This window comes from Curtobacterium sp. 8I-2 (assembly GCF_902506155.1).
Taxonomy (GTDB): domain Bacteria; phylum Actinomycetota; class Actinomycetes; order Actinomycetales; family Microbacteriaceae; genus Curtobacterium; species Curtobacterium poinsettiae.
In genome coordinates, this window is the sequence record NZ_LR732827.1 from 2344104 (window position 1) to 2399970 (window position 55867).

57 protein-coding genes (2 of these 57 only partly in view) are annotated in these 55867 nt (G+C 71.0%); 27 read left to right on the forward strand and 30 right to left on the reverse strand.

Going from position 1 to position 55867, the window contains the following annotated elements; genetic code table 11:
• From BOSE127_RS14865 to BOSE127_RS14875, 3 genes are all read right to left on the reverse strand, one after another.
• Positions 1-121 carry the start of a hypothetical protein gene (locus tag BOSE127_RS14865; RefSeq protein ID WP_159557821.1) on the reverse strand. 659 nt of this gene lie to the left of the window's left edge, so only the first 121 of its 780 coding nucleotides appear in the window; the start codon lies at positions 119-121; its stop codon lies beyond the left edge, outside the window.
• 25 nt (positions 122-146) lie between these two features.
• A complete protein-coding gene (locus BOSE127_RS14870) occupies positions 147-686 on the reverse strand; it encodes an RNA polymerase sigma factor (RefSeq protein ID WP_042536912.1) in 540 nt (179 codons plus the stop codon).
• A gap of 133 nt (positions 687-819) precedes the next feature.
• The gene (locus tag BOSE127_RS14875; RefSeq protein WP_159557823.1) at positions 820-1764 is read right to left on the reverse strand and encodes a GNAT family N-acetyltransferase; all 945 of its coding nucleotides are present in this window, start codon (positions 1762-1764) and stop codon (positions 820-822) included.
• 144 nt (positions 1765-1908) lie between these two features.
• On the opposite strand from BOSE127_RS14875, the gene BOSE127_RS14880 reads away from it, so the two are divergent.
• Positions 1909-2106, forward strand: a complete 198-nt coding sequence (locus tag BOSE127_RS14880; protein WP_017887151.1) for a hypothetical protein — start codon at positions 1909-1911, stop codon at positions 2104-2106.
• Positions 2107-2141: 35 nt separating this feature from the next.
• Here the strand turns inward: BOSE127_RS14880 and BOSE127_RS14885 are convergent, their stop codons facing one another.
• Positions 2142-3659 (reverse strand): SulP family inorganic anion transporter, encoded by a 1518-nt coding sequence (locus BOSE127_RS14885; protein WP_159557825.1) that lies wholly within the window; start codon positions 3657-3659, stop codon positions 2142-2144.
• 212 nt (positions 3660-3871) lie between these two features.
• Here BOSE127_RS14885 and BOSE127_RS14890 point away from each other — a divergent pair, with 212 nt between their 5' ends.
• From BOSE127_RS14890 to BOSE127_RS14900, 3 genes are all read left to right on the forward strand, one after another.
• Entirely contained in the window at positions 3872-4258 is a 387-nt protein-coding gene (locus BOSE127_RS14890) for a MerR family transcriptional regulator (protein WP_042536882.1), read from the forward strand.
• A 170-nt stretch (positions 4259-4428) separates the two neighbouring features.
• Positions 4429-5241, forward strand: a complete 813-nt coding sequence (locus BOSE127_RS14895) for an HAD-IIB family hydrolase (RefSeq protein WP_159557827.1) — start codon at positions 4429-4431, stop codon at positions 5239-5241.
• Positions 5238-6452 carry a glycosyl transferase gene (locus tag BOSE127_RS14900; RefSeq protein WP_027464806.1) on the forward strand — a complete coding sequence of 405 codons (1215 nt, stop codon included), beginning with the start codon at positions 5238-5240 and terminating at the stop codon, positions 6450-6452. The genes BOSE127_RS14895 and BOSE127_RS14900 overlap by 4 nt, the downstream gene beginning before the upstream one ends.
• A gap of 98 nt (positions 6453-6550) precedes the next feature.
• Here BOSE127_RS14900 and BOSE127_RS14905 read toward each other — a convergent pair whose 3' ends face one another.
• Positions 6551-7582 carry an LLM class flavin-dependent oxidoreductase gene (locus BOSE127_RS14905; protein ID WP_159557830.1) on the reverse strand — a complete coding sequence of 344 codons (1032 nt, stop codon included), beginning with the start codon at positions 7580-7582 and terminating at the stop codon, positions 6551-6553.
• Positions 7583-7639: 57 nt separating this feature from the next.
• On the opposite strand from BOSE127_RS14905, the gene BOSE127_RS14910 reads away from it, so the two are divergent.
• The 5 genes from BOSE127_RS14910 (at position 7640) to BOSE127_RS14930 (ending at position 11594) form a co-directional block, all read left to right on the forward strand.
• Positions 7640-8506, forward strand: a complete 867-nt coding sequence (locus BOSE127_RS14910) for an SMP-30/gluconolactonase/LRE family protein (protein WP_201300458.1) — start codon at positions 7640-7642, stop codon at positions 8504-8506.
• On the forward strand, positions 8503-9102 hold the full coding sequence (locus BOSE127_RS14915; protein WP_159557832.1) for a hypothetical protein: 600 nt from the start codon (positions 8503-8505) through the stop codon (positions 9100-9102). The genes BOSE127_RS14910 and BOSE127_RS14915 overlap by 4 nt, the downstream gene beginning before the upstream one ends.
• A gap of 51 nt (positions 9103-9153) precedes the next feature.
• Positions 9154-9522, forward strand: coding sequence for an SdpI family protein (locus tag BOSE127_RS14920; RefSeq protein WP_159557834.1), 369 nt, complete (start codon positions 9154-9156; stop codon positions 9520-9522).
• 22 nt (positions 9523-9544) lie between these two features.
• Entirely contained in the window at positions 9545-10378 is an 834-nt protein-coding gene (locus BOSE127_RS14925; RefSeq protein WP_159557836.1) for an acyl-CoA thioester hydrolase/BAAT C-terminal domain-containing protein, read from the forward strand.
• 208 nt (positions 10379-10586) lie between these two features.
• Positions 10587-11594: an SPFH domain-containing protein gene (locus BOSE127_RS14930; RefSeq protein ID WP_236559598.1), complete on the forward strand. Its 1008-nt coding sequence runs from the start codon at positions 10587-10589 to the stop codon at positions 11592-11594.
• 24 nt (positions 11595-11618) lie between these two features.
• Here the strand turns inward: BOSE127_RS14930 and BOSE127_RS14935 are convergent, their stop codons facing one another.
• The 9 genes from BOSE127_RS14935 to BOSE127_RS14975 form a co-directional block, all read right to left on the reverse strand.
• Complete coding sequence (locus BOSE127_RS14935) at positions 11619-11762, reverse strand: hypothetical protein (RefSeq protein WP_442873459.1); 144 nt, start codon at positions 11760-11762, stop codon at positions 11619-11621.
• 51 nt (positions 11763-11813) lie between these two features.
• Positions 11814-12128: a DMT family transporter gene (locus tag BOSE127_RS14940; protein WP_159557840.1), complete on the reverse strand. Its 315-nt coding sequence runs from the start codon at positions 12126-12128 to the stop codon at positions 11814-11816.
• Complete coding sequence (locus tag BOSE127_RS14945) at positions 12128-12475, reverse strand: DMT family transporter (RefSeq protein ID WP_159557842.1); 348 nt, start codon at positions 12473-12475, stop codon at positions 12128-12130. The genes BOSE127_RS14940 and BOSE127_RS14945 overlap by 1 nt, the downstream gene beginning before the upstream one ends.
• Entirely contained in the window at positions 12472-13086 is a 615-nt protein-coding gene (locus tag BOSE127_RS14950; protein ID WP_017887485.1) for a TetR/AcrR family transcriptional regulator, read from the reverse strand. Before BOSE127_RS14950 ends, BOSE127_RS14945 begins: the two co-directional genes overlap by 4 nt.
• 135 nt (positions 13087-13221) lie before the next feature.
• Positions 13222-14490, reverse strand: coding sequence for a sugar ABC transporter permease (locus BOSE127_RS14955; RefSeq protein ID WP_056071139.1), 1269 nt, complete (start codon positions 14488-14490; stop codon positions 13222-13224).
• Positions 14487-15251: an ATP-binding cassette domain-containing protein gene (locus tag BOSE127_RS14960; RefSeq protein ID WP_111038920.1), complete on the reverse strand. Its 765-nt coding sequence runs from the start codon at positions 15249-15251 to the stop codon at positions 14487-14489. The genes BOSE127_RS14955 and BOSE127_RS14960 overlap by 4 nt, the downstream gene beginning before the upstream one ends.
• Positions 15252-15380: 129 nt before the next feature.
• Positions 15381-16496 carry a sugar ABC transporter substrate-binding protein gene (locus BOSE127_RS14965; protein ID WP_042540478.1) on the reverse strand — a complete coding sequence of 372 codons (1116 nt, stop codon included), beginning with the start codon at positions 16494-16496 and terminating at the stop codon, positions 15381-15383.
• 186 nt (positions 16497-16682) lie between these two features.
• A complete protein-coding gene (locus BOSE127_RS14970; protein ID WP_042540476.1) occupies positions 16683-17855 on the reverse strand; it encodes an ROK family transcriptional regulator in 1173 nt (390 codons plus the stop codon).
• 116 nt (positions 17856-17971) lie between these two features.
• Positions 17972-18907 (reverse strand): ketopantoate reductase family protein, encoded by a 936-nt coding sequence (locus tag BOSE127_RS14975; protein ID WP_159557844.1) that lies wholly within the window; start codon positions 18905-18907, stop codon positions 17972-17974.
• 96 nt (positions 18908-19003) lie between these two features.
• Between BOSE127_RS14975 and BOSE127_RS14980 the strand changes: the two genes are divergently transcribed.
• The gene (locus BOSE127_RS14980; protein WP_236559567.1) at positions 19004-19552 is read left to right on the forward strand and encodes a TetR/AcrR family transcriptional regulator; all 549 of its coding nucleotides are present in this window, start codon (positions 19004-19006) and stop codon (positions 19550-19552) included.
• 35 nt (positions 19553-19587) lie between these two features.
• Here the strand turns inward: BOSE127_RS14980 and BOSE127_RS14985 are convergent, their stop codons facing one another.
• Both BOSE127_RS14985 and BOSE127_RS14990 read right to left on the reverse strand, forming a co-directional pair.
• Positions 19588-20547 (reverse strand): hypothetical protein, encoded by a 960-nt coding sequence (locus BOSE127_RS14985; RefSeq protein WP_175470794.1) that lies wholly within the window; start codon positions 20545-20547, stop codon positions 19588-19590.
• Positions 20544-21191, reverse strand: a complete 648-nt coding sequence (locus BOSE127_RS14990) for a MerR family transcriptional regulator (protein WP_017886941.1) — start codon at positions 21189-21191, stop codon at positions 20544-20546. Before BOSE127_RS14990 ends, BOSE127_RS14985 begins: the two co-directional genes overlap by 4 nt.
• 338 nt (positions 21192-21529) lie before the next feature.
• Between BOSE127_RS14990 and BOSE127_RS14995 the strand changes: the two genes are divergently transcribed.
• From BOSE127_RS14995 to BOSE127_RS15020, 6 genes are all read left to right on the forward strand, one after another.
• Entirely contained in the window at positions 21530-22099 is a 570-nt protein-coding gene (locus BOSE127_RS14995; protein WP_056071124.1) for an alternate-type signal peptide domain-containing protein, read from the forward strand.
• Positions 22096-22683 carry a hypothetical protein gene (locus tag BOSE127_RS15000; RefSeq protein WP_159557848.1) on the forward strand — a complete coding sequence of 196 codons (588 nt, stop codon included), beginning with the start codon at positions 22096-22098 and terminating at the stop codon, positions 22681-22683. The genes BOSE127_RS14995 and BOSE127_RS15000 overlap by 4 nt, the downstream gene beginning before the upstream one ends.
• Positions 22680-23948 carry a ricin-type beta-trefoil lectin domain protein gene (locus BOSE127_RS15005; protein ID WP_159557850.1) on the forward strand — a complete coding sequence of 423 codons (1269 nt, stop codon included), beginning with the start codon at positions 22680-22682 and terminating at the stop codon, positions 23946-23948. Before BOSE127_RS15000 ends, BOSE127_RS15005 begins: the two co-directional genes overlap by 4 nt.
• On the forward strand, positions 23945-24589 hold the full coding sequence (locus BOSE127_RS15010) for a signal peptidase I (protein ID WP_052481905.1): 645 nt from the start codon (positions 23945-23947) through the stop codon (positions 24587-24589). Before BOSE127_RS15005 ends, BOSE127_RS15010 begins: the two co-directional genes overlap by 4 nt.
• 175 nt (positions 24590-24764) lie before the next feature.
• Positions 24765-25358 carry a MarR family winged helix-turn-helix transcriptional regulator gene (locus tag BOSE127_RS15015; RefSeq protein ID WP_159557851.1) on the forward strand — a complete coding sequence of 198 codons (594 nt, stop codon included), beginning with the start codon at positions 24765-24767 and terminating at the stop codon, positions 25356-25358.
• Positions 25355-26275: an NmrA family NAD(P)-binding protein gene (locus BOSE127_RS15020; RefSeq protein WP_159557853.1), complete on the forward strand. Its 921-nt coding sequence runs from the start codon at positions 25355-25357 to the stop codon at positions 26273-26275. The genes BOSE127_RS15015 and BOSE127_RS15020 overlap by 4 nt, the downstream gene beginning before the upstream one ends.
• Here the strand turns inward: BOSE127_RS15020 and BOSE127_RS15025 are convergent.
• The 3 genes from BOSE127_RS15025 to BOSE127_RS15035 all read right to left on the reverse strand — a co-directional run bounded on the left by BOSE127_RS15025 (position 26244) and on the right by BOSE127_RS15035 (position 32649).
• The gene (locus BOSE127_RS15025; RefSeq protein WP_236559568.1) at positions 26244-26561 is read right to left on the reverse strand and encodes a hypothetical protein; all 318 of its coding nucleotides are present in this window, start codon (positions 26559-26561) and stop codon (positions 26244-26246) included. The genes BOSE127_RS15020 and BOSE127_RS15025 overlap by 32 nt on opposite strands.
• Positions 26558-26803, reverse strand: a complete 246-nt coding sequence (locus BOSE127_RS15030) for a hypothetical protein (RefSeq protein WP_159557855.1) — start codon at positions 26801-26803, stop codon at positions 26558-26560. Before BOSE127_RS15030 ends, BOSE127_RS15025 begins: the two co-directional genes overlap by 4 nt.
• 374 nt (positions 26804-27177) lie before the next feature.
• Positions 27178-32649: a discoidin domain-containing protein gene (locus tag BOSE127_RS15035; RefSeq protein WP_159557857.1), complete on the reverse strand. Its 5472-nt coding sequence runs from the start codon at positions 32647-32649 to the stop codon at positions 27178-27180.
• Between the two features lie 151 nt (positions 32650-32800).
• Here BOSE127_RS15035 and BOSE127_RS15040 point away from each other — a divergent pair, with 151 nt between their 5' ends.
• Positions 32801-33955 (forward strand): low temperature requirement protein A, encoded by a 1155-nt coding sequence (locus BOSE127_RS15040; RefSeq protein WP_201300459.1) that lies wholly within the window; start codon positions 32801-32803, stop codon positions 33953-33955.
• A 135-nt stretch (positions 33956-34090) separates the two neighbouring features.
• Here BOSE127_RS15040 and BOSE127_RS15045 read toward each other — a convergent pair whose 3' ends face one another.
• Positions 34091-35920, reverse strand: a complete 1830-nt coding sequence (locus BOSE127_RS15045; RefSeq protein WP_228501053.1) for a BCCT family transporter — start codon at positions 35918-35920, stop codon at positions 34091-34093.
• 53 nt (positions 35921-35973) lie between these two features.
• Positions 35974-36258: a YrhK family protein gene (locus BOSE127_RS15050; protein ID WP_017886936.1), complete on the reverse strand. Its 285-nt coding sequence runs from the start codon at positions 36256-36258 to the stop codon at positions 35974-35976.
• A gap of 241 nt (positions 36259-36499) precedes the next feature.
• Between BOSE127_RS15050 and BOSE127_RS15055 the strand changes: the two genes are divergently transcribed.
• From BOSE127_RS15055 to BOSE127_RS15070, 4 genes are read left to right on the forward strand one after another with little or no spacing between them, the layout of a single operon-like run.
• Positions 36500-37771 carry an ABC transporter substrate-binding protein gene (locus BOSE127_RS15055; protein ID WP_159557859.1) on the forward strand — a complete coding sequence of 424 codons (1272 nt, stop codon included), beginning with the start codon at positions 36500-36502 and terminating at the stop codon, positions 37769-37771.
• 25 nt (positions 37772-37796) lie between these two features.
• Positions 37797-38768 (forward strand): carbohydrate ABC transporter permease, encoded by a 972-nt coding sequence (locus tag BOSE127_RS15060; protein WP_017886934.1) that lies wholly within the window; start codon positions 37797-37799, stop codon positions 38766-38768.
• Complete coding sequence (locus BOSE127_RS15065) at positions 38765-39676, forward strand: carbohydrate ABC transporter permease (protein WP_042540454.1); 912 nt, start codon at positions 38765-38767, stop codon at positions 39674-39676. Before BOSE127_RS15060 ends, BOSE127_RS15065 begins: the two co-directional genes overlap by 4 nt.
• A gap of 10 nt (positions 39677-39686) precedes the next feature.
• A complete protein-coding gene (locus BOSE127_RS15070; RefSeq protein ID WP_159557861.1) occupies positions 39687-42146 on the forward strand; it encodes a glycoside hydrolase family 31 protein in 2460 nt (819 codons plus the stop codon).
• Positions 42147-42276: 130 nt separating this feature from the next.
• Here BOSE127_RS15070 and BOSE127_RS15075 read toward each other — a convergent pair whose 3' ends face one another.
• From BOSE127_RS15075 to BOSE127_RS15090, 4 genes are all read right to left on the reverse strand, one after another.
• Positions 42277-43323: a LacI family DNA-binding transcriptional regulator gene (locus BOSE127_RS15075; protein ID WP_083389447.1), complete on the reverse strand. Its 1047-nt coding sequence runs from the start codon at positions 43321-43323 to the stop codon at positions 42277-42279.
• Positions 43324-43412: 89 nt separating this feature from the next.
• Complete coding sequence (locus BOSE127_RS15080; RefSeq protein ID WP_159557863.1) at positions 43413-44126, reverse strand: GAF and ANTAR domain-containing protein; 714 nt, start codon at positions 44124-44126, stop codon at positions 43413-43415.
• Positions 44123-44836, reverse strand: coding sequence for a GAF and ANTAR domain-containing protein (locus tag BOSE127_RS15085; protein ID WP_159557865.1), 714 nt, complete (start codon positions 44834-44836; stop codon positions 44123-44125). Before BOSE127_RS15085 ends, BOSE127_RS15080 begins: the two co-directional genes overlap by 4 nt.
• The gene (locus BOSE127_RS15090) at positions 44829-45635 is read right to left on the reverse strand and encodes a helix-turn-helix transcriptional regulator (RefSeq protein ID WP_017887472.1); all 807 of its coding nucleotides are present in this window, start codon (positions 45633-45635) and stop codon (positions 44829-44831) included. Before BOSE127_RS15090 ends, BOSE127_RS15085 begins: the two co-directional genes overlap by 8 nt.
• A gap of 184 nt (positions 45636-45819) precedes the next feature.
• On the opposite strand from BOSE127_RS15090, the gene BOSE127_RS15095 reads away from it, so the two are divergent.
• The 4 genes from BOSE127_RS15095 (at position 45820) to BOSE127_RS15110 (ending at position 48659) form a co-directional block, all read left to right on the forward strand.
• Entirely contained in the window at positions 45820-46152 is a 333-nt protein-coding gene (locus BOSE127_RS15095) for a hypothetical protein (RefSeq protein ID WP_140449285.1), read from the forward strand.
• Positions 46146-47189, forward strand: coding sequence for an AraC family transcriptional regulator (locus BOSE127_RS15100; RefSeq protein ID WP_236559569.1), 1044 nt, complete (start codon positions 46146-46148; stop codon positions 47187-47189). Before BOSE127_RS15095 ends, BOSE127_RS15100 begins: the two co-directional genes overlap by 7 nt.
• A gap of 134 nt (positions 47190-47323) precedes the next feature.
• Positions 47324-48433 carry a fatty acid desaturase family protein gene (locus BOSE127_RS15105; RefSeq protein ID WP_042540448.1) on the forward strand — a complete coding sequence of 370 codons (1110 nt, stop codon included), beginning with the start codon at positions 47324-47326 and terminating at the stop codon, positions 48431-48433.
• Positions 48434-48449: 16 nt separating this feature from the next.
• A complete protein-coding gene (locus BOSE127_RS15110; protein ID WP_042540496.1) occupies positions 48450-48659 on the forward strand; it encodes a cold-shock protein in 210 nt (69 codons plus the stop codon).
• 102 nt (positions 48660-48761) lie between these two features.
• Here BOSE127_RS15110 and BOSE127_RS15115 read toward each other — a convergent pair whose 3' ends face one another.
• The 4 genes from BOSE127_RS15115 to melA form a co-directional block, all read right to left on the reverse strand.
• Entirely contained in the window at positions 48762-49637 is an 876-nt protein-coding gene (locus tag BOSE127_RS15115) for a carbohydrate ABC transporter permease (RefSeq protein ID WP_236559570.1), read from the reverse strand.
• Entirely contained in the window at positions 49637-50596 is a 960-nt protein-coding gene (locus BOSE127_RS15120; protein ID WP_056069178.1) for a carbohydrate ABC transporter permease, read from the reverse strand. The genes BOSE127_RS15115 and BOSE127_RS15120 overlap by 1 nt, the downstream gene beginning before the upstream one ends.
• Entirely contained in the window at positions 50580-51884 is a 1305-nt protein-coding gene (locus BOSE127_RS15125) for an ABC transporter substrate-binding protein (protein WP_236559571.1), read from the reverse strand. The genes BOSE127_RS15120 and BOSE127_RS15125 overlap by 17 nt, the downstream gene beginning before the upstream one ends.
• Positions 51885-52011: 127 nt before the next feature.
• Complete coding sequence (gene melA / locus BOSE127_RS15130) at positions 52012-53436, reverse strand: alpha-galactosidase (protein ID WP_159557869.1); 1425 nt, start codon at positions 53434-53436, stop codon at positions 52012-52014.
• A gap of 114 nt (positions 53437-53550) precedes the next feature.
• Here melA and BOSE127_RS15135 point away from each other — a divergent pair, with 114 nt between their 5' ends.
• Positions 53551-54375 (forward strand): helix-turn-helix domain-containing protein, encoded by an 825-nt coding sequence (locus tag BOSE127_RS15135; protein WP_031259148.1) that lies wholly within the window; start codon positions 53551-53553, stop codon positions 54373-54375.
• 347 nt (positions 54376-54722) lie between these two features.
• Here BOSE127_RS15135 and BOSE127_RS15140 read toward each other — a convergent pair whose 3' ends face one another.
• Entirely contained in the window at positions 54723-55520 is a 798-nt protein-coding gene (locus BOSE127_RS15140; protein ID WP_071251005.1) for an SDR family NAD(P)-dependent oxidoreductase, read from the reverse strand.
• 110 nt (positions 55521-55630) lie between these two features.
• On the opposite strand from BOSE127_RS15140, the gene BOSE127_RS15145 reads away from it, so the two are divergent.
• Positions 55631-55867, forward strand: the start of a protein-coding gene (locus BOSE127_RS15145) for an AraC family transcriptional regulator (RefSeq protein WP_017885809.1). It continues 669 nt past the right edge of the window; the window shows 237 of its 906 coding nt (coding positions 1-237); it begins with the start codon at positions 55631-55633; its stop codon lies beyond the right edge, outside the window.

Below are 55867 nucleotides of genomic sequence, written 5' to 3' on the forward strand. Positions count from 1 at the left end.
GGCCGACGCGACGGCGTGCGGAGGCCGGGCGTGGCTTGTCGTGCATGCCCCGGACGACCTGCTGCCGCATGCCGGCGAGCATCCGGCGCATGTCGTCGCCACCGGGCGGCTCGTTGCTCATCGGGGACCCGTGGTCGCTTCGTCGTTCATCGTTCATCGTTCGTCACCGCCTTCTTGATCCGTGCACGGGACCGCCACACGCGCTGGGTGACGGCGCCGACGCTCATGCCGAGCAGTTCGGCGGCCTCGGCGTAGGAGCGGCCCTCGATCAGGCAGAGCTCGCACACCTGGCGATCGAGTGGCGCGAGCGCGTCGATCTCGGCGCGGACCCACCGCAGCCGCTCGCGGGCATCGTCGTCCTGTTCGGGCGCAGCGAGCTCGTCCGGCAGGTCGACGCCCTCGTGCCGGCGCTGCTGCCGTCGCAGGTTCGCGGCGTGGTTCCGGCACACGACGAGCAGCCACGGCAGGAGCGACTCCCCGGGGACCTCCACCGTGTCGGCCTTCTGCCACAGCGTCAGGAACGCGTCCTGCACGATCTCCTCGACGTCCATGCGCCGCGTGACCAGTGCCCACGTGTACCGGGTCATGGTCTCGGCGTGACGGTCGAACAACGCGGTGACGGCACTGCGGTCGCCGCGTGCTGCTGCCGCCACGAGCGCGCTGTCCGGCTCGGCTGATCGGTTCATGTTCACCCCCTTCACTCCGCAGTGTGCACGGAGGGGACATCCTCACAGATCGGTGGTCGCCGGGCGTGTCGTCGGGTCTGCGCTCCCGCCGTGGCTCTGGCTCTGCCCGGCGTCCACGGCCCGCCCGCGCTCGTCACTGCGCGTGGACGATCCGCACGCGTGTGACGGCGAAGCCGGCTCGTTCGAAGGCCGCTCGCATCGGCGTGTTGGCGGCGTCGGTGGTCCCGACGATGCGGTCTTGCCCGTCGTCGTGGTGAACATGGGTCATCTCTGCGAGCAGGTCGTGGACGAATCCGTGTCCGCGGTGTTCCGGCAGGACCCCGAGGCAGCTGATGCTCGCGTCGTACGCCGTCCTGGTGGGGATGATGAACCCCACGGCGTTGCCGTCAGGCAGGTGCGCCGTGCGCCACGCGTGCCGGTCGCCGGGCAGCGAGCGGTAGAACTCGAGATCGTCGTCGGCCAGGGCATCGATGCCCTCGCGGGCGACCATGTCGTTGGTGTGGTCGTCGAGGGAGCCGGGCGCGACGGCCGCGAACAGCGCCCGGAAGGTCGTGTCCTCGGCCGGGGCGAACCGGAGCCGAGTCGGACGCGGTGGTCTCGGGGTCGTCGTGGTGCGCGCGAAGCTGATGCGCTCGGTGGTGCGGGTGAAGCCGCCGAGGTGCGCTGCTTCGTGTCGCCACCGGACCGCCTCGACTGCTGCCGGGTCGCTCGTCCAGGTCGGCGCGACGTCCACGTTGTACTCGAGCGGAGCGCCGGCGCCGAACGCGTCGAGCCCGGCCCGGACCAACGCGGCACCGACGTCGACCGCGGCGGCGCCTCGAACACTCGTCGAGAGACAGTCCAGGGTGGCGGGTCGTTCGCTGTCTGCCTGCCCCCACCAGAGCGCTCGGCCGACGGGCTGCCCTGCACGTTCGGCGATCCACGACCACTCCGGTCGGTAGTTGCCCGTGCGGAGTTCGTCGGTCAGGCGCTCGGCGTCGACCCACGCCACGGTCTCGTCGCTGCTCCAGCGGGTGAGGGCCGGCACGTCGTCGGGCGTTGCGCGTCGGATCCGCAGCTGCGGGGAGGAGTCGGTCATCGAGCACGAGCCTGACGGATCGGCGGTCGATCCGCCAGGCCCGCGCTGCTCCGGGATCCGCTGCGCGTCGGCCTTCCTGCGGATGAGGCCGTGTCAGCCTCCCGGGGGACGCGAGTGCCACGGAGCGCGAGGGAGACTGCCGCGATGCAGATGCGTGAGAAACAACGTGCGGTGAACCTGGGCTTCGGAGTCGGCATCGCGCTGATCCTCGTGGGACTGCTGATGATCTGGTTCGCGCCGGCGGTCTGGAGCGGCTGGGCGACGTTCGTCGTCGTCATCGGCGTCCTGTCCGCGCTCGTCGGGTTCGTCTTCGCGCTCGTCCCGGCGAACGGCCGACGCTGACGGGCGTTGCCAGGTGGCGGGCCGAGGTCAGGAGGTCAGTGACCGGCGCCGAGGTTCCCGGCGAGGCGCCCGTGGAAGGCTCGGCTGGCGTCGTTCAGCCCGGCGATCTCGACCCGCTTGCCGTGCTGGTGGTACTTCGTCTCGATGGCGTCGAGCGCGGCGACGGTGGAGGCGTCCCAGATGTGCGACCCGGTCATGTCGATGACGACGAGCTCGGGGTCGTCGACGTAGTCGAACTGGGTGGTGAGGTCGTTGCTCGACGCGAAGAAGAGTTCGCCCTCGACCGTGTAGAGCGCGTGCTGCTCACCGGTGCTGAGCGTCTCGATGCTCCGCGACACGTTGGTGAAGTGCGACACCCGGCGGGCGAAGACGATCATCGCGGCGATCACCCCGATGATCACGCCGATGGCCAGGTTGTCCGTGGCGACGACGATCACGACGGTGAGGACCATGACGACGGTCTCGCCGACCGGCATCCGCTTGAGGGTGGAGGGCTTGATGCTGTGCCAGTCGAAGGTGCCGACGGACACCATGACCATCACGGCGACGAGTGCGGCCATCGGGATGATCGCGACGACGTCACCGAGCCCGACGACGAGGACCAGCAGGAACACGCCGGACAGGAACGTCGAGATCCGGGTGCGGGCACCGGACGCCTTCACGTTGATCATCGTCTGGCCGATCATCGCGCAGCCACCCATGCCGCCCATGAACCCGGAGCAGATGTTCGCCACGCCCTGCCCGAGCGCTTCGCGGGTCTTGCGGGAGCCGGTGTCGGTGACCTCGTCGACGAGCTTCGCCGTCATCAGCGACTCGAGCAGGCCCACCAGCGCCATCGCCAGGGCGTAGGGGGCGATGATCGTCAGCGTCTCGAGCGTGAGCGGGACGTTCGGGAGGAACAGGGTCGGCAGGCTGTCCGGCAGCTTGCCCTCGTCGCCGACGGTCGGGATGGCGATCGAGGCCAGCACGGTGACGAGCGTCAGGACGACGATCGCCACGAGCGGTGCCGGGATGGCCTTGGTGACACGGGGCAGCAGCACGATGATCGCGATGCCGACGGCGCCGATCGGCCAGACGAGCCAGTCGACGCCGATGATGTTCGGCAGCTGCGCGGTGAAGATCAGGATCGCGAGGGCGTTGACGAACCCCACCATCACCGACCTCGGCACGAAGCGCATCAGCTTGGCTGCGCCGAGCCCACCGAGGACGAGCTGGAAGACGCCGCCGAGGATGACGGTGGCGATCAGGTAGTCGAGCCCGTGGTCCCGCATGACCGGCGCGACGACGAGTGCGATCGCCCCGGTCGCACCGGAGATCATCGCGGCTCGCCCGCCGACGAACGAGATCACCACGGCCATCACGAACGCCGAGAACAGGCCGACGCGCGGATCGACGCCCGCGATGATCGAGAACGAGATCGCTTCCGGGATCAGCGCGAGGGCCACGACGAGGCCGGCGAGGACCTCGCGGAGCAGGATCTTCGGGTTCCGCAGGGCGGACAGGACGGTGGGACTGGCGTGCACCGGAGCCGGTGCGGGCACGACGGTCGTCACGGTTCTCCTTCGGTGAGGGGGTGCGGACGCTCGGCGTCCGCGGGGGAATGTCGTGGGGGCGCTTCGTCGCGCACTGACCGAGTGCGGCCAGGAACCAGAACCTTCCGCAACGGAAGAGTCGGTCGTGTCTGACTCTAACGCAACGGAAGGGTTGCTGCGCAAGCATCGGTACGATCGGTCCGGACCGGGCAACCGGGCGGAAGGGGTCAGCAGTGACGGACGCAGCAGGTGCATCGACGATGCGGATCGGTGAACTCGCAGACCGGACCGGGCTCTCCATCCGGACCGTGCGCCACTACGACGACGTCGGACTGCTCCACCCCACCGGACGGACCGAGGGCGGCTTCCGGCTGTACTCCGACGACGACCTGCATCGCCTGCTCGTGATCCGCCGGATGAAGCCCCTCGGCTACTCCCTCGAGCAGATGGCGGAGCTCCTCGGCATCCTCGACGGGCTCGAGACGGCGGACGGCATCGAGCGCGACCGGCTGCAGGCGCAGCTCGACGCGTACGTCGTCGACACCGAGGAACGCCGGGCGAAGCTCGCCCGCAACCTCGAGTGGGCCGACGAGTTCCTCGGCATCCTGCGCCGGCACTGAGGCGCCGTGACGGACTGGAGGCGCGGTGCCAGCTGACGCCGTGCCTCCCGTCCGTCCGCTGGTCGCGTCGCGCGACCGACGCCGGCTTGTTCACCCAACCGACGCGTCCGCGTGGCAGGGTGGTCCGGGGCATCGTCGCCCGCAGCCCAGCCAGCCGCCAGCGGAGCACGATGCCAACACCCGACCTGATGATCGTCACGGACCTCGACGGGACGTTCCTCGACCACCACGACTACTCGTTCGACGCGGCCCTGCCGATGCTCGAACAGCTGCGGGCGGACGACGCCCCCGTGGTGTTCTGCAGCAGCAAGACGCGTGCCGAGATCACGGCACTGCAGACCCGCACCGGGCTCGACGGGCACGCCTTCGTGGCGGAGAACGGCGCGGTCGTGGTCGGACCGGCGGGCGAGGCGCTGGTCGGACCGCGCGACGGCGACCTCGAGCGGCTGCACGCGGAGCTCGTCCGCGTCCGCCAGTCACTGGAGCTGCACTTCGAGACCTTCGGCGGCGTGACCGACGCGGTCGTCGCCGCGTGGACGGGCCTCGACCTCGAAGCCGCCGGACGAGCGCAGCAGCGCGAGGCGTCCGAGGTCCTGCTCTGGCACGCCGAGGACGACGACCGGGCGGACGCGTTCCGCGCGGCGCTCGCAGCGGTCGGCCTCGACCTGGTGCGCGGTGGCCGGTTCTGGCACGTGCTGCCGACGGGCCGCGACAAGGGCGCGGCGGTCCGGACGTTGAGGGCCGACCACGAGCGCCGAACGGGCACGATCCCGCGCACGATCGGACTCGGCGACGGCCCGAACGACACCGCGTTGCTCGACGCCGTCGACTTCGCCGTCGTGGTCCGCGGACACGGCCCGGCACCGGGGCCGCTCGCCGACGACCGACCCGAGCGCGTCCACCGCACGACCGTCCCCGGCCCGCAGGGCTGGACCGAGGGCCTCACCCGGTTCACCACCCCGTCCGTCAGGAGCCACCGATGAGCGACTTCCACCAGAACGGCGTCATCACGACGTTCCACGACCTCGGTCGCCGCAGCACCGCGAGCCTCGAAGAGGACCTGCGGGGCTTCGCCGAGAAGCGTCCGATGAGCCTGATCCTGCCGGCGCTGTACTCCGAGCTCGAGCGCCCGGCGCTGTCGCGGATCGTCGACGAGCTGGCCGAGGCCGACTGGCTCAGCGAGATCGTGATCGGGCTCGACCGGGCTGACCGCTCGCAGTTCGAGCACGCCCGCGAGTTCTTCTCGCGGCTGCCGCAGCGGCACCGGATCCTGTGGAACGACGGGCCGCGGCTGCGCGAGCTCGACGCCGAACTGGAGCGCGCGGGGCTGGCACCGGGGGAGCCCGGCAAGGGCCGGAACGTCTGGTACTGCACCGGCTACGCCCTTGCGTCGGAGCGGGCGGACTGCATCGCCCTGCACGACTGCGACATCACCACCTACGAGCGGGGCATGCTCGCGCGGCTGTTCTACCCGGTCGCGAACCCCGCGTTCGACTACGAGTTCTCGAAGGGCTACTACGCACGCGTCGCCGACGGCCGGATCAACGGCCGCGCGGCACGGCTGCTCGTCGGGCCGCTGCTCCGCTCGCTCCGCCAGGTCTACGGGGAGTCCGAGTACCTGGAGTACCTCAGCAGCTTCCGGTACCCGCTGTCCGGCGAGTTCGCGATGCGCGCCCACGTGCTGAACGGCCTGAAGATCCCCGGCGACTGGGGACTCGAGATCGGGATGCTCTCCGAGGTCTACCGCGACTACGCGACCCGGCAGGTGTGCCAGGTGGAGATCGCCGACGCCTACGACCACAAGCACCAGCCCCTCGCCGAGGCCGACGGCACCGGCGGCCTGGCACGGATGGGCAACGACATCGTGCAGTCGCTGCTCCGGAAGCTCGCGACGATGGGCGTCCCGCTCACGTCCGACTCGTTCCGGGTGCTCAAGGCGACGTACTACCGGAACGCGCTCGACATCGTCGAGGTCTACCGGCACGAGGCCGAGATGAGCGGGCTCGCGTTCGACCAGCACGCCGAGGAAGCCGCGGTGGAGCTCTTCACCAAGGCGATCCTCGACGCCGGCGGCGCCTTCACGGCGCGGCCGAACGACAAGCCGTTCATCCCGAGCTGGAGCCGGGTGCGCTCGGCGGTGCCGGACGTGCTCGACCGGCTGCGCGACGCGGTGGAGGCGGACCAGCAGGACTGATCCGGCGCCCTGCGCGCGCCCTGGGCGCGAGTCAACGGCGGACGGGAGGCACGGTGCCAGCTGGCCCGTGCCTCCCGTCCGTCGGTCTGGCGCCGTTCTCAGGCCGCGCCCTGCGACGCCCAGCCGAGTTCCGGACCCAGACGCTCCGCGATGTCGGTGATGATCTGCGCGTAGTCGTCGGCCTCGAACGAGAACGGGAGTGCGAAGGCGACCTCGGTGACCGCCTGGTAGCCGACGTCGGCGCGCAGCCGGTCCGCGATCTCGGCCGACGTGCCGACCAGGTCCGCAGCGAAGAGCATCCCTGCTGGACCCATCGGCACGCCGACGCGGCCCGAGCGGCTGTCGACGTAGGCGCGGTAGCGGGCCTCCTGCTCGCTCGTCGCGGTGTCGGTCGGGATGACGACCAGGCCCTGCGAGACGCGGGCGGCAGCGGGGTCGGGGTGGACGTCGAGGTACGCGTCGATCTGGGCGCGCTGGTTCGTGGCGAAGTCGGTGCCGACCTCGCTGCGGGTGACGCTCGAAGTGAGCAGGTGGAAGCCGTTCTCGCCCGCCCACACGGCCGACTTCGTGCTGCCGGTGCCGTACCAGATCCGGTCGGCCAGGCCGGTGCTGTGCGGCTGGACGGTGCTCGCGAACTCCTCGATGCCCCGACGTTCGACGGTCTCGGTGTCCGTCACCGGGTCACCGCGCACCAGGTCACGGAAGCGCAGGAGCCGGTCGTTGCCGAGGTCCTCGTGCTCCAGGGTGTGGGGGTAGATCGCGTCGCGGTACAGGTCGAAGTTCATCGGGGTCCCGACGGAGAACCCGGGGTTCAGGCGGCCACCGAGCAGGACGTCGACCGTGCTGAGGTCCTCGGCCAGGCGGAACGGGTTCTCGGCGCCGATCGGGGTGACGGCGGTACCGAGGTCGATGCGCGAGGTGCGCTGCGAGGCGGCGGCCAGCACCGCGACGGGGGAGGAGATGCCGTGCTGCAGGTGCCGGTGGCGCAGCCACGCGCTGTCGAAACCGAGGGCCTCGGCACGCTCGATCACCCGCAGCGTGTCCTCGTGCCCCTCCGATGGTCGCGCGGGGTCGAAGGACCCGATCGTCAGGAAGCCGAGCCGGTGCAGGGGAGTTCCGTCGAGGGGCATGGGTCGATCGTGCCAGACCATCGGGTGGCGCGGGGGTCCGGATGGCAGGGTGTATCCGTGCACATCACCCTGGATTCTGCGACCGACATCGTCATCTCCGGCATCCGGTTCCCGGAGGGCAACCGCTGGCACGACGGGCGGCTCTGGTACTCGGACATGCACACCGGCGAAGTCTTCTCGGTCGACCCGTCCTCGACCGACGGCCCCCGGCTCGAGGCCACCGTCGACGGGCAGTCGTCCGGACTCGGGTGGCTGGCCGACGGACGTCTCATCATCAGCTCGATGGAGTCCCGCACGGTCGTCGCCGTCGAGCCGGACGGCAGCACCTCGGTGTTCGCCGACCTGTCCACGATCGAGTCGTCGCTCGTGAACGACCTGGTCGTCGACGCCCAGACCGGCCGGACCTACATCGGCGCCTTCGGCTACGACCTGTACGCGGGCGAGGAACTGCGCCCCGGCCCGCTCTACGTGATCGACCCCGACGGCTCCGTCCGTCTGGCCGCCGAGGGCCTGGTGTTCCCGAACAGCGCCAACGTCCTGCCCGGCACCCGGACCCTGGTGGTCAGCGAGACGTGGGGCGGCCGGCTCACCGCGTTCGACATCGAGGACGACGGTTCGTTGACCGGGCGTCGGGAGTGGGCAGCCCTGCCCGGTGGCGTGACCCCGGACGGCAGCACCGTGGACCGTGACGGTGCCGTCTGGGTCTGCTCGGTCGACACGGGGGAGTTCCTGCGGGTCGTCGAGGGCGGCGAGGTGACCGACCGCGTCGACGCGCCCGGGGAGTGCGCGATCGACTGTGCGCTCGGTGGCGAGGACGGTCGCACCCTCTACCTGGCGACAGCCGACAGCTACGACCCGGCCGTGACGGCGACGACGCGCTCCGGCCGGATCAGTTCGGTCCGGGTCGAGGTCCCCGGGTGGTGAACCCGAGCGACCTCGCCGAGGCGACGCGGCGCGCGGAGCACCTGGTCGAGCACGGGCCGACCGTGGTCGTCATGTCGCAGCAGGCGGGACTCGCCGGCCTGTCGATCCTGTGGGCGTTCACCAGCGTTCCCTCCGTGCTCCGCACCGACTCGGTGATCTGGTTCCTGTTCGCCCTGGCCGGAGCGGTCGTGAACGTGACCGCATGGGTCCGTGCTCGACGCGACCGCAGGCTGCTGCCCTACCTCGTCGACACGCCCGAACGGCCGCTCGGCGCGCTCACCCCTGCGGACCGCAAGTCCGTGACCCGACAGGTCAGCGGGAGGGCACCAGTGGCGCCCGATGCCGTGCCGCTGGTGCGGGCGATGCTCGCGTGGCAGCGTCGGTCCACCCGGACCTCGGCCCCGACCCTGATCGGCACCGGGCTGAGCCTGTTGGGACTCGGCGGGGCCTCGGCCATGACGTTCGGTTGGGGTTGGGCGTTCCTGGTGTTCATCGCCGTCGTCGTGGTGTTCGTCACGGTCGCGACGGTGATCGGCGTGCGTCGAAGCCGCCGAGTCCTGGCCGAGCTCGATCGGGTAGGGGCGCCCGTCTCCTGACCTCGCGCGCGCCGCCTCCACCGCGCGTTAGCGTGGTGCGGGGAGGCCGTGATGGACAGTCCGGGCTGGTGGGCCGCGATCGGCTGCGCCGTGCTCCTGCTCATCGTCGAGGCGGCGATCTGGGGCATCGTGTCGATCGCTGCAAAGGGCCTGGGACGGAACCGCGCAGCGGGTATCCGACTGCCGTCGCTCATGCGGAGCGACGCTGCCTGGCACGCCGGACACCGGGCCGCCCGCCGGGTCTTGCGGCCGTTGCTCATCGCCGCCGCGGTCGTGGCGATCGTCTCCGTACCGGCCCAGCTCATCCCGGTGCTCTACGTGGTGCTGCTCGGGCTGTCCCTGGCGACCACGCTGGCGGCGCTCGTCGTCGGTGCGGTGTCGGCGTCCCGTGCTGCGAACAGCGTTCCTCGCGACGATTGATCGGAGCGGCCATGCTGGTCCCGTGCAGCGAATCGGGCTCAGCGACCCAGAAGGTGTTCGGTTCGTCCCTCCCCGCGGATCAGGGACCGGCGTCCTGGTGCTCGCGGGGTCGAGCGGGCGGATCGACGAGGACCGCGCGCGGGTCTTCGCGGAACTCGGGCACGTCGCTGAATCGATCCGGTGGTTCGGGGGAGCCGGCCAGCAACCGGGACCGTGGTCCGTCCCCCTCGAGCTGTTCCTCGCCCGTATCGACGATCTCGAGCGGACCTGCGATCGGGTCTGGCTCGTCGGGACGTCCCTCGGGGCCGAGGCCGCGCTGGTCCTCGGCGCCCTCCGCCCCTCGGTCGCGGGTGTCATCGCGTTCGCGCCCACCGACGTGGTGTGGCCCTGGCCGGACGACGAGGGCGTGGAACGATCGCACTGGACCCTCGACGGCTCGCCACTGCCGCACGTGCCGTTGGTGTGGGACACCTGGCGGCGGGAGGAACCACCGCGCTTCCGATCGCTCTACGAACACTCGTACGAAGCTGCCCCGGACCGGGTTCGGGCAGCGGCGGTACCCGTCGAGCGGATACCGCAGCTCGTCCTGATCGCCGGAGAGGACGACCAGGTCTGGCCGAGTGCCCAGAGCGCTCGCCGCATCGCAGCTCGGCGGACCGCGGTCGGGCACACCACGACCGTGGTCATCCATCGGCACGCAGGGCACCGGGCAGTCCTGCCGACCGAGCCGATCGTGGCCGGAGGGATCGCGATGGTGCGCGGCGGTACCGCCACCGCCGACGCGGCGCTCGGGCTGACGGCACTCGAGACGATCCGGATCGCCCTTGCTCAGGACCGCATCCGTTCATCGAGCTGACCGCGGGGCTGTTCTTCGCCGACCGGTGCGAGGTTGCACACGTGGTGCGAAGCATCAGGGTCGCACCACGCGTGCAACCTCGCACCAGGCGGAACCAGCGCCACGCGTCACACGCGGCGCGACCCCACCCGCCACCACGCGCACCCGCGTCACCCGCACCCCTCCGCGTACGGCAGACTCGACGGACCAGCATCCAGGAGTGATCGTCATGTTCGTCGCCGCCATCGTCTTCCTCGTCATCGCGCTCGTTGCGCTCTTCTTCCGAACACGCACCTACTCCACCGCCGCGCGCCCCGCCACACCCGGTCGCGAGGCGCGTCCCGCCGTCACCACGCGCCGCCCGAACCTCATCGCCGCGTGGACCGCCGCCGCCGCCGGGGTCCTGTTCGTCGGACTCACGCTCGGCAGCACCCTGTACGCGCAGGACACCGGTGAGTCGAAGGTCCAGGTCGACATCTCCGGCAACATCGTCGGGCAGACCACGGACTCCGGGTTCCACTTCAAGGCGCCGTGGGCCACGCTGCACACGTTCAACATCCGGAACCAGACCGTCACCTACATCAACGCGGTCAACGGTTCCGACTCGGACAACAACGGCAACGTCCGCTCCGGCCCGTACGTCACGGTGCAGGACCAGGACGGCGTCTCGTCGAACGTCAGCCTGAACCTGCAGTACAGCATCGACGCGAAGTCGGTCACCGACATCTACCGGTCCTACAAGACCGAGGAGAACTTCAAGACGCAGTTCATCGGCAACTCGGTGCGCAGCGTCGTCCGCCAGGTCCCGAACGACTTCACGACGATCGAGCTCATCACCAAGCGCGGCACGGTCGAGAAGGCGATGATCCAGGCGCTCGAGGCCCGGTGGAAGGGCTCCGGCGTGCACGTCGACAATTTCGCGCTCCAGGAGATCACGCCGCCGAAGTCGGTCATCGATGCCTACGCCACCGCGCAGCAGGCGCAGATCCAGGTCACGAAGGAGCGCGCGCTCCTGGACGCCAAGAAGGTGCAGGCGCAGCAGCAGGTCGCCGAGGCGCAGGGGCAGGCCGACGCGAACGAGGTCCTCAACGAGCACCCGCTGTCGGACGCCGCCCTCAAGCAGCGCGAGATCGAGGCCCTCAAGAGCGCCGGCGACAACGGCTCGCTGATCGTCGTGCCGCAGGGCACGGACAACATCCTCAGCCTGCCGGGGACCTCTGGCTCGAAGAGCAAGTGACGGCGGCGGGCCCCTGCACGGCGCTCAGTGCCCGAGTTCGACGAGGAGCACGCCGACGATGATCAGCGCGATCCCGCCGAGCATGAGCGCCGTGAGCGGTTCGCGGAAGAGTACGCGTCCGAGGACGGCGGTCAGTCGGTGCGAGGTTGCACACGTGGTGCGAGGCATCAGGGTCGCACCACGCGTGCAACCTCGCACCAGGCGGAAATGGCACGACGCTCAGTGCCCGAGCTCGACGAGGAGCACGCCGACGATGATCAGCGCGATCCCGCCGAGCATGAGCGCCGTGAGCGGTTCGCGGAAGAGCACGCGTCCGAGGACGGCGGTCAGGGCGACGCCGGTCGCGGCCCAGATGCCGTAGACCACCCCGATCGGCAGGCCGAGCGTCAACGCGACCGCGAGCAGGCTGAACGCGGTCAGGTACCCCGCGACGACGGCGACGTACCAGACGCGTTTCCCGTCCGTCGCGAGCTTGAGGCTGATCGTCGCGCCGACCTCGGTGACGATCGCGATCGCGAGCAGGACCCACCCCATCAGCGGGCCTCCTGCTCGCGACGTGCCAGCGCCCGCTGGGACCCGATCTCGACCAGGAGCACGCCCACCGCGATGAGCGCGATCCCGACGATCATCGTGAGGGTCGGGGCCTGCCCGAACAGGACGGCGGCGAGCACCGCGGTCAGTGCGACGCCGGAAGCGCCCCAGATACCGTAGGCGACGCCGACGGCCATGCCGCTCCGGAGCACCCGGATGAGCATGACGAAGGCGGTGACGTACCCGACGGCGACGACGGCGTACCAGGCCGGTTGCTCGACGGCTGCCTGCATGGACAGGGCCCCCGTGACCTCGGCGACGATCGCGATCCCGAGGAAGAGCCACTTCACGAGGCACCGCCGCCGACGAGGCTGGCGATCGCCCGAGCCGCCGTGGCGACGGTCTCGGAAGCGGCGGTGTCGTCACGATCGGCGAGCCACGACCCGCTGACGCCGTCGGCGGTCGCGATGAGCAGGCGTGCGACCTGCTCGACGGGTACCGCCCACGTGATCCCGTCCTCGCTCGACCAGGCGTCGACGTGCGCGCGGACGGCTTCGAGGTACGCCCCCTGTTCCCACGCGGCGAGCTCTGCCAGGTCGGCATCGCGACGGGAGTGCGTGACGAGTTCGACGAGGGCGAGTGCGGTCGCCGGGTCGCTCTTGGTCTGCCCGAGGTGCGCCGCCAGGCCCGCGGCGATCCGCGCCCGTGGATCGAGCCGTGTGGTCGGCGTCGCGAACGCGGCCGCCATCGCGCCCCGCAGCTGTCGTTCGAGCACCGCCCGGAACAGCGCCGACTTCGAGGCGAAGCAGTAGTGGAACGCACCGTGCGGGAGTCCGGCGGCCGTGGTGACGGCGCGCGTGGTGAGCGCGGCGATCCCGCCGTCGCGCAGGACCGCGATCGCCGCGTCGACGAGCTGGTGTCGCCGTTCCTCGATGCTGCGGTGCTCTTGGTGCAGGGTCATGGACCGACCGTACCGCCTGACTTGGCCAGGTGGCCAAGTCAGGCGGTGAACTGTCAGGGACGAACGGACGGGAGGCACGGTGCCAGCTGGCACCGTGCCTCCCGTCCGCCGACGTGGCGGGGTCCAGGGTTCCGCTCAGGCCGCGCCGTGACTGGCGCGGCTGCGCCGTGAGAGCGAGTCGATGATGACGGCCAGCAGCAGGACCGCGCCGGTGATCATGTAGCGGATCGACGAGTCGAGGCTCAGCAGGGTGAGGCCGTTCGAGATCGACTGGATCACGATGATGCCGAGCAGCGCCGACCAGGCACTGCCACGACCGCCGAACAGGCTCGTCCCCCCGATGACGGCGGCGGCGATCGCGTTGAGGTTCGTGTCGCCGGCACCGGACGACAGGCTCGCCGAGTTGAGGCGGGCGGCGGCGAGGATGCCGCCGACGGTGGCGAAGAGCGAGGTCAGCATGAACACCGAGATGTAGATGCGGTTCACCCGGATGCCGGAGCGCCGTGCAGCCTCGACGTTGCCGCCGACCGCGAAGACCGAACGGCCCCAGCGGGTGCGCTTGAGCACGAAGTTCATCAGCACGACCAGCACGATGAAGAACACGAACGAGGTGCCGGTGCCGAAGTCGCGTGACAGGTACCAGACCATCAGCGCCAGGCCGAGGAACAGGGCGACGGACTTCACGATCGTCAGGGACACCGCCCCGGTCGACAGTCCGGCGCGACGGCGACGGGCAGCGCGGCGGATCTCGGTGAAGAAGAGTCCTCCGGCGGCCAGGACGGCGAGCAGGTAGGCGAGCCACGGCGGCAGGTACGACGCCGAGGCGAACTGCACGATCGGCGAGTCGTACGGCAGGTTGATCGAGCCGTTCGGGCCGAGGATGAGCAGCTGCAGCCCGAGGAACCCGAGCAGACCGGCGAGCGTGATGACGAAGCTCGGCACCCCGAAGCGGGTGAACAGCAGGCCGTAGAGCAGGCCGGCGGCGGCACCGACGGCCAGGGCTACGGTGATCACGAGCCACAGCGGCCAGCCGAGTGTCGTGAGGCCCTGGCCGAGGATCGCGGCGGAGAGCCCGCTGACGCTGCCGACGGACAGGTCGATCTCGCCGAGCAGCAGCACGAGCACGATGCCGATCGCGATGGTGCCGACCGCCGCGCACTGCAGGGCGAGGTTGACCAGGTTGCCCGGGGACAGGAAGTCGGGGGAGAGCGCCTGGAACACCGCCCAGATGACGATGAGCCCGACGACCACCGGCAGCGAACCGATGTCACCGCCGCGGACCCGCCGGACGAACGCCTTCGCCGCGCCGCCGATCCCCTGGTCGCGCAGGAGCCGCTCGTCCTGCAGGTCGGCCGCCGAGGGGGTCGGGGTCGCCGCGGTGAGGGTCTCGTCGGTCTTGCTCATGCGCTGGTCTCCTGCTCGGTCCGGGCGGCGGCGCGACGGGTGACGGCGTTGTCGGTGGCGCCGGTGATGGCCGCGATGATCTCCTCGTAGGAGACGTCGTCGATGCGGAACGTGCCGTTGTTGCGCCCGAGCCGCAGGACCGCGACCCGGTCGGCGACGGCCTGCACGTCCGCGAGGTTGTGGCTGATGAGCACGACGCCGAGGCCGCGCTCGCGCAGGCGTTCGACGAGGTTCAGGACCTCGGCGGTCTGCGCGACACCGAGTGCGGCGGTGGGCTCGTCGAGGACGACCACCTGCGGGTCGCCGATCAGTGAACGGGCGATCGCCACGGTCTGCCGCTGCCCACCGGACAGCGACGCGATGGGGATCCGCACCGACGGGATCCGGGCCGCGAGCTGCTGCAGGAGCTCCCACGAGCGGCGCTCCATCTCCTCTTCGTCCAGGAACGGGTGGGCGATCTCGCGGCCGAGGAACAGGTTCGAGACCACGTCGAGGTTGTCGGCGAGGGCGAGGTCCTGGAACACCGTCGCGATGCCGAGGGTCTGGGCCGCCGCGGGGTTCGGGACGGTGACCTCGTCGCCGCCGAACGTGATCGTGCCGCCGTCCGGCGTGTAGACCCCGGCGAGGATCTTCACGAACGTCGACTTGCCGGCGCCGTTGTCGCCGACGATGGCGACCACCTCGCCCGGGTAGACGTCGAAGTCGATGTCGCTGAGGGCCTGGACGGCGCCGAACCGCTTGGTGATCCCGCGCAGGGACATCACCGGTTCGGCGGAGGGGTGTGCTGCTGGTGACGCGTTGCTCACGGGTGTCGTGCTCACGGGTGTCGTCCTCGATCGGTGAGGCCCGCCCGGTCCGCAGTCGGACCGGGCGGGCAGAGGGGGTCGGACCTACTTGATGCCGGCGCTGTCGCAGGCCGACTTGTACTGCGCGGTGCAGATCTTCGACACCTCGTACAGGCCGTCCTTGACGACCGTCGACTCGACGTTGTCCGTGGTGACGGCGACCGGGTCGAGCAGCGTCGACTGGACGCTGGCGCCGCCGGCGGTGTCGACGGTCGTGTCGCCCTTCGGGGTCTCACCCTTGGCGAACTGGATCGCCAGGTCGGCGGCCTTCGACGCCTCGGGCTTGAAGGCCTTGTAGACGGTCATGTACTGCTCACCGGCGAGGATCCGCTGGATGCCCGCGAGCGAGGCGTCCTGCCCGGTGACGGGCGGGAGCTCGGTGACGCCGGCCGACTTCAGGGCCGCGATGACACCGCCGCCGGTGTCGTCGTTCGCCGCGTAGACGCCCGTGATCTTGTCCTTGCCGAGCTTGCTGATCTGGCCGGCTGCCCAGTCCTGTGCCTTGGCGGGGTCCCATCCGGGGGTGTCGTACTCGGCGAGCACCTTGTAGCCGCTGTCGTCGATGACCGAGTGGGCGCCCTTCTTGAACTGCGAGGCGTTGTTGTCGGTCGGGGAGCCGTTCACCATGATGATGCCCGAGCCCTCGGGGACCTTCTTGGCCTTGAGGGCGTCGACGAGCGCCTGGCCCTGCAGCTCACCGACCTTCTCGTTGTCGAACGAGATGTAGTAGCTCAGGTCGGGGCTGTTGATGAGTCGGTCGTACGAGATGACCGGCACCTTCTTGGCCTTCGCCTGCTGGACGATGGACGCAGCGGCCTCGCCGTCGAACGGGTCGAGGACCAGGACCTTGACGCCCTGCGTGAGCATCGACTGGGCCTGCTGCAGCTGCTTCGACGCGTCGCCGTCGGCGTTCGCGTAGATGACCGAGCAGCCGCTGCACTGCTTCTTCACCTCGGCGGTGAAGAGCGGGCGGTCGGCGCTGGCGTACCGGGCGGTGACGGAGTCGGGCAGGAGCAGGCCGATCTTGGCCTTCGACGCGTCGCCGCCGCCTCCGCCGGAACCGGTCCCGGCGTCCGCGCCGTTGGAACAGCCCGCCAGGGTGGTGATCGCGAGCAGCAGGGCGCTGACGCCCAGCATCGCTCGTGTGGTGGATTTCTTCATTGAAACGTCCTCCAACAGTGGACCGCCCCCATCGGCGGTGCCCTGAGTGTGACAGTGAGCGTTCTTGGCTGCAAGAGTTGAACGCAAGGACCGCGTGCCGTGACGAAAACGTTATCCGGTGGGCGCGGAGCGGTGCGGCCGGTGCAGCACGGAGCGCCCGGCTGGCACGCCCCGGCGCGGGTCCGCCTAGCGTGCGCGCGTCACGTCCACGGCCTCGATCGCCAGGGCCAGCGCGCCGGTCACCGAGGCCTTCTCGCCGAGCTGTCCCTGCACCACGTCCGGGGTGCCGTCGACGTCGACGATCAACGACGACTCGAGGGCGTGCCGCATCGGGCCGAGCAGCAGCTCCCCGGCACGGGCGAACTCGCCGGTGACGACGACCCGCTCGGGGTCGAGGACGTTGCACAGGCCCACCGCCGCCGAACCGATCGCCCGCCCGGCCTCGGCGACGGCGCGCATGCAGACCTGGTCACCGGCCATGGCGCGCAGGATCAGGTCCGCCAGCTTGAGGGTGCCGACCTCGTCGCGCACGCCCTCGAGCACGGCGGGTGCTCCGGCGATCGCCTCGAGGCACCCGCGGTTGCCGCACCGGCACAGCGGCCCGTTCGGCAGGACGGGGGTGTGCCCGAACTCGCCGGCGATGCCGTGGTGCCCGCGGAACAGGTGTCCGCCCAGCACGAGTCCGGCGCCGATGCCGTTGCCGACGTCGAGCGTCACGACGGTGTCGCGACCCCGGGCGGCGCCGCTCCGGTGTTCGGCCAGGGCGGCGAGGTTGGCCGAGTTGTCGACCTGCACGGGCTTGTCCATGCGCCGCGCGAGGGACTGCCCGAGCGCGATGCCGTCCCACCCGCGCAGGATCCCGCCGCGCGCCGTCATCCCGGTGCGCGCGTCGATCGGCGCGGCCACGGCCAGGCCGACGGCGAGCACCTCGTCCATCGACGACTCGATGGACTCCACCATGTCCAGCACGAGCAGCGCGGTCTTGTCGAGCTCGGCATCGGCCCGGTGGTCGCGGGCCAGGGGCATGTGCCGCTCGGCCAGCACGGCGCCGTTCAGGTCCGACAGCGCCAGCCGCAGGTGCCGCGGTGAGACGTGCACCCCGGCGACCAGCCCGAGGCCGTGCGGCAGGGTCACGCGGAGCGCCCGGCGGCCGCTCGAGGTGCTCGGCGTCGCGTGCAGGGCGCCGGTCGCGACGAGTTCCTTGACGATGTTCGACACGGTCGCAGGGGAGAGCCCGGTCACCCCGGCGAGCTCGACCTGGGTCAGCCCGCCGTGCCGCTTGACCGCGCTGACGACCCGGCCCCGGTTGGCTTCACGCAGTGAAGCTTGGTTCCCCGGACTGCGGCGCGGCTCTGACACGGGGACAGCGTAACGGGCGGGTCCGGAACGCTCGCCGTGCCGGACTGGAGGCACGGTGCCAGCTGGCACCGAGCCTCCAGTCCGTTGCTGGTCGCGTCCACCGCCCGCACCCGTCGTCAGGCGCGTCGCGCCGCCCGGTCGAGGCGCGGGGTCGGGATGCCCAGGGCGGCGGCGGTCCGCCGGACGTCCTCGAGGACCGCCAGGGGTTCCGCGGCGGTCGGGTCGTCGTGCGCGGCGAGGCTCGCACGCGCGATCGGGACCAGCGCAGTGCCCGCGGCGACGAGCGTTGCCGTCGTCCCCGGCAGTCGGACGGGCAGCGTCGTGGAGCGGTGTCGGGAGAGGTCGACGCCCCGCGCCTCCAGCACCGGGAGGAGTTCCCGCCCGATCCGGAACGCCTCGCGGAGCGCCCGCCGATCCCCGACCATCGTCGCCAGACCACCGCTGTGCAGGGCCTGCGCGAACATGCCGGCGTCGAGCACGACGTGCAGCCACAGCCACCCGCGGATGTCGTCCTCGTCCTGCACGGTGAACCCGGCCCGCTGGAACACCGACCGCACGAGCTCCTGCCGGCCCGGAGCCGTGCCGGTCGTCCCGAGCCGGACCGACCGGAGGACGGCACCGTGCAGGACCCCGTCGGCGTCGAACCCGCCGCCGGCGCCCGGGAACCCGAACAGCACCCGCTCCGCGGCGAGCGGTGCGACCGCGGCGAGGGGTTCGTCCCACACGTTGCCGAGGACCAGCACCGTCGCGTCACCGATGTGGGGCACCAGGGAGGTCACGGCATCCTGCAGCCGATGGTGGCCCACGCTGACGACGATTAGGTCGTACGCGTCCGCCGTCTCGATCGACTCGACCAGTCGCGTCGGCGACGTCGTTCGGGTCCGCCGGCCCAGGGGGCCGCGGCGGCCGTCGATGACGTCGGTCTGCACGGTGTCGCCGTACTCGGCCGCTCGCCCGGGCCGCACCAGGTGGTCGACGTGGTGTCCGGAGTGCTGGAGGGCCTGGCCGTAGATCGTCGCGATGACGCCCCGTCCGAGCATGAGGATCCGCATCAGGCACCTGTCCGCTATTCTGGAGACGATCTCCACTTGGAAGATATGGAGATCATTTCCACTTGTCAAGGAGTGCCTGTGCCGGACGAGCAGCCGATGCCCGCTGAGAAGCCGATGCGTGCTGACGCCCGACGGAACCGCGACGCGATCGTCGCGGCTGCCCGGACGGCGTTCGAGCGTGACGAGCAGCTGCGCTTCGACGACTTCGCCGGACGTGCCGGGGTCGGGGTCGGCACCCTCTACCGGCACTTCCCGACGCGTGCAGCGCTGGCGGCGGCGGTGTACCGGGGCGAGGTCGATGTCCTGTGCCGGCGTGCTCGCGACTCGACGCTCCCCCCGGTTGAGAGCCTCGACGACTTCCTGCGCGGGTTCGTGGAGTACGTGGTCGACCACGCGGGGCTCGCGCGCACCCTCGCAGCAATGGTCGACGCCACCACCCAGGCGGAAGGCGGGGGAGAGCTCGAGCGGACGCTCGCCGAGCTGCTGGCGCGCGCGGCCGCCGACGGTGCCATCCGGTCCGACGTCACCTCCGGCACGGTGCTCATGCTGCTGCACGGCATCGGGGCCGGGATCGATCGCCCCGGGTGGGCGATGGAAGCCCGTGCTGCCGCCGACCTGGTCTCCCGAGGGCTCCGGGCCCGCTGACCTGCGACCGGTGGGGTCGTCCGGCCCGCGACCCGTCAGCGCAGTCGCCCCACCGGAGCGGTGCAGGCGCGGAACAGGACGGTCACGCTCGCGGCCGCGGCGAGCAGCACGAGTGCCCACGCCGCGGTTGCCACCACGCCGTTGGGGTGGACCACCGACTGTCCGACCGCGGCCTGCACCGTGAGGAGCACGGTGCCCGCTGCCCATGCGACCGCCACGATGACCACGATCCGCACTTGCGTGGTCTGGTCTGCCAGCCACGGCAGGCGCCGACCGGCGGCGGCGAGCACGAGCGCGACCAGCGGGAGTACCTGCAGGGCGTGCATGCCGACGAAGTGGGCGACCCGGTAGTCACCGGCGACGGTGCTCCACCCGAGCAGCGGCACCCCTGGGCCGCCGTCCGCGATCCCCACCGTGTGGGCGCCGACGATCCCGTCCGGAGCAGTGAGCTGGGTGGGGGTCGGGCCGGTCATCAGGAAGGCGACCCCGATGCCGACGAGTGCGATGACGGCACCGGCACGGACGGCGATCGTCAGCGCCGGGGTCGGCAGGCGCAGGAAGAACAGGGCGATCGAGGTGACGAAGGTGCAGAGGTAGAGCGTCGTGATCGCCACCGCCATCACCGCCCACACGACCACGTGCACGCTGTTCGACACGTTGAAGTGGCTCGTCGTGCCGGTCGCGGCGGCCCACACGATCAGCGCCTGTTCGACCACCAGGGCCACGGCGACCACGGTGCCGAGCCGCCGAGCGAGCGTCCGCCACTTCGGCAGGTGGGCGATGAGCCACGCCCAGGTGACCGCGTAGAGCAGGATCGACAGCGAGAACTTCAGCGGCTTCGCCCACGCTGGTGCCCCCAGGATGGTCCGGGGGTCCACGACGAGGCCGACGACGCAGACCGCGGTGGCCACGACCATCAGGCCGGCCACGGCCATGAGTGCCGGGTGCCACGCCACCGCTCGGCGCACGGCGGCGATCCGGCCTGGCGCGCTCATGCGCCGGCCTCGTCCGTGTCGGCGACGGGGAACAGGTCGTGGGTGGCGTCCTGCTGCGCCAGGCGCCGGAGTCCCGCGAAGAGCGGATCACCGAGGACGGTGCCGATCACCATCAGCTCTGCCATCGCGGTCCGGCCGTCGCGGTGCTGCAGCGCGGCGACGTCGGCACGTGCCGCGCTCGCCGCTGCCGACACGTAGGCGTCGAGGTAGTCGTCCGGGGCGTCGAACCCGATGGTGCGCAGCCCGTCGAGTGCCCGCGCCGCGGTCTCGAGTCCCGGGTTGTCCGACGTCGCGCACCAGCCGGCGGCCGACACCCGTTCCTCGATCCGGGCACGTGCCTCCGGCGTCGCCGCGGACTCGGGGGACCGCGGGGTGGTCATCGCGTACTGGGCGACGGCGAAGACCTCGGCCAGCGGTGCCGTCTCGGCGTCCAGCACGGCGAGGACCTGCTTCGCGACGGCGACGGAGAGCCCGCCGGTCTCCAGGAGTGCCCGGACGAGCCGGACCCGCTCGACGTGCCGGTCGTCGTAGGCGGTCTGGTTCGGCGCGGACTTCTCACCAGGGGGCAGCAGGCCCTCGCGCTGGTAGTACTTGACGGCGGTGACCGGCGTCGACGACGCTCGGGCAAGTTCGGATATTCGCACTATCGGAGAGTAGCTTTATCTGAACTTGCCGACAAGGGGCGGCGGACCGTTGCATATCCATGAGGGACCGTCAAGCTGTCAGTCCGCCTGTGCCTCCGCGCAGTTCGGCACGTGGGTCGTTGTCATGTCATACTCAGCGCAGCAGCAAGGTCGGCCGTCGGCCGGTCACTGCTCGCAGGGTTCGTCTCCTGCACCTGCCACTCCCAGCAGGTCGAGCACCACGTCCCTCGGTCGATGCGCCGCCCCCTCACCAGGGGCCGGCTGCCACCAGCTCATCGAGCTGTTCGCCTGGACACGGTCGACGCGTATCCGACGTTCGACGTCGTAGAGAGCACACCATGCAGAAGATCATCACCGCCTCGATCATCGGCGCCGCTGGCGTCGCACTCCTGCTCGGAGGCGCCGGGACGTTCGCGCTCTGGAACTCCAGCGCAGCGACCGCCGGGGGCCACATCGTCGCCGGTGCGCTCTCGATCAAGCCGACCACGCAGGCGGCGAGCTGGACCGTCAACGGTGGGTCGCCGCTCTCGACCCTGGACGGCTACCCGATCGTGCCGGGCGACGTCGTCACCTACTCGCAGGACATGGTCGTCACCGCGAACGGCAAGGGCTTGAAGGCGACCCTGGCCGTCGATCCGGCTTCGGTCGAGGCCACCTCGACGTCCGCCCCCGCCGACGTCGCGCTGGCGAAGTACCTGTCGGCGAACGCCGTGCTCACCGCGAGCGGTGACGGGGTCTCCGGTGCCGGTGCGCCGTACACGGTGACCGGGCAGACCGGCTCGCAGCAGGACGTCCGCGTCGGGGTGACCATCACGTTCCCGAAGAGCACCACCGCCGGTGTCGAGGACGGCATGCAGAACGGGTCGGTCGACCTCGACGCCATCGCCGTGACCCTGACCCAGGCGTGAAACACCGGCGCCGAGGGGCTGCGCTGACCGGCTGGCCGGCGGCGACGTTGCTCGCCGTCGCCGCGGTGGGGGTCGTGGTCGTCGTCGCGATCTCGACCGACGGTGGCACGTTCGCACTCCTCAGCGCCCGGTCGTCCACCCAGCCGGCGACGATCACCGCCGGTTCGGCGAACCTGTCGCTGAGCAGCCTCACGCTGCCGTCTGCACCGCTGTACCCGGGCGCCACCGAGTTCGGCGTGGTCACCGCGACGAACACCGGGGACGTCCCGCTCGACCTCGGTGTCGCGACGGGACGCGCCGGCACGACGACGGCGTCGGGTTCGGCGTCCGCCGTGCGCAGCGACCTGCGGGTGACCGTGGGCGCTGCGACGTCGGCGGCTGCGTGCCGGTCCGGCAGCGTGCGCCCCACGTGGTCCGGCACCCTCGACTCCACCTCGCCGCGGTCCGCAGGCATCACCCTGCGGCCGGGGGCCGACGTCGTCCTGTGCCTCGCCGTCGCGATGCCGGCGGATGCGGCCGCCTCGCAGCAGGGCCTCAGCGCCGACTTCACCACCACCATCAGCGGGACGCAGGCAGGATCATGACCGACAGCACACGACGTCGACGAGTGCTCCTGCTCGGAGCGACGGCCGCCGCGGTCGTCGCGATCGAGCTCGCGGGCGGCGGGACTGCCTGGGCGACCTGGACCGCTCCGGCGCAGTCCGTCCGGGCCGCGGCCACGACCGGGTCCGTGGCCGTCGGCATCCGTGGCGTCGAGGACCTCGCCACCACGTACTCCTCGGACGCGCTGACCCGCACCGCGCTCGTCACGGTGTCGAACTCGGGGTCCGTGCCCGCGGCCACCACGTTGTCGCTCGCCGCGACCGCCGGATCGGCCCTGTCGAGCGCCGTCCAGGTCGACATCTGGCAGTCCACCAACGCCAACCCCTGCTCGGGCGCTCCGTCCAGTGCTGCGATCACCGGTTCGGGCACGACGATCGCCCCCGTGGTCGCCACCCTCGCTGCCGGTGCCAGCCGTTCGACCTGTGTGCGGACGTCGGTCAGTCAGGGGCAGCGCTTCGACCTGTCCGGAGGCGCGACCACGCTCGACGCGACCGTCACCGCCCGACAGGGGTCCTGGGCCGGCACCGCGCACGCCCGCGCGGCCCAGGTCATCGCCGACACCGTCACACCGTCCGTGCCGTCGAAGACCGCCGAGACGGACAGCAGCATCACGCTCACGTGGGCAGCGCCCGCGGACACGATCGGCATCGGTTCCTACGCCGTGTACCGGGACGGCGTCCTGGTCCGCGTCGTGCCGGCGTCCGTCCGGTCCTTCACCGACACCGGGCTGCTGGTCTCGAAGTACTACGCGTACACCGTGCGCTCGGTCGCCACCGGCACGGGCGGCAACGCCTCGCCGATGTCGCCGGGCATCCAGCACGCCACCGGGTGGCTCACCGCCACCAGCCGCTACGTCCTGCGGAACGACGCCACCGGCACGTGCATCGCCAGCGGGGGGACGGCCTCCGGCTCGCCGATCGTCACGACGTCCTGCACGACGAGCGCGACCCAGACCTGGCAGTTCACGCCCGAGGACTCCTGGCTCCGGGTCACCTCACCGTCGAACTCGTCGCTGTACTGGGACGCCCCGAGCGACCGGTCCGCCGTGCTCCGTCCCGTCAACGACATCAGCGCCCAGAAGTGGACGGCCGAAGCGGTCGGCGCGGGCAGCGGGCTCTTCCGGTTCCGCAACCGGAACGACCTGTGCCTGACGGCGTCGAACGGGTCCGGCAGCACCAACACGATGACCGTCGCCGACTGCAGCACGTCCGGCCTCCAGCTGTTCTCGTTGCGATCGACGTCGTGACGTCCGCACCGCCGAAGCGGGAGCAGGCGCCGGTCACCCGCTGGTCGGGCGCGCTCCGGCTGCTGGGGCAGACGGTCGCGGTCCTGCTCCTGATCGCCGTGGTGGGGATCGCCGCGCTGGCCATCGCGGTGCCGCGCATCACCGGGTCGGTGCCGCTCACCGTGCTGACGAGCTCGATGGAGCCGGGGATGCCGCCGGGCACCCTGGCGGTCGTCCGCCCGGTGGACCCCGCGGACATCGGCGTCGGCGACATCGTCACCTACCAGATCCGGGTCGACCGGCCCGGGGTGATCTCGCACCGGGTCGTCGCCATCGCCGTCGGTGCCGACGGTCGCCGCCTGTTCACCTTCAAGGGTGACAACAACGCAGCCGTCGACCCCGAGCGGGTCGTCGCCGCGCAGGTCATGGGCCGGGTCTGGTACTCGATCCCCGGACTCGGTTTCGTGAACACCGCCGTCGACGGCGACGCCCGCGCGTGGCTCGTGCCGACGCTGGGCGCCGCGATGATCGGCTACGCCCTGTTCCTGGTGGTGCGGTCGGTGGCCTTCGGCGGAGCCCGCGGAACGTCGCACGGACGTCGTCGACGAGCAGGTCCGGCTGTGCGAGCATCGCGAAGTGCCCGCCGCGCGCGACCTCGTTGAAGAACACCGGGTCGGTGTACCGGTGTAGCCCGTCGACCAGTGTTCGACCAGCAGGCGTCGGCGCAGGTCGTCGAGCTCTGTCCGGGGGACGTCGATGGTGAACGGGGTGATGCGCTCCGTCCTGATCGCAGATGATCTTTGCGCAAGACGATCTTGTTGCGGTACGTTCTGCGCCATGGACAGTCCGATGCCGACCGATGCGCTCCCCGAGATCGACTGGGGTGCCGAGGGGATCGAATCCGAGCTCGGGTGGGCGCTGCCGCTGGCGCTCCAGGGCTTCACACGGCTGGGCAGCGAAGCGGTCGCCGACGTACCTGGCGGGCCCCGCGGCTACCAGGTGCTCGTCGCGACCACCACCGAGGACCCGTCGTCGCAACTCGGACTCGCGCAGCGCCTCGGGATCGACAAGACCCAGATGACCTACATCGTCGACGCGCTCGAGGCGGGCGGGTTCGTCGAGCGCCGCCCCGCTCCGACGGACCGGCGGGTGCGGCAGGTCCACCCCACCGACGCCGGCCGCGCCCTGCTCGCCCGGACGCGGTCCGCCCTGCGCGGCGCCGAGGGCGTGCTCATGCGGCACCTCGACGACGACGAACAGGCGACGCTGCGCCGGCTGCTGGCCCGCGTCGCCCTCACCGCCGGGCTCGGCCCCGCCGGACCCGACCACGCCGACCCCTCGTTCGAACACCCCCTCGCCGTCCCGGAGCGATCCCGACGGCGCACCACGACGACCACGTCGACCACCACTGCAGTGAGGCCCCGCCCATGACCACCACCATCCTCGTCGCCGGCGCCACCGGTGACCTCGGGCACCGCATCGTCCGCGAACTCACCCAGCACGACGTGCGGGTCCGGGTCCTCACCCGGCCCGGCAGCACGACCGCCGACGAGCGCTTCGGGGACGACCCCCGGGTCGACATCGTCACCGCCGAGTACAGCGACCACGACGGCCTGACCCGGGCCGTCAGCGGATCCGACGTCGTGGTCTCCGCCGTGAGCGGGACCCGCCCGGTGATCGTCGACGCCCAGCGCGCGCTGCTCGCGGCGACCGTGGCGGCGGGCGTCCGGCGGTTCATCCCGTCCGACTACTCTGCCGACTACCGGCGGATCGCACCCGGCACGAACCGCAACTTCGAGCTGCGACGCGAGTTCGCCGCCGACCTCGACGCCGCTCCGGTGCGGGCGACCTCGATCCTGACGGGCATGTTCACCGACCTGCTCACCGGCGACGCCCCGATGATCCTGTTCGGCCGTCGGCTCGTGCTGTTCTGGTCGTCGGCGGACCAGGTGCTCGACTTCACCACGAAGGACGACGTCGCCCTGGTCACGGCGCTCGCCGCCCTGGACGACGATGCTCCGCGGGTGATCGAGATGGCGGGCGACCAGGTCACCGCACGCGACGTCGCGCGCACCATGGGCGAGCTGACGGGGGAGCGCTTCCGGCTGCAGTGGGCCGGCACGACCGGGACCCTGTCCGCGATGAGCGCCGTCGGCAGGCGCCTGTCGAAGGACCCGGACGAGACGTTCCCGGCCTGGCAGGGGATGCAGTACTTCGTGAGCATGTTCAGCGGGCAGGCACAGCTGCACCACGTCGACAACGACCGCTACGGCGTGCAGTCGTGGACGAGCGTCCGTGACGTGCTCCGCGCACACCTCAGCGCGCAGGGCCACCCGGCGACGGACTGACGGGCGCGGTGCGCGGCCGTCGGCGGCGCAGCAGGAACGCGAGCCCGACGACGACGACCGGCACCAGCGTGAGTGCGGCGAGCCAGACGAGGACGTCCCACTCGGGCGAGAGCGGCACACCGAGTGCACTCGACGACGTCCGCCAGACCTGGTCGCCGGGCCCCTCGTGCTCGGTGGCCCCGGTGACCGGGAACAGCAGTGCCGTCACCAGCGCCCAACCCACCAGCACCACGACGGCGATCAGGGTCCACGGGCGCGGAGCGGACTGGGCCGGCATCTGTGTCACCGGGCCGCGGCACGCGAGCGCTCGGCCCGGGTGCCCCACCACGTCGCGACCAAGGCTGCTGCCCCGAGTGCGAGCCCGACGACGCCGGATCCGAGACACGGGATGAGGACGAGGCCGAGGCCGATGTTCGCACCACCGCCTTCGGGGCCGAAGAACGCGTCGTACATCAGGGCACCGACGCCGAGGAACCCCATGGCGAGGAGCACGGTGCTGACCCAGTGGAGTGTGCGGGCTGTGGTCATGGTGGTCGTTCCCCTCGGGAGTGCGGTTGACGAATCCTCGCACGGTCGCTCCGCGACACATTCCCCGAGCGGCATCAGTCGATCCGCACGCGTTCCACCGTGCGCTCCGTCCTGTCCGCGATCGGTGGCTCAACCATGCCGCACGCCGGACCGGACCGGTGTCTCGATCCTGCAACGACTCAGTCGTGCCGACAGGCGGACTGGAGGCCCGGTGCCAGCTGGCACCGCGCCTCCAGTCCGCCGGTTGGTCGCGTCCACCGCTCGGACCGAGTCGGACGCCGGAACCTGCGGACGGCGGTCAGGTGGTCCGGACCGTGCAGGCCTTCGCGACGACGTCGCCGCCGGACAGGTGTGCGGGAAGCGGGGCGTCGGCGCTACCGGATCTCGAGGTCGTACAGCGAGTAGCCGTACGGGGTCGCCCGTTCGACACCGTGCACGCGGACGTACCGCCACGAGCCGTCCAGGTCGTGCCGGTCGGTCCCGCCGTCACCGTCGGTCTCGGTGGCGAGCGTCGTCCACCCGTCGTCGCCCGCGTTCCGCGCCTCGATCCGGTAGGAGCGTCCGAAGGCGTCCTCCCACCGGAGCAACGCGCCGTGCAGGCGCTGCGATGCGCGGAGGTCGACGGCGAGCCACTGGTCGTCGGTGTGCCCGCTCGCCCAGCGCGATCCCGGGTCGCCGTCCACGGCGTTCCGTGCGGGGACGCCGTCGCCCTCGTCGGCCGATGACGACACGGTCGCCCGTCGTGCCAGGTCCGGCATCGGTTCGCCCTGCGTCGAGGTGACGCGGAGGTCCCAGAGGGAGACACCGAACGCGGTGTGCCGGCGGTCCGCGACGACCCGGACCCAGCGGCCGGTGACGTCGTCGCCCTCCAGCCGGTGGATCACCTCGCCGCCGGTCCCGTGGGCTTCTTCCGCGACGGTCCGCCAGGGGGCGTCTTCGTCGTCGCGGACCTGGACGCGGTAGGCCTCGGCCCACGCGGCCTCCCAGTCGAGCTGCACCTGGTCGATCGGCACGACCTGCCCGAGGTCGACCGCCAACCACGCACCGTCGCGTGCTGCGCTCGCCCACCGGGTCCGGGCGTCGCCGTCCACCGCATTGCCGCCGGACAGGTCGCCGCGCTCGTCCGACGAGGTGGTGACGGGCTTGCCGGCGGCCACGTCGCGAGAGCGGGCGGGTGCCGTTCCGCCGTCGTCGTCACCGTCGGTCGCCTCGTCGAGGGTCGTGACGGTGGCCGTCCCGGATGCTCCCGGCACGGTGGCCGTGACCGTCGCGGTCACACCGCCCTCGGCCGCTGCGGTGACGACACCGTCCGGTTCGACACTTCCGCCGCCGTCGACGGCCCAATCCGGGCGGTCCGCGGCGAGCCGCCCGCCGAACCCGTCGTGGTCGAACCCGTAGGCCGCCATCCGGACCGTGTCACCGGCGCGGACGGTCGTGGTGCGTGGTGCGACGAGCACGTCCTCGACGTCGACGGTCGAGGCCGCCGGGGTGCCGGACACGTGCACCTCCCAGATGGAGTACCCGTACCCGGTGAGGCGGTCGGTCAGGTGCAGGCGCACGAACCGGGCGGTCTCGCCCACGGGCACCGTGTCCGCGTCGGCGGTGGTCTTGTCGACCGTCTGCACGTCGCGCCAGGGGCTGTCGGCGGTGTCCCGGACCTGCAGCACGTACCGGGCGGCGGCCGCGTTCTCCCAGTCCACCCGCACGGTGTCGACGTCGGTCAGCCGCCCGAGGTCGATCGTGTAGTCGACCTCGTCCACACCGTGCGCGCTCTCCCACCGGGTGCTGCGGTCCCCGTCGACGGCCTTCCCGGCGACGTTGCCGCCGTCCGAGGAGCTCGCGTCGACGTCGGCACCCGCTGCGGCGTCGGGGATCGACGTCACCGAGGCGACGACCGCCGAGCCCTCGACACCGCCACCGGTCGCGACGACGTACCCGGAGCCCGCGGCTGTGGTCGTCACGGTGCCGTCGCTCCCGGCGCTTCCGGCACCGGTGTACGACCAGGTGACGTCGGCGGGCAGGGCCGCCGGGTCGCCGTACTGGTCGTGGCCGGCGGCACGGAACCGCTGTGGCGTCCCGACGACGAGCCGGTCGAAGCCGGGCGTGACGTCGAACCCGGTGAGGACCGGTGCCGGTGCGACCCGGAAGGCGTACGACCCGTGCACGCCGCCGATCGTGGCGGTGACGGTCGCCCGCTCCGCGCGCTCCGATGCACGGTGGACGCCGTCGGCGCTGATCGTGCCGGTGTCGGTCGACCAGGTGACGTCGTCCAGCGCGACGGTGGCGCCGTACTGGTCGTAGCCGGTGGCGGTGAAGGTCGTGGTCGCACCGGGGACGATCGTCTTCGGGGCTCCCTGGGCGCTGACGACCACCTCGGTGAGCCGCGCGTCCAGGTGCGAGGTGATCTGCGTCTGCGCCGGGACCGCGATCTGGCCGATCACCTCGGTGCCCTCGTAGACGTCGTACGTGTGCTGCACGGTGTCGGGGTTGTCGAGCACGTAGCTGATCGTGCCGTCCGGTGCGCGGAACACCTGGCTGAGCGGGTCCGAGGTGTGCCGGTCGGTGACCTCGGTGCCGACGGTCCGGTTCGACATCGCCTGGTGGTACACAAGGCCGGCCATCGACTGCCCGGTCACGGCCGGGTCGTCGGCCTTCCACAGCGCGGCGTGCACGTCGGCGTAGGTGTCCGGGTCGTACTGCCCGAGGAACCCGAGGACGACGTTGCCGAGCGCGTCGCCCATGCCGCTGAACACCCGTGCGGCGTGCTCGGTGTCCTCGCCGGGGGTGTGGTCGGTGAGGTCGACGCCGTACAGGTGGTCGATGGTCCGGGTGTCGGCGCGGAAGTCGTCCACCAGGAACGGCATCAGCGGGGACGGGGTCGGCCAGTCCTGGGGCCTCCGGTCGGCGGTGGGGCCGTCGAGCTCGGCGGGCACCAGCGAGTCGGGCAGGTTCTCCGGGGTCCAGTACCGGTCCGGGAACACCACCCGTCCGTCGTCGTCCACGCTCACCAGCAGGGTGTCGGTGGCCGGGTCGTACAGGGGGTTCGCTGCGGTTCGTCGGGTGACGTACCCGGGGTGGTTCGTCTCGACGGCGCGGATCGCGTCCTGCAGCTCGCCGATCGCGGCCGGCCGGTCACGGGTGATCTTCACGTCGCCGTAGCTGCCGACGCCCCACCACTTCTTCGTGAGCATCTGGATGCGTGCCGCGTTGCCGTCGGTGACCCCGGCCTGCCCGATGGACTCCGGGCGGGCGGCCATCATCTCGGCCATCAGGGCCTTCGAGAAGCCGGGATCCCAGCCGAAGTAGTCGAACCACGGGGCGATCGGCATCCACTGGATGCCGGAGATCCAGGCGGGGTCGCCGGAGAAGTACGTGGCGTGGGCCTGCCCGGAGTCGAACAGGATCCCCGCCTGCCCGTGCTCGTACTCGTCCGGGAACGCGCCGTTGCCGTCGTACGACGCCGAGGCAGGGTTGCCGCGGGCGTTCTGCCAGTACGCGCGGACGGCGGCCCGCTCGGTGACGTACTGCACCGCACCGGCGGCCTGCATCTCGTCGTCGCCCAGGACCGAGCCGAGCAGGAAGAGCCCCGCCTCGGACTGGATCGCCTCGGACGAGGACTCCTGGTTGTTGCCGCCGGGGGACGACACACCACCGGCGTTCGACCGGCCCTCCCAGACCCCGAACGTGCGCATGTGCGGGAACCGGGCGTCGTCGCGGTCCCAGTTCGCGTACTGCTTCGCGACGAGCGTCGCCATGCCCTGGTACTTCGCCGCCCACGCGTGGTCGACCCGGCCGAGCATCGCCGTCGCGACCGCGAAGTAGCCGTAGTGGAAGTGGTTGTCGTTGAACTGCGCGGACCCGTACGAGTCGGCGAACCCGATCAGGGCCTTCCACGTCGGGTACATCGCGAAGAAGTGCTCCGCCTCGCCGTCCGTGTACGTGTACCAGTCGGTCAGGGCGCGCTCGAGGGTGTCCTGCAGCGTCCGGGCGTCCTCGGTGGCACCGATCTGCCGCGCGATCGTCATGTACTCGGCGAGCTGCAGGACGTCCTTGCCGCCCCAGTAGGTGTCCCCGCCGTACGTCGTCTTCGCGGCGTAGTCGTGCAGGTACTCGCGCATGATGCGCTCGGAGTACGGGTCGTCGCCGACCGCCTCGGGTGTGGCGCCGATCGGGGTCATGCCCGTGAACGCGTAGTCCAGGGTCCAGCCGCCGTGGCCGACGGTGGTCCGCATGGTGCCGCGCGGGGTCTCGTACGTGGCGCCGGTGAAGCGCAGGTTCGTGGTGGCGTCGGCGTACTGGTGCTGCAGCCAGCCCTGGACGGTGTCGTGGCTGTCGCCCTGCAGCGTGTCGGTGCGGATCGACCACTGCTGACGGACGTTCGCCGCCGCCGGGTCGTACGCGTACGTCATCGTCGTGTCACGGGGGACCGCGAACGCGGTGCGGTGCAGGTCGTCGAGGGACAACCCCTGCTCGGGCACCGCACTGAGCACCAGGTAGGGCGTGCCCGACGAGGCCTCCAGCGTGTTCCCGACCCGGGTGAAGGTGGTGTCGTCGGGGGCGTGCACCCCGAAGACGTGGCCGTCCTGGCGGATCTCGAACCGGTCCGTCGTCACCGGCAGGTCGAGCGGTTCGCCGTCCCCGTCGGTGATCTCGGCGCCGTCCTGCAGGGTCAGGCGCGGGGTCATGCCGTGGAACTCGAACCACTCGTACGGCGAACCCTGCACGCTCGTGACGTCCATGTACTGTCCGCCCGGGCCGTCCTGCGGCATCCGCCAGCTGACGTTCCAGTCACCCCAGCGGAGCGCGTCGGCCTGCTTCGCCCGGAACGTGGTCGCGAAGCGCTCGGCGAGGCCGTCCGGGGCGTCGGTGAGCAGGACCTGGTCGACCAGGACGTGTGCCCACCCGGCGCGCAGGTCGTCCACGATCCGCAGCTGCGCGGACTGCCCCCGGTGCGCGGAGACGTCCCAGCTGTCCCACCGCAGCTGTTCGCTGTCCGTCCCGGTGCTGCTCGCCACGACGTCGCCGTCGACCAGCAGCTGCACGGCTTCGTGGTCGGGGTGCCGGCCACCGCCGACCAGGAACGCCAGGGTCGAACGGTCGATCGTGAACGCCGGCGACGTGAGGGTGCCGGTCGCGCCGTCGCCGTCCTCGTCGCTGAACGAGTTCAGGAAGCGTCCGCCGAGCCACCCGGAGACCGCGCTCTGCCCGGCGGCCGTCCCCGTGGCCGTTGCCGTGAACGCGTCACCGGTCGCGGTCCAGCCGCCAGGCAGCCCGTCCTCGAAGTCCGCCAGGGTGCGGTCGCTCGCGTCCGGGCTCGGTTCGACGGTCCCGCCGACCGTCACCGGTGCCTCCAGACGCATCGCCGTGCCGTCGCTGTTCCACCGCGTCGGGATCGTGAGCTTCGTGCCGGCGGCACTGTTCGACGAGACGAACGGGTACGCCCACATGTCGCCGGAGTACTTGCTGACCAGCAGGTCCGTCCACCACTGGTTCGTGGGCACCGGCTCGCCGGCCTTCGACGGATCGATGTACAGCTCCTGGTCGAGCGTCTTCCGCACGTCCGCGATGTCGGTGATCTCGTCGGGCGGGGCCGGCGCGTAGGAGCCGGCACCCACCTGCACGCCGTCGGCGGCGGGACCGACGCGGGACGAGCCTCCAGGCTGTCCCTGCGGTGCGGCAACCGCAGCACCCGGATCAGCCGGCGACCGCCGGGTGTCGGACGTCGCGGCGTGCGCCGTGGTGACGGCGGACGCCAGCAGTGTGGCGACGGTCAGGGCGCCGGCTGCGGCGCTGACGGCCGCTCGGCGGAACGACCTGGGACGGACGGCGGGACGCGGTGAGCTCACCGGGACTCCTGTCGGAACGGTTCGGCCGCGCACGACGTACACGGCCGTGGACGGCGGGGTCTGGTGGTGCTGGGCCTGCACCCGGACAGATCGGCAGCACCGGTCCCGCCGTCAGCAGTCCGCGTTCTGGGGATGCCCTACCGTTGGCCCCATGCCGACCATCGGACTGCGCCGGATGGTGCCGCGGGACCCCGACCAACGACACCGGGCAGCGAGTCCGCTCGAGCTCCTGTTCGACCTGGTGTTCGTCGTCGCCGTGGGGTTCGCCGCCACCAACCTGCACGAGATCGAGGTCGAGGGGCACGTCACCTCGGCCGTCCTGGCCTACGGGTTGGTGTTCTTCTCGATCTGGTGGGCGTGGATGAACTTCACCTGGTTCGCCACGTCGTTCGACACCGACGACTGGCTCTACCGGGTGATGACCTTCGTGCAGATGGCGGGGGTGCTCGTCCTCGCCGCCGGGGTGCACGCGGCCATGGTCGAGGACGACTTCACGATCGGCGTCATCGGCTACGTCGTCATGCGGCTGGCGCTGGTCGGGCAGTGGATCCGCGCCGCCGTGTCCTCCACCCGCTCCCGCCGCACCGCCGTCCTGCACGCCGTCGGCGTCACGGTCGTGCAGCTTCTCTGGGTGCTCTCCCTGGCCCTGCCCGACGAGGTCTGGGGGTACGCGGCACCGTTCCTCGTGCTCGCCGAGCTGTCCGTGCCGATCTGGGCACAGACCTCGACGGGGACGACCCCGTGGCACACCCGGCACCTGGCCGAGCGGTTCTCGCTGTTCACCCTCATCGTCCTGGGCGAGGGACTGGTGGCCTCGGCCGGTGCGGTGATCGACGCCCTCGCGCACACCGAGCACCTCGGAGCCCTGCTGGCGCTCGCCGGCTGCGGACTGGTGATCACCGGCGGGATGTGGTGGATCTACTTCTCCCGCGAGCAGCACGCGCACATCCGCTCGCTGCCCACCGCGCTCGTGTTCGGCTACGGCCACTTCTTCGTCTTCGCCGCCGCCGGCGCGCTGCCGGCCGGCATCGAGGTCGCGGTCAGCGCCGACGCCGGACACGTCGCACTGTCGTCCGCCTCGGTCGCCGCGACCGTCGCGGTGCCGGTCGCGGTGTTCGTGCTGTCGATCTGGGCGCTCGCGATCCGGCCGTCGTTGTCCACGCGGGCCAACGCCGCGGTGGTGGCCCTGGTGCTCGTCGTCCTCGCGTTGATCGCGGTGCCGGCGGTGTCGCTGCCGCTCACCGCGCTCGCCGTGGCGGCGGTCGTCGTGACCCTCGAGGTCGCGTCCGCGCGGACCGACACCTGACGGACGACGGACGGGAGGCGGGCCCCAGCAGCCGGTACCGGCGCGACGCGCCAGCGGCGGGACGGCCGTGCCTGGAGGGACGGTGCCAGCTGGCACCGTGCCTCCCGTCCGTCAGGTGGTCGCGTCGACGGCGCGTCAGCGCTCCGGCTGCTCCGTCGCCGACGTGTCGGCCGACGTCGGACGCGCGTCGAGGCTCGGGTCGACCGCCGGGTCCGCCGAGATCGACTCGGGTCGCACGGGGAAGTCCTCGAGCGCACCGGCCTCCACCGTCGGAGCCGCGGCTCCGCGGCCACCGCGCACGCGGCTCTTCACCGCTGCCCACGGACGGCCGAGAGCGGACCGTGCGGGACGCTCGGAGGGCGCCTCGACCTCGAGCCCGTAGTAGGCGCCGACGTGCTCGAGCAGGACCTCGCGCTCGGCCTTGTCGTAGGCCCGGCGCTCGCGGGTGAAGGCGATGATCGTCGACCAACAGGTCAGGATCAGGACGATGCTGAACGGCAACGCGGTCGTGATCGCCGCGGTCTTCAGCGCGTTCAACCCGCCGCTCAGCAGCAGTGCGACGGCGAGCAGTGCCGACACAGCGGCGAAGAAGACGCGCAGCCAGTTCTTCGGTTCGATGTCGCCACCCGAGGCGATCATCGCCATCACGAGCGACCCGGAGTCGGACGAGGTCACGAAGAACACGCCGATGAGCAGGATCGCGCCGTAGGTCAGCACCACGCCGGCGGGCAGGTCACCGAGCAGCGCGAACAGGGACCCCTCGATGTCGACCGAGCCGTCCGAGCCGACGAGGCCGCCGGCACCGTCGGTCTGGCGGTGGATGGCCGCACCACCGAGGACGGCGAACCACAGGAACGTGAGCGCGGTCGGCACCAGGAGGACACCGAACACGAACTGTCGGACCGTGCGGCCCTTGGAGATGCGGGCGATGAAGACACCGACGAACGGCGCCCACGACATCCACCAGCCCCAGTAGAAGGTGGTCCAGGCGCCCTGCCAGGCCTCGCCCTCGGCACCCTGCTGCGCGGTGACGTTGAACGACAGGCCGACGATGTTCTGCAGGTAGGAGCCGATCGACTGCACGAAGTCACGCAGCAGGAACTGCGTCGGACCGACGATGAGCACGAAGAGCAGCAGCGCGGCGGCGAGCAGCAGGTTGAAGTTCGACAGGATCTTCATGCCCTTGGTCACACCGGTGACGAGCGAGACGATCGTGACGGCGGTGATCACCGCGATGATGGCGATCTGGCTGACGATGCTGCTGTCGGCGATGCCGGCGCTCTCGAGTCCGGCGCCGATCTGGATGACGCCGAGGCCGAGCGAGGTCGCGACACCGAACAGCGTGCCGACCAGGGCGATGACGTCGATCAGGTTGCCCCAGCCGCCGCGGACGCGGTTGCCGAGCAGCGGTTCGAGCGCCCAGCGGATCGACACCGGGCGACCCCGGCGGTGGATCGCGTAGGCCAGGGCGAGGCCGAGGACGACGTAGATCGCCCATGCGTGCAGGCCCCAGTGCAGGAAGGTCTGGGTCAGTGCCTGCTGCGCGAGTTCCTTCTCGTTGCCGGTGACGCCCGGGCGCGGGGAGGCGAAGTGACTGAGGGGCTCGGAGACGCCGTAGAACACGAGGCCGATGCCCATGCCGGCGGCGAACAGCAGCGCGAACCACGAACCGGTCGAGAACTCGGGCTCGTCCTGGTCCTTGCCGAGCTTGATGTCACCGAAGCGGCTGAAGCCGACGAACAGCGAGAAGCCGACGAAGAACGCGGCGATCAGCACGTAGTACCAGCTGAAGTTCTGGACGATGCCGTCCTGCAGTCCGAGGAACATCGCCTCGGCGGTGGAGGGGGAGATCAGGGTGAAGGCCACGAACCCCAGCACGATGACGGCGGCGGGCCAGAACACCCACCGCCGCAACTGCGGTGTCGTGGTCACGGGTCCGGGCAGGGGAGGAGTGGTGCTTGCCATGCAGTCCATGGTGCCTGCTCGCGTTCCTGTGTGTTCGCCCAGGCGTGTCGTGGTCAGAAGTCGCGCGCGGACTCCGAGGGGTTCCCGCGGCCGACCCGACCCAGGTGGAGCCTCCGCGACAGCCGGATGACCGGGCGGATGAGCAGCTGGATGCTCCCGATCAGGAACAGCCACGTGCCGGCCGTCGTGGTGCTCTCGGAGAAGAAGAGGACGCTGCCGACGATGAACCAGAGCGCCACCATCACGTCGTTGACGATGCTGATGGTCTCGTAGAGCCCGCGGATGCGGAGCTCTTCGTGCCCCACCCGGAGTGCGATGTCCCGTTCGTCCTGCGCCATCAGACGATCCTGTCAGTTCTGTGGCGCGTCCGTCCCCGTGGGTGGCGGGGCGCGGCCGTGGAAGCGCTGCGCGGCGGACGGGAGGCGCGGGGCGGGCTGGCACCGTCCCTCCAGGCACGGCCAGATGCGATTACAACGTTGACGTACGCTTTACAGCGCTGTAAACAGGAGCCTGCGCGACGATGCGCGACGAGGGAGAGACCCGATGGTGGGAAGCAGGACCGCAACACTCCAGGCCGCGGTGAGCCGGCGGGGGTTCCTCGCGGGCGCGGCCGGAGGCATCGCACTCGGCACGATGGCGCTCGCCGGGTGCGCGACCCCGGGGCGTGCCGCCGGTGGAGCCACGACGCTCCGCTTCTACGAGCAGAAGCAGGAGGTCATCGCGTACTTCGACAAGCTGCTGCGGCACTTCGAGGGGGAGCACGCCGGCACGTCGGTCGTGCACGACAGCACCGCGGCCATCGCCCCGCAGTTCGTCCGCGGCGAACCGGCGGACGTCGGGTGCTTCAACGACAACCTCGAGCTCGCCCGGTACATCTCGCGCGGCGTGCTCAGCGACCTCGGCGACCTGCCGTCGGCCGCGCGGGTCCGACCCGACATCGACACCCTGACGAACCAGTACGCGACGTTCGAGGACCGCACGAGCGTGCTGCCGTACTCGCTCGCCGCGGCCGGCGTGATCTACAACAAGCGCATCTTCGCCGACCACGACCTGCCGGTCCCGACGACGTGGGACGACTTCGTCGAGGTCTGCCGGACCCTGCAGAAGGCCGGCGTCACGCCGATCTACGCCACCGACCGCGACACGTGGACGCTCTGGCAGGGCCTGTTCGACTACTCGGTGGGCAGCCTCGTCGACACCGGCTCGTTCTTCCGCAAGATGAAGGCCCTGGGCGCTGACGTCGGCCCGGACTCCGAGGTGTCGTTCGAGCAGGACTTCGCGGTGCCGATGGAGCGCGCGAAGACCATCTCGTCGTTCTTCAACCGCGACCACGCCACCCGGGCCTACGCCGACGGCAACCTGGCGTTCGGCAAGGGCGAGGCCGCGATGTACCTGCAGGGCCCGTGGGCGCTCGGGCAGATCGCGCTGATCGACGCGGAGCTGCCCGTCGGCACCTTCGCCCTGCCGGTGTCGAACGACCCGGCCGACCGCAAGGCCCGGGTCAACATCGACCTCGGGCTCTGGATCCCCACGGCGTCCGAGCACCCGGAGCAGGCGAAGGAGCTCGTCGAGTTCCTCATGCAGCCCGATGTCATCGACGCCTACAACCGCGACAACCTGGCGTACTCGCCCCGCATCGACGCACCGCCGCAGCAGGACGAGCGGCTCGCCGGCCTGCAGCAGTACGTCGACGACGCGGCGTTCTACCAGGGCGCCGGCACCTTCATCCCCACGTCGATCCCGCTCGGCAACTACCTGCAGTCGGCGATCCGGAGCGGGGACTTCACCTCGATGCTGCGGCGGCTCGACTCGGACTGGCGGCGGCTCGCCGGCCGTTCCGCGACGGTCTGAGCCGGACCAGGAACCAGGAGTCACCATGACCATGCAGACCCCGCTCTCCCGCGACACCGACCCGGCGACGTCCGGGCCGGCCACCGACGCAGCCCGCACGCACCGTCGTGTGGGTTCCCGCGGCGTCGGTTCACTCAGCCGCACCGAGGGCATGTACTACCTGTTCCTCGTGCCGGCCCTCGTGCTGTTCACGGCGTTCGTCGTCGCCCCCGCCTGCGTCGGCGTCTTCTACAGCTTCACCGACTACCTCGGGTTCGGGCAGTGGGACTTCATCGGCGTCGAGAACTACAAGGCGCTCGTCTCCGACCCCGCGATCCTGGCGTCGTACGGGTTCACCCTCGGCTTCGCGGCCGTCACCGTCGTCGTCACGCAGGTCGTCGCGCTGACGCTCGCGATCGCCCTGGCGAAGAAGATCCGGTTCGCCGCCGGACTGCGTTCGGTGTTCGTCATCCCGATGGTGATCTCGGGGATCATCGTCGCCTACGTGTTCAACTTCCTGTTCTCGAACACCGTGCCGGCCCTGGCCACGAGCGTCGGTTTCGGCCCGCTCGAGCAGAGCATCCTCGGCGACCCGAACCTGGCCTGGCTCGCGATCGTCATCGTGTCCGCCTGGCAGACCGTGCCCGGCGCGCTCCTCATCTACACGGCGGGCCTGACGTCCATCCCCGAGGAGCTGTACGAGGCCAGTGCACTCGACGGGGCGACCGGCTGGAAGCAGCTGCGGGCGATCACGCTCCCGCTGCTCGGCGGCTTCATCGTCATCAACACCGTGCTCGGTGTGAAGGGCTACCTCGGCGCCTACGACGTGATCGTCGGTCTGACCAACGGCGGCCCCGGCAGCGCGACCAGCAGCGTCGCGATGACGATCTTCGGCGGCTTCACCGGCGGCGACTACGCCTACCAGATGGCGAACGCGACCGTGTTCTTCATCATCACCGTCCTCATCTCCGTGCTGCAGCTCGCGGCGACCCGCGGAAGGAACCTGCGACTCGCATGACCGCCACCGACACACGACCCCCGACCGACACCCGAGCCGTGACCACCGGCGGCGGCGGACGCTCCGGCCGCGGACACCGCCGACGACTGGGCGGCACGAACTGGGCGCTGACCGTGGTCCTCGGCCTCGCGTCGCTCACCGTGCTCGTCCCGCTGTACGTGACGCTCTCGATGGCGTTCAAGACGACCGAGCAGTCCGTCGACGGCAATGCACTCTCGCTGCCGTTCCCGTTCAACCCGGGCTCGTTCGCCGAGGCCTGGCAGCTGACCCGGTTCCCGGTGTCCTTCTCGGTGTCGCTCGGCGTCGCAGCGCTCACCGTCGTCGCGACCCTGCTGCTCAGCTCGTTCGCCTCGTACGCGATCGTCCGGAACTGGCACAAGCGGTTCTTCCGGTACTCGTTCGTCTACCTGCTCGCGGCGATGTTCCTGCCGTTCCCGGTGGTGGCGCTGCCGCAGATCAAGCTGACCGCCGAGATCGGCCTGGACAACCCGATCGGTGTCGGGATCCTGCACGCCATGTTCCAACTGTCGTTCAGCGTGCTGCTCTACTCGGCGTACCTGCGGTCGATCCCGGTCGAACTCGAGGAGAGCGCCCGCATCGACGGGGCGTCCACGTGGCAGATCTTCTGGCGGATCATCCTGCCGCTCCTCGGCCCGATGAACGCGACGGTCGGCATCTTCGCGTTCCTGGCATCGTGGAACGACTTCATGATGCCGTCGCTCATCACGGCGGACCCGGGGTTGCAGACCCTGCCCGTGGTGCAGAACATCTTCCAGAGTCAGTTCGGAACCGACTACAACGTCGCCTTCGCCTCGTACCTGATGGCGATGGCCCCCACGATCATCGTCTACCTGTTCGCGCAGCGCTGGGTCATCAGCGGCGTGACCCAGGGTGCGGTCAAGAGCTGAGAGGCACCACGTGAGCAGCAGCACCACCGGCACCACCGGCACCGTCCTCCCCACCATCCGTCCGTTCCCGGGTTCGGACCCGGTCGCCGACCCCGCAGCCGTCGTCACCGGCGACCGCTGGCGCATCACCGTGCTCGACGCCGGAGCGTTCCGAATCGAGTGGAGCGACGACGGCGGGTTCGAGGACCGCGCCTCGACCTTCGCGTTGCGCCGCCGCCTGCCCGTGCCGGCCTTCACCGTGGAGCAGACGGCCGCCACCGACGGCACCGGCACCGACGGCGTCGTCGTCACCACCGACCGCGCACGCCTGCGCTACGACGGCCGCCCCTTCAGCCCGAGCGGGCTGGTGGTCGAGACCACCGGACCGGACGCCAACCGCTGGCGGTGGGGGCAGGAGCCGCGTGACCTCGGTGGCACCGGCCGCACCCTCGACGACGTCGACGGCCGGATGCCGCTCGAGGCGGGGATCCTGGCCCGCGACGGCATCACCGCACTCGACGACAGCGAGTCGTTCCTGTTCGCCGACGACGGCTGGATCGGCACGCGGGTCCCCGGTCGCCGCGACGTCACGGTCTTCGCGTACGGCCGCGACTACGACGCTGCGCTCCGCACGTACCACGCCGTCTCCGGCCCGCCGTCACGGATGCCGCGGTGGGCACTCGGCAACTGGTGGAGCCGGTACCACCCGTACAGCGACACCTCGTACCTCGAGCTGCTGGACCGCTTCGCCGACGAACACCTGCCGTTCTCGGTCGCCGTCATCGACATGGACTGGCACCGGGTCGACTCGGTGCCGCCGCGCTTCGGCAACGGCTGGACGGGGTACTCGTGGGAGCCGTCGCTGTTCCCGGACCCCGAGGCGTTCCTGGCCGAACTCCACCGCCGGGGGATACGCACGACGCTGAACCTGCACCCGGCCGACGGCGTGCGGGCGTTCGAGGATGCCTACCCCGCGGTGGCCCGGGCGATGGGCGTCGACCCGGAGACCGAGCAGCCGATCCCGTTCGACCCGACGGACCGCCGGTTCCTGCAGGCCTACTTCGAACAGCTGCACCGCCCGCTCGAGGAGCAGGGCGTCGACTTCTGGTGGATCGACTGGCAGCAGGGTCGCGAGACCGGGCTGCCCGGGGTGGACCCGCTGTGGCTGCTCAACCACTTCCACCTGCTCGACTCGGCACGACACGCGCCGTCCGGCGGCGCCGACGCGGGCCCGGACGCCGACGCAGCACCGGCCCCCGTCGACGGCATGACCTTCTCGCGCTACGCCGGCCCCGGCAGCCACCGGTACGCCGTCGGGTTCTCCGGCGACGCCGTCGTGTCCTGGGCGTCCCTGGCGTTCCAGCCCGAGTTCACCGCCACAACCGCGAACATCGGCTACCCCTGGTGGAGCCACGACATCGGCGGCCACACCCGCGGCGTCCGCGACGACGAGCTCGCCACCCGCTGGGTGCAGTTCGGGGTGTTCTCGCCGATCATGCGCCTGCACTCGGCCAACAACCCGTTCATCCGCAAGGAGCCGTGGGTGTTCCCGGCCGAGGCCCGCGCCGCGATGGGCGAGGCGCTCCGCTTCCGCCACCGCCTGGTGCCGTACCTGCACACGATGAACCACGGCACGGCCGAGGGCACCGCGCTGGTCCGGCCGCTCTACCACCTGGAGCCGCGCCGCGACGAGGCGTACCGGGTGCCGAACACCTACGCGTTCGGTTCGGAGCTGCTCGTCGCCCCGATCGTGGCGCCGCGCGACCCGGTCAGCCGGCACGGGGTCGCCCGGGCCTGGCTGCCGCCGGGCACCTGGACCGACGTCTTCACCGGCACGGTGTACGCGGGTGACCGGTTCGTCGACCTGCACCGCACGCTCGACACGGTGCCGGCCCTGCTGCGCGACGGCGGGGTCCTGCCGCTCGCGGCGGCCGACCAGCTCGACGCCACCGTCAACCCGACGGCGTTCGAGGTCCTCGTCGCACCGGGTGCACCCGGCGAGTTCACCCTGGTCGAGGACCACGAGGGCGAGGGCAGCCGCACCGCCCGGACCCGTCTGACCTGGGATCCCGAACACGCCGAGTTCCGGGTGCACGGCACCACCGGAGCCCTCGACGTCGTCCCCGCCCACCGCGACTGGCGGATCACGTTCCTCGCCGCGCCGGCCGACGGGCAACCGACATCGGCTCGCTCGGTCGACCGGTTCTCCGTCGACCTGTCCGTCGATTCGGCGTCGGGCGGATCGATCACGCTGGTCGGTGCTCCGGTCGTCGGGGGCGACGCGCGGGACGCCGTCCGGCAGGTCCTCGAGGGCGCGCAGGCCGGCAACGCGGAGAAGCTCGAGGCGTGGGAGGTCGTGGCGAAGGATCTGCCGCGTGCGGACCGCATCGTCGAGCTCGGCACCGTCGGGCTGCCCGACGCCCTGCGGGACGTCGTCGTCGAACTGCTCGGCAGCGTGCACCCGGGGGAGTCGGCTCCCGCAGGTCGCTGACGGCAATCGACGGGGGAAAGGCGGACGGGCGCGGCTCGCTCAGCAGTGTCGCGCCAGCGGCACGCGGGCCGCGCCGACCGAGCCTGCGAGGGAGGGGTGGCGGCGCCGCCACGGGCCTCCCGTCCGCCGTTCACGCGCCCTGGTGCGCCGCCCGGTCGGACGTGCCGTCAGCGTACGGCGCGCTCTCGCCGACGAGCAGGCGGTGGCCGACCGTGACCAGCCGGCCGGGCACGTCGGAGCCGTCCATCCGCTCGACCAGCAGGTCGAGCGCGGTGTCGGCGAGGGCGACCGTGTCGGGCGCGACGGAGGTCAGGCTCGGCACCAGGCTCGACCCGAGGCCGACCGCGTCCCACCCGACCACGGCCACGTCGCGGGGCGCGTCCAGACCGCGCAGGCGCATGGCCCGGAGCGCCCCGAGCGCGGCCAGGTCGTCGCGGCAGAGCAGCCCGTCGACGCGGAGTCCGGCGTCGAGCGCGGTACCGAAGGCGACCTCGGCACCGGCGGCGTCGCCGACCTCGCGGGGGACCAGCAGCGCGTCGTCGAGCGGCAGACCCGCGGCGACGAGTCCGGCGCGGTAGCCGTCCAGGCGCAGTCCGGACGTGCGCGACGACGGGCCGGTCTCGTGCCCGAAGAACCCGATGCGGCGGCAGCCGAGCGCCACGAGGTGCGCGACGGCCTCGGCGGCGGCACCGGCGTTGTCGATGACGACCTGGTCGGCGTGCGGGGGCCGGACGTCCTCGCCGAGGAACACCACGGCGGTGTCGCCGCGGATCCGGTCGATGGCCTCGGGCGTGAGCACCTGCGGGTGGATCACGACCCCGTCGACCACCCCGGCCTCACGCCCGCGCACGGCGGAACGCTCACCGTCCGGGTCGCCGGCGGTCTCCTCGAGCAGGAGCTGGTAGCCGCGGTCGGCGCAGACCCGCGAGAAGACGTGGGCCAGTTCGGCGAAGTACGGGCGTCGGAGGTCGGGGAACGCGAAGGCGAGCATGTTCGAGCGTCCGGTCGCCAGGGACCGGCCCGAGACGTTCGGGCGGTACCCGAGTTCGTCGATCGCGGCCTGCACCCGGCTGCGCATCGGGTCGCTGACGTGCTGGTAGCCACGGACGACGTTGGACACGGTCTTCATCGAGACGCCGGCGTGCGCGGCGACGTCCTGCAGCGTGACCTTGCCCATCCGCTCACCGTAGCGGGCGGCGGGGGCCGTGGTTGCTCGCCCGTGGTCGTGCGTGCTCCCCCGCGGTCGGGGTTGCTCGCCCGCGGTCGTCAGGGGACGAGTCGGCGCTGCACGACCGCGCGGGCCACCTCGGAGAGCGGCTCGCGGTGCTCGAGCGCGTACCCGCGGATCACCGCGAAGGCATCCTCGATCGAGACACCCCGCAGGTACGACACGACGCCCTTGGACTGCTCGATGACCTCGCGCGAGCCGATGGTGCGCTGCAGCTGCGCGCGGACGACCTCGTGTTCGCGCAGGGACCGCTCGTGCAGGATGCCGATCGTCGCCACGTCGGCCAGGGCACGGGCGACGCGCAGGTCCGATCCCCCGAGGGCACCCACGGCGATGCCGAACAGGTTGAGTGTGCCGATGACGTTGCTGCCCAGCCGGAGCGGGACGGCGTGCACCGACCGGAACCCGAGTTCGACCGCGCCCGTGCGGAACATCGCCCACTCCGCCGGCGCTGACTCGATGTCCGGGCAGGCCACGACCCGTCCGGTCGCGAACGAGGTCATGCAGGGTCCGGCCTCGGCGTCGAGTTGCAGGACCTCGACGAGCCGGCTCGCTTCAGAGGTCGAGGCCACGACCTCGAGCTCTTGGTCGTCGTTGGCCAGCAAGATGCCCGCAGCGTCGATGCCGAGTACCTCGGCGCAGGTCTCGACCAGGGTCTGCAGCAGCTCCACGACGTCGTAGGCGTCCACCAGGGTGTCGGCGAGCGACGTGAACGTCTCGAGGATCCGGGCTTCTCGGCCTGCCGTCGTCACTGGACCTCCTCGATCAGGTCGCCTCGCTTCTCGAACCGGACCGTGCCGTCGAGGATCTCCTCCGCCACCCGGCGCATGGTCGTCCGGCGGGCGAAGGCATGGCCCTGCAACAGCAGGTAGGCGTCCTCGGGGCTGATGTCGAGCTGCGCGAGCACCACACCGGTGGCCTGGTGGACCACGCGCCTGGACGACGGGCTCCGGTCGAGCAGGGCGTCGTCCTGGTCCGCGATGGAGCGGAGGGCTCGGCGGAGCACCCGGCGGCTGACTGCGGAGGCGAGGGTCATGGCCTGGCGTACGGTGTCCTCCTCGATCTTCGCGGGCTGCGGGACGTACACGTCGATCGCGCCGAGCGGGAACGGCCCGAAGGCGACCGGGAAGGCGAAGACCGCGCCGACGGGTTCGCTCCGGACGGCTTCGTTGAAGGCTGGCCACGCGGCGTTCGGACGCTCCACCAGATCCGTCTCCAGCACCGGGGCATCGGTCGAGAGCGCGGCCCAGCACGGTCCGTCGGACAGGTCGAGCTGGATCTCGTCGATCCGGGTGGCGACCTCGTCGGTCGCGGACACGGTCTCGCTCGGGCACAGCTCACCGAAGGTCGAGATCGAGACACCGCCCATCGGCAGCGCGAGCGCGAACGGCCGACTGAGTTGGTCGTCGGCGACGTCCGCCGACCGGAGCGCACGGAGTGCACGCTCGAATGCGTCATCCATGGGCGCCTTCCCTGCCGTCTCTCGATCCTACGCGCTGGGCGGTGTCGGACGATCCGGACGGCGCGGGCACGTTCGGCGGTGGGCCGGCACGCCAGGCCGGGAGCTCGGCGGGCGGGTACGTCCCCTGCTCGTCCTGCACCCGGAGCATCGCGTCCAGGGCCACCAGCGTCACGCCGGAGGTCTCGCGCACCACCGTCCGCACCGCGTTGCCGAGCAGGAACGCCATCAGGTCCTCGCTGCCGCCGTCCGGCCGATAGTCGCGCCATGGACCGGCCCCAGCACGCTGCAGCGCCCCGGCGAGCACCGTCTGGGGGTCGTCGACGTCCACCTCGCAGTCCAGCACCAGCCGGAAGCGCCGCTGGTTCCGGTCCGACAGGCTCGGCGCGCCGTCCTCGTCGTCCTCGCAGTCCTCGCCGTCCTCGGGCGCGAAGGAGCGCAGCGCCGACGAGGGCGCGATCCCGTAGGCCTCACGGAACGCCGCAGCCATCCGACCCGCGTTGCTGAACTGCCACCGCTGGGCGATCGCCGCGATGGTCCGCCGGTCGGGTGTGCCGGATGCCGCCTGCAGGTCACGACGCACCCCCTCGAGCCGCACTGCGCGCAGGAAGGCGCCCGGCGTCTGCCCGATCTCCGTCCGGAACCGCTTCTGCAGACTCCGCGGCGACAGCTGGACCGCCGCGGCGACGTCCGTGACGGTGATGTGGGTCGTCGCGTGCTCCTGGACGAACCGGAGCGCGTCCCGCACAGCACGTGAGAGCCGAGGCGGGACGTCCCGTGCCGCACCGCTCCCGTCGTTCATGGGCCGACCGTACGGGAACCGTCCACGGTGCGTTGCCAGGACCCCGATCCCGGCCGCGGATGATCCGCCAGACGCGGTCTGGTGTCAACCCCTGACGTGACGGGAAACGTCCTGTTGATACTGAAAGTGTCTCGTGCGCCGCTGGTCGAAGCAGTGCACCACATCGAACCGACAGGGAGGCGCGATGGGACACGCACAGGGAACCTCGACCATGGTCATCGACTCCGTCGTGCGACAGCAGGTCGTCCACACCGAACGGATCCGGGCACTCGCCCCGACGGACCCGACGGACATCCGGGTGCAGCCGGTCGACGCCGGGTGCTGGCGGGTCGTCGACGCTGCATCCGCCTGGGGGGACCCGGACATGCTCCTCGGCTGCGTCGAGCGCACTGTCGACGGGGTCGACTGCACGCTCATGGCGACACTGCACGAACAGGAACGGCTTGCGAGCCTGCGGGACGCCCGCTCCTGGTTCGAGCAGCGATGCGGACAGCACCTCGACGAGGCACCGTGTTGACCGCGGTCCACGGGGACGACGCGGCCCGGACCGTCACCGCGCGGATCGACACCCAGCGCCGCCACACCGAACGCTCCGGCACCGACCGGTCCTTCGCCGCGCGCGTGCTCGCCCAGGCCGGGCACGGTCGTGACGTCCGCTTCGACGTCGACGACGACAGTTCCCGGCTGCCCTTCCGGTTCCGGTACCGAACCCGCCGGGACGGATGCGTGAGCCTCGTCACGGCGTCGGCGACCTCCGGCTTCTCCGGGACCTTCGAACCCGTCGACCGCATCGTCGTCGGGTGGTCGAGTACCGGTGGCGTCCGGATCGCCGTCCAGGACGGTGCCGTCCTCGAGACCCGGCCCGGCACGCCCGTCCGGATGCCGACGTCGGGGGAGTTCTCCGTCCGCGCCCCGACGGGCACGCTGCAGCTGGTGAGCATCGACCGGCCACTCCTCGACCAGGTGCGCTCCTCGCTCGGAGCCGCGGCGCCGGAGCTGCCGGACCGAGGTGCCGAACCCGCCGCGGGGGTGCTCGAACACCTGCGCCGGTGCGTCGAACAGGTGGCGGTCACCGCGACGCGTGACGGCTTCACCCAGGGCGCCAGGACCAGCGCGCAGGTCGCGCTCGTCGAGGCCGTCCTCGGAGCGTTCGGGACGCGGGTGCCCGTGATCCTCCGGCGTGCCGTGACCCCGTCGACGGTCGAACTCGCCATGGCGTACCTCGAAGGACACTGCGATCAGCAGCTCTGCCTCGCCGACATCTGCGACGCGGTGGGTGTGAGCCCCCGCACGCTCCAGACGGCGTGCATGCGGGAACACGGCGTCTCGCCGATGACGTTCCTGCTGCGGATGCGGCTCGACCGGGTGCGCGCGGCGCTGGAGTCCGGCAGCCGGCAGGAGACCAGTGTGAGCGAGGCGGCCCTGACATGGGGCTTCCGTCACCTGGGGCGCTTCTCAGGCACCTACTTCCGCCGATTCGGCGAGTACCCGGGCCAGACGTTGCGCGCATCGTCCGGTGCGTGCGCAGCGGGTCCGGAGCGACACGCGGGGTGATCTCGAAGGTCGTGCGACGTGTTCCGGACACCACGGTGAACACGCAAGTTCGGCCCCTAGGGTCGCCGCAAGCGCAATCGCGTGAACTCTCTCGAACCGGTCGAAGGACCGATCCGTGACTGAAAGCGGTCCACATGACCACGACTCCGCTCGCTCCGGGTTACACCCGCACTCGCCCCGCTACGGGAGCCCGAAAGGGCACCTCGACCTACTCCGCGCTCCTGGCGCAGGTGAAGGAGAACGGCCTGCTCCGCCGTCGTACCGGTTTCTACTGGGCACTGTTCAGCGCACTCGTCGGCAGCCTCGCCCTCACCTGGGTCGCGTTCGCGTTCCTGGGTGACTCGTGGTTCCAGCTGATCGTGGCCGGTGCGCTGGGGGTGCTGTTCACGCAGTTCGCGTTCCTGTCGCACGAGGCTGCGCACCGTCAGGTGTTCGAGTCCCAGAAGTGGAACGACCGCGCGGGCCGCTGGCTCGGCACGTTCCTGGTGGGGCTGAGCTACTCGTGGTGGATGAACAAGCACACCCGGCACCACGGCAACCCGAACACGGTCGGCAAGGACCCGGACATCGCCCCCGACGGCATCCGCTTCCTGCCCGAGGACGCCGCCGCCGTGAAGGGTGGCGTGATGAAGACCTTCATGCGCTACCAGGGGTGGCTGTTCTTCCCCCTCCTCACGCTCGAGGGCCTGAACCTGCACCGCTACGCCGTCATGTCGATCGTGACCGGCAACGGCACCAAGGCCGACAAGAAGCACCGCCTCATCGAGGGCGCGCTGCTGGTGGCGCGGTTCGCGATCTACCTGACGGTGGTGTTCTGGTTCCTGCCGTTCGGGATGGCGTGTGCGTTCCTCGGGGTGCAGCTGGCCGTGTTCGGCGTGATGATGGGTGCTTCGTTCGCTCCGAACCACAAGGGCATGCCGACCATCGCCCACGACGCGAAGGTCGACTTCTTCTCCCGCCAGGTGCGGACCTCGCGCAACATCCGTGGCGGCTGGTGGGTGTCGTTCCTGATGGGTGGGCTCAACTACCAGGTCGAGCACCACCTGTTCCCGTCGATGCCGCGTCCGGCATTGAAGCAGGCCCGCCTGCTGGTGCGGGACCACTGCGACACCCTCGACGTGCCCTACACGGAGACCACGTTGCTGCGTTCGTACGGCATCGTCGTCCGGTACCTCAACCGCGTCGGCCTCGCCGCCCGCGACCCCTTCGCGTGCCCCATGGTCGCGCAGCTGCGCATCCACTGACGCCGTGCTGACCGCCATGCCCACGGGCACCGTGAAGTGGTTCGACCACAGCAAGGGGTTCGGATTCATCCACCCCGACGACGGGTCCGAGGACCTGTTCGCACACTTCTCCAGCATCGTCGCGGCGACCGGCTCCCGGCCGCTCGCCCAGGACGACCACGTGCAGTACGAGATCGGACCCGGCAAGAAGGGTCCGCAGGCGGACAACATCTCGATCATCCGCTGACGCGGACGACGGACGGGAGGCACGGTGCCAGCTGGCACCGTGCCTCCCGTCGTTCCTTTCCCATGGCCACTGCAGTGGTAGGCCCGGAACCGCCCCGGCGCCCTACTTGATGCCGGTCGAGGCGATGCCCTGCACGAACTGCCGCTGGAACGCCAGGAAGACCACGAGCAACGGCAGCACCGTGACGGTCGCGATCGCCATCACGGCTCCCCACGGTGAGCTGAACGCCGGGTTGTTTGTCAGGGTCGACAGGGCCACCGGCACGGTCAGGTTCTCGTTGCCCTGCAGCACGACGAGCGGCCAGAGGAAGTCGTTCCACCGCGTCATGAACCCGAGGATCACGAGCACCCCCACCAGGGGGCCGCACGAGGGCAGCACCACCCGGAAGAACGTCTGGAACTCGCCGGCGCCGTCGAGCCGAGCGGCCTCCATCAGCGCGTCCGGCACCCCGAGCATGAACTGCCGGGCGATGAAGATCCCGACGACGTCGAACACGGTCGGCAGGATCACCGCCCAGGGGGAGTCGACCAGGCCGATCTTCGCGACGACCAGGAAGCTCGGCACCAGGGTGACCTGGATCGGGATCATGATCGTGACGAGGAACGCCGAGTACAGCAGCCCTCGGCCCACGAAGCGGAACTTGGCGAGTGCGTACCCGGCCATCAGCGACACGACGACGCTCAAGGCGGTGCCGACGCTGGTGATGAGCGCGGAGTTGCCGAGCCACCGCCAGACCGGCTGCGTGCTGAACACCTGCGTGTAGTTCTCGAACGTCGGCCGGGTCGGGAACAGCGAGAACGTGCCACTCTGCGACTGCCCGCCGGGGGTGAGTGCCGAGACGACCATCCAGTACAGCGGGAACACCATCAGGATGGCCAGGGCGGTGAGCCCGGCGACGAGGACCCACCGACCGGGCCGACGCCGGGAGCGGACTCCAGCCGGACGGCGGCGGGGACCGCGGACATCGAGTACGGCCATCAGAGCATCTCCTCCGCCTTGCGGTTGGCGCGCTGCCGGAGCAGCGTGAACACGAGCAGGATCGCGACGAGCACCAGTCCGAGCGCCGCGGCGTAGCCCATCCGGGCATCGATGAACGCCGACCGGAACACGTACTGGATCAGCACGGTCGTCGAGAAGCCCGGGCCACCGCCGGTCATCACGTAGATGACGTCGAAGGCCTGCAACGAGAACACGACGTTCAGGATGAGCAGGATCGACGTCGTCGGGCGGAGCAGCGGCCAGGTGATGGTCCGGAACCGCACCCAGCGCGAGGCGCCGTCGATCGCGGCGGCCTCCTTGAGCTCGGCGGGCACGGACTGCAGCGCGCCGAGGTAGATCACCATGCAGAAGCCGATCCGGGTCCAGACCACGACGACCACCAGGGTCGCCATCGCCCACCCCGGAGCGGTCAGCCAGGGCACGCGCCCCATGCCGAGCGCTTCGAGCAGGTTGTTCACGACGCCGTAGTCGCCGTTGAAGATCCACGACATGATGACGCCCACCACGACGCCGGCGGCGACCATCGGCACGAAGAACAGGGCGCGGAACACCGAGCGCCCGGGCAGCGGCCGGTTCAGGGCGACCGCCAGGGCGAGCCCGATCGCCATCGAGGTCGGCACGGTGCCGAGCGTGAACACGAGCGTGTTCCGCAGCGCCGTGCCGATGAGCGGGTCGGAGCCCATGTCGACGAAGTTCTTCCCGCCGACCCAGGTGCCGTCGCCGAGCGAGGTGCTGGAGTCCTGGAAGCTCAGCGCGATCGCCGTGATGATCGGGATGAGCGAGAAGCCGAGGAACAGCAGCGCCGCGGGGCCGATGAACACGTACGGGACGAAGCGGCCGCGGCTTCGGCGGGCACCGTCGCCAGCGGGGAGTCCGCCGGTCGGAGGGGCGGTGGACGCCGTCGTGCGGACCGGCGCGGTCTCAGTTCGCAGTGACACTGCGCATCGCCTCCATCATCTGGTTCGAGGCCTCTTTCGGGCTCAGTTGCCCGAGCAGGCAGAGGTCGAGGTAGTCGGCGAACACCGCGTTGAGCGAGCTGAAGTACTCGCCGCTCTCGGCCTTCACCATCGAGAGCGGGATCGTCGTCCCCTGGTCGATGAACCGCTGCATCGTGTCGGTGTTCGCGGCGTACCCGATGTCCTTCGCGTCGAGGGACTTCCGGGCGGGCAGCCAGTTGCCGTCGTGGCAGAACTGCTGCATCTTCGACCGTGACGTGATCATCGCCACGAGCTCGGCCGCGAGCTCCGGGTGCTTGCTCGACTTCGTGACGGCCAGGGCGTTGCCGCCCAGGTCGCTCGCCTCGCCGACGTTGCGGATCATCGGGGCAGTGCCCCAGTTGTCGGGCATGTCGGTGTCGAGCTGCGCGATCGACTCCGGGTTGTTGAGCATCATGCCGATCTGCCCGGTCAGGAACAGGTTCCGCGAGACGTCACCGCCGCCGCTCTTGCTGAGGTTGCCGGTCGTCGCGAGTCCTTCGGCGTACCACTTCCGGCCGAAGGCCAGGGCGTCGATCGCCTCGGGGGTGTCCATCGACGGGGTCGCGCCGTCCTCCCCGAGGAACGCGCCGCCGTTCTGGTGGACCAGCGGCAGCCACCGGTACGCCGTCTCGGGCGACGACCAGCCGTACCCGAACGCGTACTTGCCGGTGACCTGCTTGACCTCCTTCGCGACGTCGAGGAACGCATCCCACGTCCACGCGTCGCCGAGGGCCTGCGGTGGCGTGACACCGATCCGTTCCATGACGTCGCGGTTGTAGTAGGTGATGAAGTTGTCGGTGTGCTGGAAGACGCCGTACACACCGTCGTCCCGCGCGCCGATCGCCCAGAACGGGTCGCTGTAGTCCTGCCGGTAGTCCGCCGGGACGGCCCCCGAGATGTCGACCAGGCTGCCGTTCGCGGCGTACCGGCCGATCTGCTGCGGGGTGATCCGGATGACGTCCGGCGCCAGGTCGGCGGCGAGCCGCGTGATGAACCACTGGTGGAACTGGCCGGTCGTGACCTCGACGGAGACGCTCGTGCCCGGGTGCGCCGCGACGAACTCGTCGGCGATCGCCTGGTAGCTCGTGATGTCCGTCGGGATGTTCCAGGTGGACAGGCGGATGTGCTTCGTGCTGCCGCGGGCAGCGGTTCCCTGGCCCGCGCAGGCGGCGAGGGCGCCGGCCATCGAGATACCGGCGAGTGCGAGGAACCCCCGTCTGGCGAGCTGGGGGGATGGTCGGGTCGGCATGGTCCTCTCCTTTGAGGTCGTGGTGCCGTGCAGGACGGACTGGAGGCGCGGCGCGCGGCTGCGCGTCGGCGCGAGCCGGACGTGGGGTCGCGGTTGCGGACCCGACCCCACGTCGGGCGCGACGGTGTCAGACCAGCGCTGGGCGGGCCTCCCGGTCGGCCGTGTGCGCGGCTGCGCCCGCGTCCGCCGGACGCAGCGACTCGGGGAGCAGCGCCGCATGGGCGTGCAGGAGCTCGTCGGTCATCTCGGCGATGCGGTCGAGCGTGAGGTGGGCCGCCGTCAGCGGGTCGAGGGCGACCGCGTGGTGGACGTGCTCGACGTTGCCCGTCAGCGCTGCGCGCACCGCCAGGGTCTGCACGTTCGTGTTCGTGCGGTTGATCGCGGCGAGCTGGGGCGGGAGCTCGCCGAACGAGGTCGGTTGCACGCCCTTGCCGTCCACCAGGCAGGCCACCTCGACGCAGGCGTCGGATGGCAGGTTCTGGATGACGCCGGTGCTGTTCGGGACGTTGCCGTAGACGACTGCGGGGACCCCTGTGACGATCGCGTTCACGATGCTCGCGCCGTATTCGACGCTCGGCGTCAGGTCGGCCTTGAGCTTCTCGAGCTGCGTGTCCACGTCGCCCTGCTCGTCGTGCGCCAGGCAGATCTCGTAGTAGTCCCAGCGTTCCGGGATGTACTCGAGCACCGTCTCCGGGTCCTTGCGGAAGTACGGCACGTACTCGCTGGCGTGGTGGCTGGACTCGGTCTCGAAGTACCCGAACGAGCGCATCAGCTGGGTGCGCACCTGCTCGTTGCCGCCCTCGTAGTTGCTCGCGGCGGCAGCCGCCTCGCTGTGGTCGCCGTCGTCGTCGTGCAGGTCGGACGCCGCGACGCCGCGCTGGTGCTTGGCCGCCATCACCTCGCGCAGACGCGGGTAGAGGTCCTCGCCGTTGCGACGCTTGAACTCGAGGATCCACGCCTGGTGGTTGATGCCGGCGCTGATGAACTCGACCTCGTCGTAGGGCACGCCGAGCGTGCGGGCGAGCATGCGGGTGGTGCCCTGCACGCTGTGGCAGAGGCCGACGGTCCGCAGGCCCTTCGCGTTGAGGAACGCCGTGGCCATCGCCATCGGGTTCGCGTAGTTGATGAACTGGGCGTCCGGGCAGAGGTCGAGCGCGTCGCGGGCGATGTCCTCGTAGGCACGGACCGACCGCAGGAACCGGAACACGCCGCCGGGGCCGACGGTGTCGCCGACGGCCTGGTCGATGCCGTACTTGCGGGGGATCTCGACGTCCCACTTGTACGACTCGACGCCGCCGACCTGGAACGTGATGATGACGACGTCCGCACCCGCCAGGGCCTCGCGCCGGTCGGTGGTCTCGAGGACCTCGACGTCGAGGCCGTGGTGGGAGACGAGTTCGCGGGCTGCGGTCGCAGTGCGGGCGACCCGGCCCGCGTCGAGGTCCATGAGGTGCAACGTCGCGTCCTGCAGTGCGGGGAAGGAGACGAGGTCGCCGATGAGGCGGAAGGGGAAGACGAAGCCGCCGGCGCCGATGATGGTGATCTTGGTCATGTGACGACGGTAGGAAGCGCCTGGGCCCGGGGGCCTCCGGCTTCGGACGGCGGGGTTCCAGGATCCTCGGATCGGACTCCGGGTCGTCCACGCCGCTGCCGTAGGCTCGGCACCGTGCTCGACGTGGAGACGGTGGAAGCGGCGTACTGGAGCCATCGCGGCCCGGCGCCGATGATGCCGTCCTCACACCGGCACGACGACCTCGAGATCAACCTCGTGCTCGAGGGACGGCTCGACTACCGGTTCGGCGGGGAGCCGGTGAGCGTCAACGCGGGGGAGATCGCGCTCTTCTGGGGATGGACACCCCACCAGCTCGTCGGTGACGCGACGGGGACCGGACAGTGCCGGTGGGTGCACATACCGCTCGGCGAGGTGCTGGCGTGGGGGCTTCCGGACCACGACCTCGGTGCCATGCTGCTGAACCGTCCCGTCGTGGTGCCGACCGGTGCGGCCGGGCGGGACGTCGAGTCGATGTTGTCGTCGTGGCAACGGGACTTCGCGGACGACGGAGCCGGAGTGATCGCGAACCTCGAAGCGCAGGCCCTGGTGCGCCGGTTGCTGCGGCACCACCGCGACGCCGTGGACCAGCGCGCGGAGGGCGGGCACGGCACCGCGGACGCGATGCACCGGGTGATCGACATGGTGCGGTTCGTCGTGGACCGGTTCCGCGAACCGATCGAGGTCGCCGACGTCGCCGCTGCGGCACACCTGCATCCGCACTACGCCATGACGGTGTTCCGGCAGGACGTCGGGACCACGATCGGGGAGTACCTGACTCGGTGCCGGGTGGCCGAAGCGCAGCGGTTGCTCGCGACCACGTCGATGACGACGTCGGAGATCGCGCACGCCGCGGGGTTCGGCTCGCAGTCGAGCTTCTACGCGCACTTCACCCGTGCTTGCGGGAGCGCGCCCGGGGCGTACCGAGCGCGGGCCCGCTGAGCTGTGGTTCCCACGACGTGAATCGGCCCGGACCGCGCTGCTGCGTGGTCCGGGCCGATCGTGGTGCGGGGGTGTTACTTGATCTGTGCGGTGATGGTGGCGGTGCCGACGAGGAGGCCGCGCTTGACGGCGTCGGTGCCGAAGGTCTTGTTCAGCAGGCCGGCGGCGTCTTCGCTGATGTGGACGGTGGTGCCGGTCAGGATGGCGTTGTCGCCCTCGAGCTGGAGGGGCTTGAGGGAGCCGCCGTGCAGCTCGAACAGGAACGCGTTGTTGACGGCGACCTTGCCGTTGACCAGGNTCCGCGCATGAACCCGGGTGTTTCGCCCGCTCGGCCGGGGGGGGGGGGCTCAGCCGAGGCGGGTCGCGGCGATGCCGCCGTCCACGTCGATGGTGGCGCCGTGCACGAAGGACGCCTCGTCGGAGGCCAACCAGCGCACGGCGAACGCGACGTCGACCGGCCGGACGGGTGCGCCGGCCGGTGTGCCCGCCGTCATCTGCGCGAGGACGTCGTGCGAGTCGGCGTTGCCCGGCGTGGCGGTGGCACCGGGGGAGACCGTCGACACCCGCACACCGTGCGGGCCGAACTCGGCGGCCCACGCCCGGGTCAGCTGCTCCACGGCCGCCTTCGTCGCCGGGTACAGCGCCGTGAAGGGGACGCCGACGCGGGACATCCACGAGCCGATGTTCACGATGACACCCGAGCCGCGCTCGACCATGCCCGGAGCCAGGGCGCCGACCAGGACGTGCGGTGCTCGGACGTTCGTGGCCCAGAGCGCTTCGGCGTCGTCATCTGGGAGCAGCGCCGTCGGGCCGACCGGGTAGACGCCGGCGTTGTTGACGACGATGTCGACCCGGCCACCGAGGGCCGCCGTGGCACTGGCCGCGAGGTCGCGGACGGCGTCAGGGTGCGCGTTCAGCTCGCCGATGACGGCCACGGCGGAGCCACCTGAGGCGGTGATGGCGTCCACCACGGCCTGCGTGCGCTGTACGTCACGGCCGGCGACACCGACCGTCGCGCCGGAGGCGGCGAGGACCCTGGCGACGGCTTCACCGATGCCGCTCGAGGCGCCGGTCACCAGCGCGGTCCGGCCGGCCAGTCGGTCGTCGGAGGTCAAGGAGTCGAGGAGTGCTTCGTTGGTCTGCATGCTCCGATGCTCGGTCCGGCGAGGCGGTCGGCGATTGCACAGGACTCCGGACTGCTTGCCGGATCCAGCACGGGCGTTCAGCGCATCCATCGGGTCGACAGAATGAGTACATGGACGACGTCACCTCGGACCGACTGGACCGCGCGCTGCAGAGCGTCCTGGCCCACGTCGACGACACGGAGCGCGCCGGACGGCTCGGACTCCGCCTGGCCCGGGTCGACGCGCCGACCGACCTCGGGTACCAGCGCTACACGCCGTCGGTGTCGGTGGTGCTCGCGGGGCAGAAGCGGTCCATCGTCGGGGACGACGACCAGCTCTGGGGTCGCGAGCGCTTCATCATCACACCC

Coding starts and splice junctions, on each gene's coding strand:
- BOSE127_RS15115 (WP_236559570.1), bottom strand. CDS start 49,637: ATGGCCGTACTCGATGTCCGCGGTCCCCGCCGCCGTCCGGCTGGAGTC.
- BOSE127_RS14935 (WP_442873459.1), bottom strand. CDS start 11,762: ATGCCTCGCACCACGTGTGCAACCTCGCACCGACTGACCGCCGTCCTC.
- BOSE127_RS14920 (WP_159557834.1), top strand. CDS start 9,154: ATGGACAGTCCGGGCTGGTGGGCCGCGATCGGCTGCGCCGTGCTCCTG.
- BOSE127_RS14870 (WP_042536912.1), bottom strand. CDS start 686: ATGAACCGATCAGCCGAGCCGGACAGCGCGCTCGTGGCGGCAGCAGCA.
- BOSE127_RS15065 (WP_042540454.1), top strand. CDS start 38,765: ATGACCGCCACCGACACACGACCCCCGACCGACACCCGAGCCGTGACC.
- BOSE127_RS14965 (WP_042540478.1), bottom strand. CDS start 16,496: ATGAAGAAATCCACCACACGAGCGATGCTGGGCGTCAGCGCCCTGCTG.
- BOSE127_RS14975 (WP_159557844.1), bottom strand. CDS start 18,907: ATGCGGATCCTCATGCTCGGACGGGGCGTCATCGCGACGATCTACGGC.
- BOSE127_RS15125 (WP_236559571.1), bottom strand. CDS start 51,884: ATGCCGACCCGACCATCCCCCCAGCTCGCCAGACGGGGGTTCCTCGCA.
- melA (WP_159557869.1), bottom strand. CDS start 53,436: ATGACCAAGATCACCATCATCGGCGCCGGCGGCTTCGTCTTCCCCTTC.
- BOSE127_RS14905 (WP_159557830.1), bottom strand. CDS start 7,582: ATGCCCCTCGACGGAACTCCCCTGCACCGGCTCGGCTTCCTGACGATC.
- BOSE127_RS15090 (WP_017887472.1), bottom strand. CDS start 45,635: ATGAACGACGGGAGCGGTGCGGCACGGGACGTCCCGCCTCGGCTCTCA.
- BOSE127_RS15005 (WP_159557850.1), top strand. CDS start 22,680: ATGACCGACAGCACACGACGTCGACGAGTGCTCCTGCTCGGAGCGACG.
- BOSE127_RS14960 (WP_111038920.1), bottom strand. CDS start 15,251: ATGTCCCTGCGCGGGATCACCAAGCGGTTCGGCGCCGTCCAGGCCCTC.
- BOSE127_RS15110 (WP_042540496.1), top strand. CDS start 48,450: ATGCCCACGGGCACCGTGAAGTGGTTCGACCACAGCAAGGGGTTCGGA.
- BOSE127_RS15075 (WP_083389447.1), bottom strand. CDS start 43,323: ATGGGCAAGGTCACGCTGCAGGACGTCGCCGCGCACGCCGGCGTCTCG.
- BOSE127_RS15050 (WP_017886936.1), bottom strand. CDS start 36,258: ATGGCGCAGGACGAACGGGACATCGCACTCCGGGTGGGGCACGAAGAG.
- BOSE127_RS14930 (WP_236559598.1), top strand. CDS start 10,587: ATGTTCGTCGCCGCCATCGTCTTCCTCGTCATCGCGCTCGTTGCGCTC.
- BOSE127_RS14985 (WP_175470794.1), bottom strand. CDS start 20,547: ATGAGCGCGCCAGGCCGGATCGCCGCCGTGCGCCGAGCGGTGGCGTGG.
- BOSE127_RS15060 (WP_017886934.1), top strand. CDS start 37,797: ATGACCATGCAGACCCCGCTCTCCCGCGACACCGACCCGGCGACGTCC.
- BOSE127_RS14875 (WP_159557823.1), bottom strand. CDS start 1,764: ATGACCGACTCCTCCCCGCAGCTGCGGATCCGACGCGCAACGCCCGAC.
- BOSE127_RS14880 (WP_017887151.1), top strand. CDS start 1,909: ATGCAGATGCGTGAGAAACAACGTGCGGTGAACCTGGGCTTCGGAGTC.
- BOSE127_RS14940 (WP_159557840.1), bottom strand. CDS start 12,128: ATGGGGTGGGTCCTGCTCGCGATCGCGATCGTCACCGAGGTCGGCGCG.
- BOSE127_RS15045 (WP_228501053.1), bottom strand. CDS start 35,920: ATGGCAAGCACCACTCCTCCCCTGCCCGGACCCGTGACCACGACACCG.
- BOSE127_RS14895 (WP_159557827.1), top strand. CDS start 4,429: ATGCCAACACCCGACCTGATGATCGTCACGGACCTCGACGGGACGTTC.
- BOSE127_RS15140 (WP_071251005.1), bottom strand. CDS start 55,520: ATGCAGACCAACGAAGCACTCCTCGACTCCTTGACCTCCGACGACCGA.
- BOSE127_RS15040 (WP_201300459.1), top strand. CDS start 32,801: ATGCCGACCATCGGACTGCGCCGGATGGTGCCGCGGGACCCCGACCAA.
- BOSE127_RS14950 (WP_017887485.1), bottom strand. CDS start 13,086: ATGACCCTGCACCAAGAGCACCGCAGCATCGAGGAACGGCGACACCAG.
- BOSE127_RS14955 (WP_056071139.1), bottom strand. CDS start 14,490: ATGAGCAAGACCGACGAGACCCTCACCGCGGCGACCCCGACCCCCTCG.
- BOSE127_RS15030 (WP_159557855.1), bottom strand. CDS start 26,803: ATGACCACAGCCCGCACACTCCACTGGGTCAGCACCGTGCTCCTCGCC.
- BOSE127_RS15015 (WP_159557851.1), top strand. CDS start 24,765: ATGGACAGTCCGATGCCGACCGATGCGCTCCCCGAGATCGACTGGGGT.
- BOSE127_RS15085 (WP_159557865.1), bottom strand. CDS start 44,836: ATGGATGACGCATTCGAGCGTGCACTCCGTGCGCTCCGGTCGGCGGAC.
- BOSE127_RS14900 (WP_027464806.1), top strand. CDS start 5,238: ATGAGCGACTTCCACCAGAACGGCGTCATCACGACGTTCCACGACCTC.
- BOSE127_RS14995 (WP_056071124.1), top strand. CDS start 21,530: ATGCAGAAGATCATCACCGCCTCGATCATCGGCGCCGCTGGCGTCGCA.
- BOSE127_RS15095 (WP_140449285.1), top strand. CDS start 45,820: ATGGGACACGCACAGGGAACCTCGACCATGGTCATCGACTCCGTCGTG.
- BOSE127_RS15105 (WP_042540448.1), top strand. CDS start 47,324: ATGACCACGACTCCGCTCGCTCCGGGTTACACCCGCACTCGCCCCGCT.
- BOSE127_RS15020 (WP_159557853.1), top strand. CDS start 25,355: ATGACCACCACCATCCTCGTCGCCGGCGCCACCGGTGACCTCGGGCAC.
- BOSE127_RS14980 (WP_236559567.1), top strand. CDS start 19,004: ATGCCCGCTGAGAAGCCGATGCGTGCTGACGCCCGACGGAACCGCGAC.